Source organism: Mesorhizobium sp. M1088, from assembly GCF_040318575.1.
Taxonomy (GTDB): domain Bacteria; phylum Pseudomonadota; class Alphaproteobacteria; order Rhizobiales; family Rhizobiaceae; genus Mesorhizobium.
Genome location: NZ_JAMYMO010000015.1, coordinates 57,672 through 101,559 on the forward strand (window position 1 = coordinate 57,672; position 43,888 = coordinate 101,559).

General features: G+C 59.5%; 31 protein-coding genes and 6 pseudogenes (1 of these 37 running past the window's edge). 24 read left to right on the plus strand and 13 right to left on the minus strand.

Going from position 1 to position 43,888, the window contains the following annotated elements:
- A protein-coding gene (locus NKH49_RS19010; protein ID WP_352927301.1) for an FtsK/SpoIIIE domain-containing protein crosses the window boundary here: on the plus strand, nt 1-4,492 show its 3' portion. Its footprint begins 830 nt before the window's first position; the window shows 4,492 of its 5,322 coding nt (coding positions 831-5,322); the start codon falls outside the window, past its left edge; its stop codon occupies nt 4,490-4,492.
- On the opposite strand, the gene NKH49_RS19015 is transcribed toward NKH49_RS19010, so the two are convergent.
- Nucleotides 4,480-4,932 carry a hypothetical protein gene (locus NKH49_RS19015; RefSeq protein WP_352643501.1) on the minus strand — a complete coding sequence of 151 codons (453 nt, stop codon included), beginning with the start codon at nt 4,930-4,932 and terminating at the stop codon, nt 4,480-4,482. The genes NKH49_RS19010 and NKH49_RS19015 overlap by 13 nt on opposite strands.
- A 130-nt stretch (nt 4,933-5,062) precedes the next feature.
- On the opposite strand from NKH49_RS19015, the gene NKH49_RS19020 reads away from it, so the two are divergent.
- The 5 genes from NKH49_RS19020 to NKH49_RS19040 all read left to right on the plus strand — a co-directional run bounded on the left by NKH49_RS19020 (nt 5,063) and on the right by NKH49_RS19040 (nt 12,203).
- Nucleotides 5,063-6,196, plus strand: a complete 1,134-nt coding sequence (locus NKH49_RS19020) for a cysteine desulfurase family protein (RefSeq protein ID WP_352643503.1) — start codon at nt 5,063-5,065, stop codon at nt 6,194-6,196.
- A 41-nt stretch (nt 6,197-6,237) separates the two neighbouring features.
- Complete coding sequence (locus tag NKH49_RS19025) at nt 6,238-7,173, plus strand: DUF4007 family protein (protein ID WP_352643505.1); 936 nt, start codon at nt 6,238-6,240, stop codon at nt 7,171-7,173.
- Nucleotides 7,170-10,511 (plus strand): hypothetical protein, encoded by a 3,342-nt coding sequence (locus NKH49_RS19030; RefSeq protein WP_352828950.1) that lies wholly within the window; start codon nt 7,170-7,172, stop codon nt 10,509-10,511. Before NKH49_RS19025 ends, NKH49_RS19030 begins: the two co-directional genes overlap by 4 nt.
- A complete protein-coding gene (locus NKH49_RS19035; RefSeq protein WP_352642712.1) occupies nt 10,508-11,356 on the plus strand; it encodes a phosphoadenosine phosphosulfate reductase domain-containing protein in 849 nt (282 codons plus the stop codon). Before NKH49_RS19030 ends, NKH49_RS19035 begins: the two co-directional genes overlap by 4 nt.
- A 370-nt stretch (nt 11,357-11,726) precedes the next feature.
- Nucleotides 11,727-12,203 carry a Mu transposase C-terminal domain-containing protein gene (locus NKH49_RS19040; RefSeq protein WP_352642710.1) on the plus strand — a complete coding sequence of 159 codons (477 nt, stop codon included), beginning with the start codon at nt 11,727-11,729 and terminating at the stop codon, nt 12,201-12,203.
- 97 nt (nt 12,204-12,300) lie between these two features.
- Here the strand turns inward: NKH49_RS19040 and NKH49_RS19045 are convergent, their stop codons facing one another.
- From NKH49_RS19045 to NKH49_RS19060, 4 genes are all read right to left on the minus strand, one after another.
- Nucleotides 12,301-12,570, minus strand: a complete 270-nt coding sequence (locus NKH49_RS19045; RefSeq protein WP_352642708.1) for a hypothetical protein — start codon at nt 12,568-12,570, stop codon at nt 12,301-12,303.
- A gap of 11 nt (nt 12,571-12,581) precedes the next feature.
- Complete coding sequence (locus NKH49_RS19050; RefSeq protein WP_352642706.1) at nt 12,582-13,937, minus strand: hypothetical protein; 1,356 nt, start codon at nt 13,935-13,937, stop codon at nt 12,582-12,584.
- A gap of 22 nt (nt 13,938-13,959) precedes the next feature.
- A complete protein-coding gene (locus tag NKH49_RS19055; RefSeq protein ID WP_352642704.1) occupies nt 13,960-15,168 on the minus strand; it encodes a DegT/DnrJ/EryC1/StrS family aminotransferase in 1,209 nt (402 codons plus the stop codon).
- A gap of 230 nt (nt 15,169-15,398) precedes the next feature.
- The gene (locus tag NKH49_RS19060) at nt 15,399-17,036 is read right to left on the minus strand and encodes a hypothetical protein (protein WP_352642702.1); all 1,638 of its coding nucleotides are present in this window, start codon (nt 17,034-17,036) and stop codon (nt 15,399-15,401) included.
- A 332-nt stretch (nt 17,037-17,368) separates the two neighbouring features.
- Here NKH49_RS19060 and NKH49_RS19065 point away from each other — a divergent pair, with 332 nt between their 5' ends.
- The 6 genes from NKH49_RS19065 to NKH49_RS19090 all read left to right on the plus strand — a co-directional run bounded on the left by NKH49_RS19065 (nt 17,369) and on the right by NKH49_RS19090 (nt 23,339).
- Nucleotides 17,369-19,438 (plus strand): N-acetylmuramoyl-L-alanine amidase, encoded by a 2,070-nt coding sequence (locus NKH49_RS19065; RefSeq protein WP_352642700.1) that lies wholly within the window; start codon nt 17,369-17,371, stop codon nt 19,436-19,438.
- A gap of 188 nt (nt 19,439-19,626) precedes the next feature.
- Complete coding sequence (locus tag NKH49_RS19070) at nt 19,627-20,937, plus strand: S8 family serine peptidase (RefSeq protein ID WP_352642698.1); 1,311 nt, start codon at nt 19,627-19,629, stop codon at nt 20,935-20,937.
- Nucleotides 20,938-20,969: 32 nt separating this feature from the next.
- A complete protein-coding gene (locus NKH49_RS19075) occupies nt 20,970-21,209 on the plus strand; it encodes a hypothetical protein (protein WP_352642696.1) in 240 nt (79 codons plus the stop codon).
- A 511-nt stretch (nt 21,210-21,720) separates the two neighbouring features.
- On the plus strand, nt 21,721-22,035 hold the full coding sequence (locus tag NKH49_RS19080) for a hypothetical protein (protein WP_352642695.1): 315 nt from the start codon (nt 21,721-21,723) through the stop codon (nt 22,033-22,035).
- Between the two features lie 476 nt (nt 22,036-22,511).
- Nucleotides 22,512-22,583, plus strand: a complete 72-nt coding sequence (locus NKH49_RS19085; protein ID WP_352927334.1) for an excalibur calcium-binding domain-containing protein — start codon at nt 22,512-22,514, stop codon at nt 22,581-22,583.
- Between the two features lie 9 nt (nt 22,584-22,592).
- Entirely contained in the window at nt 22,593-23,339 is a 747-nt protein-coding gene (locus NKH49_RS19090) for a hypothetical protein (protein ID WP_352642693.1), read from the plus strand.
- Between the two features lie 1,131 nt (nt 23,340-24,470).
- Here NKH49_RS19090 and NKH49_RS19095 read toward each other — a convergent pair.
- The 4 genes and pseudogenes from NKH49_RS19095 to NKH49_RS19110 form a co-directional block, all read right to left on the minus strand.
- Nucleotides 24,471-24,614, minus strand: a pseudogene (locus tag NKH49_RS19095) (SMC-Scp complex subunit ScpB); the annotation flags it as partial.
- 275 nt (nt 24,615-24,889) lie between these two features.
- A complete protein-coding gene (locus NKH49_RS19100; RefSeq protein ID WP_352927311.1) occupies nt 24,890-26,923 on the minus strand; it encodes a nuclease-related domain-containing protein in 2,034 nt (677 codons plus the stop codon).
- The gene (scpB, locus tag NKH49_RS19105) at nt 26,913-27,638 is read right to left on the minus strand and encodes an SMC-Scp complex subunit ScpB (protein WP_352642689.1); all 726 of its coding nucleotides are present in this window, start codon (nt 27,636-27,638) and stop codon (nt 26,913-26,915) included. The genes NKH49_RS19100 and scpB overlap by 11 nt, the downstream gene beginning before the upstream one ends.
- Nucleotides 27,639-27,643: 5 nt before the next feature.
- Nucleotides 27,644-28,597: a DUF1403 family protein gene (locus NKH49_RS19110; RefSeq protein ID WP_352927315.1), complete on the minus strand. Its 954-nt coding sequence runs from the start codon at nt 28,595-28,597 to the stop codon at nt 27,644-27,646.
- 237 nt (nt 28,598-28,834) lie between these two features.
- Between NKH49_RS19110 and NKH49_RS19115 the strand changes: the two genes are divergently transcribed.
- Genes NKH49_RS19115 through NKH49_RS19125 form a run of 3 tightly spaced genes read left to right on the plus strand, consistent with a single transcriptional unit; the run spans nt 28,835 to nt 30,629 of the window.
- Nucleotides 28,835-29,092: a type II toxin-antitoxin system VapB family antitoxin gene (locus tag NKH49_RS19115; RefSeq protein WP_023804176.1), complete on the plus strand. Its 258-nt coding sequence runs from the start codon at nt 28,835-28,837 to the stop codon at nt 29,090-29,092.
- On the plus strand, nt 29,092-29,478 hold the full coding sequence (locus NKH49_RS19120; protein ID WP_352927318.1) for a type II toxin-antitoxin system VapC family toxin: 387 nt from the start codon (nt 29,092-29,094) through the stop codon (nt 29,476-29,478). The genes NKH49_RS19115 and NKH49_RS19120 overlap by 1 nt, the downstream gene beginning before the upstream one ends.
- A gap of 2 nt (nt 29,479-29,480) precedes the next feature.
- Entirely contained in the window at nt 29,481-30,629 is a 1,149-nt protein-coding gene (locus NKH49_RS19125) for a site-specific integrase (RefSeq protein WP_352927321.1), read from the plus strand.
- A 250-nt stretch (nt 30,630-30,879) separates the two neighbouring features.
- Here NKH49_RS19125 and NKH49_RS19130 read toward each other — a convergent pair whose 3' ends face one another.
- The gene (locus NKH49_RS19130; protein WP_156937414.1) at nt 30,880-32,541 is read right to left on the minus strand and encodes a tannase/feruloyl esterase family alpha/beta hydrolase; all 1,662 of its coding nucleotides are present in this window, start codon (nt 32,539-32,541) and stop codon (nt 30,880-30,882) included.
- Between the two features lie 139 nt (nt 32,542-32,680).
- Here NKH49_RS19130 and NKH49_RS19135 point away from each other — a divergent pair.
- The 3 pseudogenes from NKH49_RS19135 to NKH49_RS19150 form a co-directional block, all read left to right on the plus strand.
- Nucleotides 32,681-32,878: pseudogene (locus tag NKH49_RS19135) on the plus strand (leucine zipper domain-containing protein); the annotation flags it as partial.
- A gap of 27 nt (nt 32,879-32,905) precedes the next feature.
- Nucleotides 32,906-33,510: pseudogene (locus NKH49_RS19140) on the plus strand (Tn3 family transposase); the annotation flags it as partial.
- A 408-nt stretch (nt 33,511-33,918) separates the two neighbouring features.
- Nucleotides 33,919-34,173, plus strand: a pseudogene (locus tag NKH49_RS19150) (IS481 family transposase); the annotation flags it as partial.
- A 3-nt stretch (nt 34,174-34,176) separates the two neighbouring features.
- Here NKH49_RS19150 and NKH49_RS19155 read toward each other — a convergent pair.
- Nucleotides 34,177-34,674: pseudogene (locus tag NKH49_RS19155) on the minus strand (transposase family protein); the annotation flags it as partial.
- 188 nt (nt 34,675-34,862) lie between these two features.
- Nucleotides 34,863-35,066 (minus strand): hypothetical protein, encoded by a 204-nt coding sequence (locus tag NKH49_RS19160; protein WP_352644029.1) that lies wholly within the window; start codon nt 35,064-35,066, stop codon nt 34,863-34,865.
- Between the two features lie 199 nt (nt 35,067-35,265).
- Here NKH49_RS19160 and NKH49_RS19165 point away from each other — a divergent pair.
- Nucleotides 35,266-36,426, plus strand: a pseudogene (locus NKH49_RS19165) (IS30 family transposase).
- Between the two features lie 50 nt (nt 36,427-36,476).
- On the opposite strand, the gene tyrS reads toward NKH49_RS19165, so the two are convergent.
- Nucleotides 36,477-37,736: a tyrosine--tRNA ligase gene (gene tyrS / locus NKH49_RS19170; protein WP_352927324.1), complete on the minus strand. Its 1,260-nt coding sequence runs from the start codon at nt 37,734-37,736 to the stop codon at nt 36,477-36,479.
- 39 nt (nt 37,737-37,775) lie between these two features.
- Here tyrS and NKH49_RS19175 point away from each other — a divergent pair, with 39 nt between their 5' ends.
- The 5 genes from NKH49_RS19175 (at nt 37,776) to NKH49_RS19195 (ending at nt 43,488) form a co-directional block, all read left to right on the plus strand.
- The gene (locus NKH49_RS19175) at nt 37,776-37,928 is read left to right on the plus strand and encodes a hypothetical protein (protein ID WP_352907486.1); all 153 of its coding nucleotides are present in this window, start codon (nt 37,776-37,778) and stop codon (nt 37,926-37,928) included.
- A gap of 195 nt (nt 37,929-38,123) precedes the next feature.
- Nucleotides 38,124-38,390 carry a type II toxin-antitoxin system prevent-host-death family antitoxin gene (locus NKH49_RS19180; RefSeq protein ID WP_023679089.1) on the plus strand — a complete coding sequence of 89 codons (267 nt, stop codon included), beginning with the start codon at nt 38,124-38,126 and terminating at the stop codon, nt 38,388-38,390.
- Complete coding sequence (locus NKH49_RS19185) at nt 38,387-38,809, plus strand: type II toxin-antitoxin system VapC family toxin (RefSeq protein WP_352480554.1); 423 nt, start codon at nt 38,387-38,389, stop codon at nt 38,807-38,809. The genes NKH49_RS19180 and NKH49_RS19185 overlap by 4 nt, the downstream gene beginning before the upstream one ends.
- A gap of 844 nt (nt 38,810-39,653) precedes the next feature.
- Complete coding sequence (locus NKH49_RS19190; RefSeq protein ID WP_352927327.1) at nt 39,654-41,720, plus strand: carbamoyltransferase family protein; 2,067 nt, start codon at nt 39,654-39,656, stop codon at nt 41,718-41,720.
- A 583-nt stretch (nt 41,721-42,303) separates the two neighbouring features.
- A complete protein-coding gene (locus NKH49_RS19195) occupies nt 42,304-43,488 on the plus strand; it encodes a glycosyltransferase family 9 protein (RefSeq protein WP_352571661.1) in 1,185 nt (394 codons plus the stop codon).
- Nucleotides 43,489-43,888: the final 400 nt, after the last annotated feature.

The window sequence follows — 43,888 nt, forward strand, 5'->3', positions numbered from 1 at the left end:
CGAAAAACTCGCTGAGCTCGAGTGGGAACAGGACAATATCCTTCTCATCTTCTCGGGCCTCAAGCTCAAGAAGTTGAAGCTTCCGGAAGAGACCGCTCAGTTTTTCGACTACGAGCGTCCCGATCGCCTCAACGATCCGGACAAGGCGTATCTCAGCGATCTCAAGGGTCGATCCCTCAAGGAATCGCGAGAGGACGACCGCGAGTTCTTCGAAGCTCATCGGGAGGATCTGGCGGCCAACAGGCAGTTGCGCGCCAAATGGGAGAAGTTCGTCTACGGACGCCCTATTGAGTGCACGGATTTCCTCGATGGCTTGGTCCGCAGCATCGAGCGGCTTTTTGCCCAGCTCGGCACGCTCAAGATGCCTCGCCGGATCGAGATCCGGTCTTCACGCCGGACCAAGACGCAATGGCTGGACATGAATGCGGACGTAGCCCGCGCCTTCAGCCTCAAGTACAAGGCCCTTCGTCAGGTTCTCCCACAGGCGATTAGCTGGGACACGCCGCACATTTTCGAGTTCGAGGCGCTGCTCGAAGCCGCAAGCAAGAGCCGGAAATTCCGCGAGAACGTCTCGACGTCGCGCGCAAACATTCAGATCAAGTTCGACCTCACTCTGACCGTAGGAAGCGGCCCGGGTGCGGAGAAAAACACGGTTCAGTTGATCTGGCGGGCCGAGCCAAACGCGATCGGATTGGCGTTGCCCGACGACTTGGCCCGGCTCGAAAAGAACCCATTCGGCATTGCCGAAGTGTCACGCATGCTGGTCAGCAAGAAGGGGGCGATGCAGTCGGTGTCGCTCGCCGACGTGGGTACTCTACAGCCCTCCTTCCGCCAGGATGCGGGATCGTTGGTTCCACGATCGACCAATGTCGAAGACTTAAGCAAGGCCCTGCCCAGGGCCATCAAGGCAGCCGTCGCGGGCGGTCGTATGACGCCGCCTGCCGGCGCGGATCTTGGAGAGACATGGACTGCCTTCGTCGCGGGCTACTCGGCTGCCATCGAAGATTGGCGGACGAACGGCATGGGGGGAACACCTCAGCTCGAACAGGCCGATTTGTATGCAAGGCTGCTTGAGCAACTTCGTAGCTCGGCGCCAGGCGACTTAAACCGGCGGGACCTGTGGGAACCGATCCTCAGGATCGGCACGGTTCAGATTGCCGGTTCGACGCCGGCCGCGATCGTAGCACCTTGGCACCCGATGCGGATGGCCGCAACGGCAGTCAAGATGCGATGTCTGTGCGGCCTGATTGATCACCTGCTCAAGGCGGAGGAAGTCAATTTCGGCGACCAGCGGCTCTTTTTTGCCGATCTCCGGTCTGAACTCGCGCACCCTTACTATCCCGAGGCAGTACCGGGTTTCACGGGGGGTGAAGCGGTTCTCCTGACGGAGACGAGCACACTCAACGATTACAGCTTCATGGAACGGCCGGTTCGCGATCCCTCGGAAGCATCCACCGATGTGGATCCGGCCGAGGCTGCGCGTGAGATCCGCGGGCTGATCGGCCGTTATCTCGACTTGCAGCCGCATGAGCGCGCCAATCTGAGCATCATGCTCTACAACTGCGATGCTGCTGGCCTTCCATTGGCCACGGTCAACGCGTTGGGGTCAGTTCACGAAGACGAGGTCCACTGCAACGTCCTCGTCCGCCATCGAGACCGCTCGAAGCTCAACAAGGTCTATACCGATCTCCTGGATCAGTCCGGCAACGACCCCGACGCAATCGTCGTCAGTGAAACGTCGCTCAACTTCATGTCGAAGCTCAGAATCGGGGTGATGCTTGAGGGCAGCACGGGGCGCCGGGCGCCTGACGAGCGCAGCGTGGACGTGGCGTTCCTGCATGATGTCGTATCGCGTCAGGCCAAGGAGGCCTGGTTTTCTGTCCCGCGCAACGACGACATGGCCCCCTCAATCGCCGACCACGTGCCGCCTCGCTGGTCGTATCGCCGGGTCGTTGGAGAAGAGCAACTCACCGCCACAAGCTATCTGGTTTCGCCCCGCCAACCTCGGGTCGGCTGGTCCTATCTCGACGCACTGGCGGCCGTGATCCGCAAACAGTCGCATCGCGACAACGAGCATTACCTGCCCGCGCGTCAGATTTCGCTGCAGGACCATGGCCTAGAGGCCATGTTCAAGGATGTTCACGGCCTGGCCGAGTGGGTCGCCACTTATGACGACCTGCTCGACAAGCGGCAGCTCATGGCGCAGGGCATCAAGGTCATCCGATATCGGCGCGAACGGACGCACGGCCGCAACATGGTGGTGTCCTCGACCTCCGACCTGCGTGTCCTTCCGGTGCTTGTCCGTCGACGCCTCGATCAACTCAACCTAGGGCTTAGCGACGACCGTTTATCGGCGCTTGCCCAGAAGATGATCGCCGACGCGACGGCCATCTCTGGAGATGTCATACTGCGTGCGGCCAAGCGCGGCGTATCGGCTGGTGAATTAATAGGCCTGGTCCTCAGTCGTGCGCTTATTGCTGAGGAGCTTCTGAAGCGTCCGGCATCGTGGTTCCTCCTCGACGATTACGCACAATGGCTGGGCCAGCGAGAGGAAGGGATTGCCGACATTCTTGCGCTCAGCGTCGACCCGGGGCCCGATGGGCGCCCCAGGCTTCGCGCTGTGGTGACCGAAGCGAAATATGTCGAGGCCAGTGGCCTGGCGGAAGCCAAACGTCATTCCAGCCAGCAGTTACGACAAACGATGCGCCGGATCGAGGACGCGCTCTTCGGCGATCCGGGACGGCTTGACCGTGACCTATGGCTTTCGCGTCTTGCGGACATCCTGCTCGATGAGCCGTCGGCTCTAACCGCAGGCTTTTCGCTCGAGGAGGTGAGGAACGGCATCCGCAACGGCACGGTGGAAATCGATCTAAAGGGCTATTCCCACATTTTTGTCTCGGGACCCGCAGACGCGGGTGGTTCCCCCGGCGATCAGGACGAAGTGACCGAGGTCCGGGGACTGCAGGAGATCTACACACGCGAAGGTCTGCGGCAACTGATCAAGGCCTATGAGGCGTCTGAGCCATTGATGCCGATTAGGCGGGCCTTAGGGGATCACAGGCCGTGGGAGACATCTGAGTTCCGCGCGCCAGCGCCGCGCGTTCGGTGGACCACCAGGAGCAACGCGGCGAGTGGTGCCGGCCCCGAACCGGACGCCCCGTCTCCGCCAATGACACCCACGCCCCTTCCGGCTGGGCCCAAAGGAAGTGCCGATACAGCGCCTCTTGCCGATGCCGATGAGGCTGGTCCTCATTCGGCTTCCCACGCCACTCCGCCTGATCGGGAGGAGCAGGAGGTGGAAGGATCGATTCCCGGGGACAACGAGAGTTTTGCCGGGATGGTGTCCCGACGGGCGGGACAGGTGCAGTCTGCGGCTGACGAGGACGAACAATGGCTCGAGGCAACAGCCGGCCGGCTGCGTACGGCCCTTATGGGGTACAATCTGCAGGCCAAGATCGCGGGGACGCGATTGACGCCAAACGCCGCCTTGGTGCGATTTGTCGGCAGCGATCGCCTGCGCGTTGAAGACATCGAGGCCAAGCAGTCGGCCCTTCTGACCACGCATGGCCTGAGAGTGATCTCGATCTCGCCACTGCCCGGCGAGATCGTAGTGGGCGTGGCAAGAGCAAAGCGGCAGATTGTCTCAATGTGGGATCTCTGGGAGCGCCGCGCCCTGAACCGCAACGCCGCCGGTCTGAACACGAGCTTCCTTCTCGGCCTGCGCGAGCTGGACGGAGAAATTCTCTATCTCAACTTGGGCGGTCCCTTTGCTGGCGTCTCACAACACGACCCGCACACGCTGATTGCCGGCGCGACTGGCAGCGGTAAATCGGTGCTGATCCAGGCCCTGATCCTCGACATCGCAGCGACCAATCCTAGTGGCCTGGTGCACATTCACCTGATCGATCCGAAAATGGGCGTCGACTACTCCGCTATCGAGCGGTTGCCGCATGTGAAGGGTGGGATCATCATTGACCAAGCGGCCGCGATCGAAATGATGGAGGGGCTCGTCGTCGAGATGGACCGGCGGTACGAGCTTTTCAGGCAGAGCGGGGCTCGCGACATTCGATCGTTCAACATCAAGGCCACGCCAGAAGCACGGCTGCCGATGAAGTTTCTCATCCACGACGAGTTCGCCGAATGGATGCTGACCGAGGATTACAAGGGTGCCGTCACCTCGATCGTTTCCAGACTTGGAGTGAAGGCGCGAGCCGCCGGCATTCACCTCGTCTTTGCGGCACAACGGCCCGATGCCGGAGTCATGCCTGTTCAGCTGCGTGACAATCTCGGTAATCGGCTGATCCTCAAGGTCGCGAGCGTCGGAACCTCAGAGATCGCCCTCGGAATGAAGGGCGCCGAGAACCTGCTCGGCCTCGGGCACCTGGCCGCGCGACTGAGCGGCGAGGCCTCGACCGTCTTCGCACAGGCACCATTCCTGTCCGATGAGGATATAGAAGACGTCGTGTCGGCTATCGCTGCTCAGGACGGCTGAGCTGGCAAAACCGGAGGCGGGGCAGGAGCGAACAGGAGGACGAGGGCATAGATGACCCCGGCGCACGACATCGCGGCCGCGACCCACAACAGAAACTGAATGATCTTTACCGTTGAGGGCGGCCATTTCTTGTCCTTGTTCTTGAGCGAGACGGCGTAGTCGCCGTCGAGCTTGTTCAAATTGGTGATGTAGAGGCTGAAAGCCTGGCTGAAGCGACCCATGATGAAAACGCTGGCCACACTCACGACGGCGGCGAACAGGAAAATGCCGACGGCGATGAGCCGATCGCTCTTGAGCTGGGATGCCGCGAAGTACCACAAGCCGCCGATTGCCACTGAGAACAGCGGGGGAATCTTGTAGAGGATGTCGTTCATCGCTCTGAAGTGGGCGTATTGCTCCTTGTAGATTTCTTTGACGTTGACGTCGTTGCCTTCAGTCATGGGATACGCATCTCCTGTTCGCCCTGTATGCTATCAGCAAATTGCCTGAGCCTCGATCGTGAGCCGATTTCGAATTTTCCCCGTTCCGGATTAGGTTGAGCTTGATCCGAAGACAGAGTCACATGCGTTTATGCCGATCTATCTTGATGGCCACTCGACAACCCCGCTGGCGCCAGAGGCGATGGAAGCAATGGCACCTTGGTGGCATGCTCAGGTCGGCAATCCGCACTCGCCTCACGTGAGTGGCATGTTGGCGTCACAGGCCGTTGAGACTGCGCGTTCGCAACTCGCTTCCCTCATCGGCTCTGATCCACAGGAACTCGTCTTCACCTCCGGGGCGACCGAGGCGAACAACATCGCGATAAGGGGCATCGCCCTCGCCGCACTCGAAGGTGGCTTCGGGGGGCGTGACATTGTCGTATCTGCCATCGAGCACAAGAGCGTGCTGTCGGCCGCGGGCTCGCTGCGCAGTGCTGGCTTCCGCATCATTGAAGCGCCGGTTGATGTGAACGGGGTCATCGATATTTCGGCGCTCGAACGGCTGGTCGACGCCGAGACGCTCTTGGTATCGGTGATGGCGGTCAGCAACGAGGTGGGATCCATCCAACCGCTCGCCGATGTCGTTCGTATTGCTCGTTCGGCGGGGGCGCTCGTGCATGTCGACGCTGCACAAGGGCTGGGCAAGCTTCCATTGGACTTTTCGGATTTCGACCTTGCGAGCATATCATCGCACAAAATGTACGGCCCAATGGGTATCGGCGCACTGTTCATATCATCTGCCGCTCCACTCCGCCCGTTGCCGCTGTTGTTCGGCGGCGGTCAGGAAGCTGGGATCCGTCCTGGGACCGTACCGACGCCGCTCGTGGTTGGATTTGGCGCCGCCGCCAAGGTCTCCAGGGCGCGGCTCGCAGCGGACGCCGTCCATTCAACGGGCTTGTCGGCTTTGTTCCTAGACGAGTTGCGCAACAGGCAAGTCCAATTCATCGAAAATGTTCCTGCTTGGCAACGCGTGCCAGGCAGCTTGAGTCTGAGATTCCCCGGCAATGGCGCGATGTCGATAATCGCGAAAGCCGGGGATCGGATTTCGATTTCCGAAGGATCAGCTTGCACGAGCGGGCAGATTACTGCCTCGCATGTGCTCCTTGAGATGGGATTTACTCACCAACAGGCAGCGGAAACTGTTCGTCTATACTTTTCCCGCTATAATACCGAGATGGACGCCACGGACGCCGCGATCGCGCTTTCGGAAATAGTCGGCCGCTAAGGATTGCCAACTGGCGACAGTCTCCAGTAGCATCCACTCCCATGTTGAACGACCTTTATGATCCGGCCACCGCGATTCGCGTTTCGGGCCACGAGACCTTCTCGCTTCGGCTGTTGTGGCTGAAGAAGGCGTTCGATCATGCGTCCGGCCCAGATGGAGTCGATCGTAGAACATTTCAGGAACAAAACGCAATCGCCACCTTCGGCGTCGGCAAGAATATGGCGCTCTCGATGCGTCATTGGGCGCTGGCGACGAAGATCCTGGTTGATAGCCCCACCCATCTTCATGCCACCCCTCTAGGGCGATTGATTTTCACGGACGGCACCGGGCTCGACCCATATCTCGAGCATCCGTCGACCCTGTGGTTGATGCATGCCCATCTTGTGAGTCAGCCGCACGCCGCAACGACGTTCTATTACGCCTTCAACCTGCTCAATCAGATTGCCTTTACCCGAGACGATCTCGTGAGGGCCATGGCGGCCATCGTTGAAGCGCGCGCGACCGCAAGAGCAACTGCCGAGACCCTCAAGCGCGACGTGGAAGTGTTCGTTCGCAGCTATGCGCCGCGTCACGCCGACGCAGGGGAAGACGCGGTAGAACCGCTGCTCGTCGAACTCGGCCTGCTGCGCGAGCAGCGCTCGACCGGGCAACTCGAATTCGTCCGCGGGCAGAAGCCCTCGCTGGAAGAAAGCATATTTGCGCTGGTATTGAAGCAGTTCTGGGAGCGTCACCACTCGCTATCCCCCACCCTCTCGGTGGAGCAGGTGCAGTATGACCCCGGCTCCCCCGGGCGCGTCTTCAAACTGGATGAGGATAGCCTCGTCGCACGCCTGATGAGCATCGGGGACGCAACCGGCGGGAAAATGGTGTGGACCGACACCGCGGGCCTCCGTCAGGTCGCTTTAGCAGGCCGTCTCGAGGAAATCGACGAGTTCGATCTCGTCAAAGCCGGTTACCGTGGGCGGAGATCGGGATGACCAAGCTCGCCAACATCGTCAAGGTCGAACGCCGGTTCGCGCTGTCCGCTAGGGTCGACACCGATCTCAACGGCACGCCGCCGCTCACGGGATACGTATTGCAGGCGAGCGTGCGCAAGTCGTTGATAGCCATGCTAGCGGGGGTCGCGGAAGGGTCGCAGTTTGCGTTCACCTGGACCGGCCCCTACGGCGGCGGCAAATCTTGTGCGGCGCTGCTTGTTGCCAATCTGGTCGCTGGCAACAAGAAGCAACGCGCGCTCGCCGAAGGGATAGTTGGGCCAGACTTGGCGGAGCAGTTTTCCTCTGCGTTCCCTGGGCGGGGCCGCTCGTGGGATGTGCTTGCACTGACCGGCCGGCGCACGAGCCTGGCAGGGGCCTTGGCGGACGCGGCTGCGGAGCAATTTGAGTGGCCTCAAGCGACGCGGGAAGCAGCGCGCGACGAGCGAGCACTTATCGACGAATTGGAAGCGCGTGCTCGTCACAAGGGAGGGTTGCTTATCGTCATCGACGAGCTCGGCAAATTCCTCGAGCACGCGACGAGTTCTGCCGGCGACGTGCATATTTTGCAGGATCTCGCAGAGCGAGCAGCCCGCTCTGACGGTCGGCTGGTCGTCGTCGGCATCTTGCATCAGTCTTTTGAGCAATATGCCAATCGGCTGAGCCGGACTGGTCGAAACGAATGGGCAAAGGTCCAGGGTCGGTACCAGAACGTGCCCTTCGTTGCGCAGGCCGACGAGGTCGCGGCGCTTATCGCTCGCGCCATTGGTAGCGACCAAGCTCCGGCAAGCGCCAAAGCGATCGCTGGCCTGACGGCGGTAGCGATCTCGCATCGTCGCCCGGTCGATGTCGCCGGGCTGACTGAAATCCTTACGCAAACATGGCCATTGCACCCGGTCTCCGCTCTGTTGCTGGGACCGGTGTCCCGCCAACGGTTTGCACAAAATGAGCGGAGCGTCTTCGGCTTTCTCTCTTCGTCGGAACCCAACGGGTTTCAGGCCCACTTGGCGCAGGCCGACGTCGACGGAAACGCCTGGTATGGTCCGGATCAGCTTTGGGATTACTTAGTTGCCAACTTTGGCAGCGCCCTTTCTGTTGGTCCCGAAAGCAATCGGATGACACTGGCCATGGAGGCCGTAGAGAAAGCGGCGCTTTATGGCCCGCTGGTTGGCAAGCTCGCCAAGGCCGCGGCGGTCGTCGAGCTGTTCAGGAATGGCTCTGGGCTCGCGGTTGCCGACGACATGCTATCTCTTTGCGCGCCAGAGGCGAAAAAGGCCGACGTTACGGCGGCGATCGACGAACTGGTCAACCGTGCGATCCTCATCCGTCAGCCGCGGCTTGGTGGATATGCCCTCTTCGCCGGCAGCGATTTCGACCTCGATGAGGCCATCTCCAAGGTCGCGCTGAAGCTCGACGCCGATGTTCTGGCTGATTTGCCATCACGGCTTGGCGTGGGGCCGATCGCAGCCAAGAGCCACTACTTTGCGACCGGTGCTTTGCGCACGTTCGACGTTGTCATTCAGTTCGCCGACGAGAGCCCGCAAAGTCCCGCTGCGTGGGCCAAGAGGACCGCTGCGGCATTGGCCAAGACGAAGCGGCGGTCGGCGGGTCTTCTCATTATGCTGCTGCCCGACGCGCGAAGCTTCGAAGCGCCAGTCAAGGTCGCCGCCAAGCAGCTCAGTGTCGAATTGGAGAACCTAGGAGTCCTGGCCGGCGTGGCCGCGAGTGAGCAGGTTTATCTGCTTAGGGATCATGCGAGCGACCTCTATGCCCTGGATCGCATCGAAGAGACGCATCCGCAGCTCGAGGGTGATCGGATCGCCCGCCGAGAATTGTCGGCACGTAAATCGTTGATCGCCGAGATTGTACGCAGCGACTTGCTGAAGGCGTTCTCTTCGGCCCGCTGGTGGGCATTCGGTGACAGCGCAAAAGACGCATCCGGCAAGAAACTCGATGGCAGGGAACTGACCGTCTTGGCGTCGGCCCTTGCCACGACTGCTTTCAGCAGCGCACCCGTCATCCAATCGGAGTTGCTCTACCGGGATAAGCCCTCGACTGCCGCCATGGCGGGCCTGAGGACCTTGATGCATGCCATGGTTTCGAAGTCGGACGTGGCAGACCTCGGGATCGAGAACTTCCCGGTCGAGCGCGGGCTCTACCTAACGATCGTTCGGCCATTGGGCCTTCATCGGCAGGATGACAAGGGCGTGTGGCGCTTCGCCGATCCTGCGGAGGCCGAGGCGGGCAAGACAATGAAGCCTGCCTGGACGGTTCTGGGTGAGAAGCGGGTGAACCTGGCCGAACTCTTCGACACCTGGGCAGCGCGGCCATATGGCATCAAGCGGGGCGTGATGCCCGTACTGGTATTGTCCTATCTGCTGGCGCACAGAAACGCGGTCGCCGTCTACGTCGACGGCGCTTTCCAGCCTGCCATCGACGATATCGTCGCCGACCGCATTCTGCAGGATCCTGCAGCCATCGAGTTCCGCCGGATTTCGCGCTCCAAGCGCGATGACGCGTTCGTCCAGCAGCTCGCCGCGCTTCTTTCGACCGAAACAAGCCCCGTTGAAGCGAAGGCCCTCCCGGTCGCATCGGCGCTCTATCAGCGTTTCCATGCTCTTCCGCTGTGGGCGCAGCGCACTCAGACGCTGGCCGAAAATGTTCGTAAGGTCAGGGACATTGTGCTGAAGGCCAGCGACCCTGAAGCGCTGCTGTTTTCAGACCTCGCGTCCGCCCTCGAGGGAGAGCCCGATCCCGGGGTCAGCGTGGTGGCCGCACTGAACAAGGCCGAACAGGCCTATCCAAAAATGCTGGAGACCCTCCGCACGAGCCTGGCCGAGCATCTTGGGGTCGACCCGATGACCTTTGAGGGAATTGGGCCGCGGTCGTCTACAGCGTCTGGCGTGTCGGCTGAGCTGCGCGTCGATGCCTTCATCATGCGTGCCGGCGCTTTCGAGGGAAATGGCGGCGACATCGAAGGATTAGCGAGCCTGCTCGTTCATAAGCCGCCCCGTAACTGGTCTGACCGCGAACAAGAACAAGCCATGTTCGAAATGGCCAAACTCTCCCTGCGCTTTCGCGAGGCAGAGACATTCGCCGCGGTTCGCGACCGGTCCCCAACCTCCCAGGCTATTTCGGTGATGGTAGGCTTGGATCCAAAGGAGAAGCCTCTTTTTCACGCTTTCCAGGTGTCAGAACAGGAGCTTGCGGCTGCAGACATGGCGGCAGACGACTTGATGGCGCAGCTTCGCCAAAGGGGCATGAGGCCGGCCGTGGAGCTTGCCGCTCTCGCGCGCATCGTAGAACGCCTTTCCGAAGGCAAGGGATTGGAGCCAGCATGACAAATCTGGTGCGTGAGCGTCATATCCTTGGGATATCGGGGGGTCGCGATAGCGCGGCCCTCGCCGTCCATATGCGGCAGACCCGGCCAGAGCTCGATCTCGAATACTTCTTCACCGACACCGGCAAGGAGCTGGAAGAGGTGTATTCGTTCCTCGACAAGCTTGAGGGGTTCTTGGGAAAACCGATCACCCGGCTTAATCCGGACCGGGATTTCGACTTCTGGCTTAAGGAATACAATCACTTCCTGCCCTCCCCCAAAACTCGGTGGTGCACGCGGCAGCTCAAGCTCCGTCCGCTCGAGCAGTGGCTGCGCGAAGACCTCGATGCCGGGGTTGTCGTACATTCCTACGTGGCCATCCGGGCTGATGAACCCAGTCGCGAGGGCTATCAGGCGACCCATGGCAACATGCAGGTGCACTTCCCTCTGCGGGAGGACGGCATCAGCAGGGCTGGCGTGATCGAAACGCTCGAGAGCGCCGGCTTGGGCGAACCCGACTACTATCGCTGGCGGACTCGCTCGGGGTGCACATTCTGTTTCTTCCAGCAAAAAATCGAGTGGGTGCGATTGATGCGCGAGCACCCCGACGCGTTCGACGAGGCCAAGGGATATGAGAAGACCGCTCGCGATCACGGCTCACCCTTCACCTGGAGCCAGGGAGAGGGCCTAGACGAGCTCAGCGCGCCGGCCCGTATTGACGAGATCGAGCGCGAGTTCGAGCAACGCCGCGCGCGACTATTGGCGCGGCGCCGCGTGAACCCGCTCGCCGGCAATGTTGTGCCTACGATCGATGACGTCTACGGAATTGACGAGGCTGCGGCAGGATGTGTGATCTGCCACAAGTGACAGGATGAGGTGTCGCGTGACCGCCGTGGCGACCCTTGCATTTACCACTGCCAGAGAGCTGTCCACGGCAAAGTCACCGGCATTGGGCCGGAAGTCAGAGGGGAGGTTCTTGACACCTTCGCTTGATGCTAGGCTGCTGGGGACTTAGAGCCATCTCCTGCCCGGAACAACGTTCAGCAACGAACAGGAGCTGGGCGACTACGACTCAAAGCGACATGCGGCACTGACTCTGAGGGAGCTCGAGCGCTACATCGCTCTCAACATCGTCGGCGCCTACCATCAATCGATCCACGGCAGTCTGGACCGCCCGCCGATCGCGGTGTGGCGGGAGCACGAGGGCGAAATCCCGCTTCGGTTGCCGCAAGATCGAATGCGCTTCTGGCTGACGTTCCTGCCGGAGCAGGAGCGGACGTTGATGCCAGACGGGATTCATCTGTTCAACCTGCGCTACTGGTCGTCGGCACTGAGCGCCGATGTGGGGCGTTCGGATCAACGTCTGCTTGTCAAATACGATCCGCGCGACATGGCGCGCATCTTTGTCCGGCGGCCATCAGGAAACTTCGTGGAGGCCCGTTATGCCGATGTGACCCTGCCCTCGATAACGCTGCACGAGGCACTGACCGCCCGGCGTACCCTACGCGCAAAGGGGCGTCGCGAAGTCGACACCCGCGCCATCGTCCGAACAGCCATCGCGCAGCGAGAATTGGTCGAGGCGGCAACCATCAAGACGGCGGCTGCGAGACGCGGGAAGGCTTCTTCGAAATCGAAGGTGGATGATCGAGGATTGGGCTCGCTCCGCGGCGTCGACTCCAGCAAACCTGTACCCTTTGTTGAGGATACAGATTGAGCTGGAGTGAATATGAACGATCAAATCTCCCACCTGACCGCCGGCGCCGCCGCACTGCAAGGCCCCGCCCGCACCGGTCCGCATATTGTCTCAGGCCCTACCAAACGCCGCTGGCGAAACCCGCCATCGCCAAATAAGCGATCGAAGCAATGAGTGCCACCAACGAAGGGCTGGCCTTTGAAAGCGCTTCGACAAGATCTTTGAGCACAACAAAGAAGCCTGTCACGTTAGGGATTGCGTCAGCTGTCTGGGCAGCACCATTGGCAGATTTGAATTGCGCGATGACCTGGGCTGCGGCCGTGACCAAATACAATACAAATGAGGCGATTGAGAGCCACAGCGCCCACTCAGCGATCGTATCTTTCATGATCGGACTCCCTAACGAGCGAAAATTTTGACGGATGGTTCAGGCGTGGTAGCCGGCTGGGCCTCGAAAGGATCAGTCGGAAAGGCAAATTTTGGAACATCAGTCGTAAGATTAACCATGCTTGGGTACTTTGCCCGCACCCACACGCGGAACTTCTCGATGCCCTTTGCCACCTGCAGCGAGTAATCAAGGGGCTGCGTGCCCTGGACCGAGGACGAAGTCCCAAGGTTCATGAAATAGCGCCCGAGAGCTTCGTCGTCGGACGTGTTGCTCGGGGGGCCCGGTAGAAGCATTTGAGCGTTTCGCTCGGCAAGACTTCCTTTCGGGACTGCTCGCCCCCAATCGAGCGCCTGCCCGTGGCAGGCGATGCAAGATGATCTCGGATTGTCCACCGGCCCATTCAGCCGGCCGAACAGGCCCAGATTGTGCCGTGGCAAAGGAAAAAACTTCTCAGCCACAGCAGCATTGACCCATGCCTCTGCCACGGTCTTGCCCTGCTGCTCATATTGAAATGCCGTCAGCGTGGGATCATTGCCCCACGTCAGACCGACGGGTACAAGCCTCTCAAAGGGCGTGTTGCCGGGAGTGCCGGCGTCATACATGAACGTACCGAAAAACCAACCGGCACCTCCCGGAATGCGGCTGTCCTTTACCGCAACGTCGACTTGAAGCAGCCGCAGCGTGGCCACTTCGCCCGCATCGCCTATTGCTGCATCCCACTCCAAAGAGCCAGCGAGATAGGGCACTTCGGAAGGTGTCGCCTGAGTGAAGAGCACCTTGATCGCATAGCTGCCATCGGGAAACGCAAAACTCTTTGTTTTCGGGAAAGCGGGATCCTGCCAGACCTCAGCCAATCTGCGGCATGCAGCCGAATTGTAGAAGCCGATGGCCCAATTTTGCCGCCCCTCCCCTTGCAACGCGTGAAGCTCGTTCGAACGTGAGTGACGCTCTGCGGTCATGCCTCGCAGGCGCTCGCGCACATCCTGAAACCATGGGGCGTGACACCAGCCGTTGGATGGATCATCCTCGATGCGCCAGTCGATATTCTGATTGTCCTTGATACCGTAGTCCAGCAGTGCCTTCACATAAGCAGAGGGATAATTGAGCGGATCGATGGCCTGCCAGGGATATTTCTGCTGCGGCTGCTGTGACAGAGACGGAAGCTTGACGACAAATTCTCGCTTCTTTGCGCCCCCTTGTAAGGGCCTCGTGCTCGAGCATTCGATCTTGATGCTTGCGGCCTTGCTGAATGGGGTTCCTTCAGGCACGGCGCAAGGTTGACTGTCGGCGAGCTGAGCAGGACTGGCGGACAGGAAGACCGCGAGAAACATGCTCACAAGAGAAATGAAGAGTGCACGGTTTGCCATCACTGCCGTCCCCCAGATCAACTCAACGATTATTCTTCGCCACGAGGTCAATCGCGGCAATGTAATCATCGATGTCGCTGTCCGCGAAACCCTCATGCAATTCAAGCGATATTCCGGTCGCTACGGCTTCCTCGGCTCCCGGTAAGGACACTGATTTATAGTCATACTGGCGCCCCGACACGACTTCTGCTGGCCACACCCCCGGGAAGAATGACTTTTGCAGAAAGTAATAGCTCCGATAGATTGGCTCGCGCACATATGCCGCCCTGGCGGGGATTCCCTCTTTCGCGAGGGCTCTCAAAAACTGGTCGCGGGTGCAGGTGATGATCCGCGGGTCGATCCGCAAAAGATAGAAGAAGTAGCTGCACTCGGCATCAGCCGGTTTTCTCTGCGGAATCACACCGCGGATTTTGGATAACTCGCGGTCCAGGCGATCACCCAACTCTCGGCGCCTGCGAACAATGCCGTCCAGTTTCGGAAGCTGAGCCGCTGCCATCGCACCGTCGAGCTCGCTCATGCGGTAGTTCGGTGCGAGCGCCTGCAGCCGGATATTCCTGCCGTAGCGATCATAAAATTTGTCGGCGTAGTTATGACAGAGATAGTAGTCATGGTCGGTGCCGGTTAACACGAAACCGCCCTCACCAGACGTGATGTGTTTTTGATCATTCAGACTGAAACATCCGAAATGTCCAAATAGCCCGACGGATTTGCTCTTGTAGGTCGCGCCCAACGCCTGAGCGCAGTCCTCTATGAGGGACAACCCCCTGCGTGCGCATATCGCCGCGATGTCGTCGATTTCCATGGGACAACCCGTCAAATGGACGGCGACTACGCCGCGTGTCCGATCGGTAATCGCAGCGGTGATATGCTCCGGTCGAGGCATGGCAGTGTTGGGATCGACATCAGCGAACACCGGGATGAGGTTCTGGTACAGGATGGCGTTGATCGTGCCTATATCGGTGATCGGTGTGGTGATCACCTCAGAACCAGGCGGCATTCTGGAAGCTGCGACGGCCACATGGAGACTGGCCGTTCCCGACGACGTGGCGACGGCACTATGGGCACCGAACCTCTTCGCATAAGCTTCCATCGCAGTCGCGACGATCGACGTTTCATTTGCTTTCGGCCAGTACCAAAGGCTGTTCTTGTCAAGCGCTGCTGTCAGCGCAGCCAGTTCTTCGGCACCAAAGCGATCCGGACGCGGCGGCAGTCCCTTTGTTCTCACAGGCACGGAGATTTCTCCTAGTTGAACGTGATTGAACCACTCATTGGATAGAGCGGTCTCAAGAAAAAAGACAGTGGGGTGCGCGCCGCCTGTTCTGGTGATTTGGCGAATTCACGATGATTTCACGGAGCATCGGAGGAGGCACTATTGGGCGCGGTATTTAGTGTAGCGGGCTGCTGCCTCAGGGCGTTATGTGACAGGGACAGTACTTTCCTGACAAGCGCGTTGGGCAACCACTAGAACTCCAGCAGATCGCCCACCCGAGCAGTGGCCTTCTTCTCTATCGCCCCCATGAGGGGCAGTCGCCGAAGCGTGTTCACTGGATACGTCGGATCAAGGAGGGCTGCCGGCGTAAAGCCCGGTTCCTGCTGCCGCAGGGCGTTCACCGACTCCCTGAGCTGCGGCGTCTCCTCGTTGCGAAGATTCAATGCAACCTCATAGCGCCGCGTTGAGACAAAATCCGGACGGAATCGAAGCGCCGTTTTCGCGTGCAAAAGCGCCTGGTCGTAGTCAGCCAGGGCAGCAGCGGCCATGCAGGCAAAATGCTCGAAATAAAACTGAAAAGGGCTGTGTTTGGTGAGCTCCAACGAGCGCCGGGCTGTCTGGTAGCCTTCGTCGAACATACCATTGGTGGTCAAAGCGTTGGAGAGCAGCGCCCACCCTAGAGGATCCGTCGGGTCACGTTCGACACCGCCCTGAGCCATCAGCAGAGAGGCACGCAGATTGCCTTGATGAACATATTCAATCTGGGAACTGATCGTCTGAACGGAAGCATCATCCGGGGAGTGGCGTAGCGCCTCCACCGCAAGTTCGGTGATCGGCGCGGCGTTGTCCAAAAATGACATCGAGCGGTGCTGAAAAAATGCGGCGTTGCGCAGGAAGGCACGCCACGCCAAGTACCGGCCGCGCGGCTCGATCTCAAACGCACGCCTGAACAGGCGATCGGCATCGATCAAGCTTCCCTTATCCAGGCGGAAGAACAAACTTCTCGCCTGACGCGCCAGGACGAATGCGCAAGCATCCGCTCCATCAATCGATGCGGCCTCGGCGAAAGCATTGCAAACGTGCTCGACTGTGTTCAACGCAAGCCTGTCGAGATCGACAGAGTCATGCATCGCGCCAATAGCGCCGGGCACGCTCGCATTTTCAGACCACAGCTTTCGTCCGTTGTGAATCTCGCAAGAGAGGAAAACCCCGTCACTGAGCGCAACGGAAAGCACGCGGATCAAGAGCATCGCCTGCGGCTGCCCCCCTGGTGTGCTTACATCATCAACGTCATCAGCGCCGCTCGCAGCCATGATCTCCAGATTATCGATCTGCCGCAGCGCGCTCAGAATCCGGTTCTGCAGCAATCGTGCGCCAACATCAGCCGCCGGGGCTCCTCGCGCATCGCTTCGCAGCAATACTATGCACCTGCGCCTTGGCGCGGTTCTTCTTTGACTAACCCATCTCTGGAGAACCTGGCTGCGTATATCACGGATGGCCTGCTCGAATTCGCGGTCATGTATGTCTACGTCTTCGAAAGCTTTGACCGCGCCTCCGATCTGGCTTTCCGCAGGAGCCTCGTAGACAACAGTGAAGCCCGCCTGATCCAAAGTTACCGCATGCCTTGAGGCGACCAGCAACTGCCTGTGCGGTCCAAGCGCTCTGCGTATTTCGGTGAGAGCTGCCCGCAGGCTGCCTGCTGCTTGCTCGGGTGCGCGGTCGCTCCAAAGTCGCTCCTGCAGCCAGGTCCGCGTGCGCGTGTGACCGGGTGCGACGGCTAGAAACACAATCACTCCCCTCGCCTTGCTGCCGAGCGGCGCAAAATCATGACCCTCCGTGTCGGTGAGAGTTAGCCTGCCAAGAACATTCAGCTTTAGCATGTCGCCCATGAAAGTAACTTGTATCCTATTACATTAGCGTAGTTTCATGTGCCTCGCTATCCACCGGGAGGAGTAAACTTTCCAGTCGCGCTGGCGGCGCTCGTGGAGAACCAAAATCCACTCTGTTGAAGGGAGCCTAATCTTTTCGGCGAGCATTTCTTGGACGGTCAATGCGGACAAAGCACAATGGCAAGTGCTCACAGCTAGCCCAGTTGATTTCACGGTGTTTTCACGGTCGGGATTTTTTTCCTGATCTAGGATCATAGGCATCTTGTTGGAGCCATCTGCAAACCGCAGGCGAAGAGCTCCGGCGATCAAGATACTTGTCAAAGGAGGATGCCGTGGATACTCGAGCACCGAAAACAGAAGTCAGGTCAAATCCCCGCGCACGCAGGGCAGACGGCGCCGCATCTGCCAATCCACTCGGCATCATTGTTGACTTGTTGCCGCCAGGATTTCCGACGCGACCGGGAACGCGGATCCGGCCGACCACCCTGACCATCCACAACACAGACAATCCTGGCCCCGGCGCCGATGCTGCGGCACATAACCGCTACATTCGTAGCCCCGACGCGGTTGCCCGCCGGGTGTCATGGCATTTCACCGTGGACGACAAGGACGTCTACCAGCATCTTCCCGTGAACGAGACTGGCTGGCACGCGCATGCCGCCGCCAATGCATCCAGCATTGGCATCGAGATCTGCATGCACCGAGGCATGGATGAAATGTCCGCCTACGATCGCGCGGCGCGGCTTTGCGTTTTCCTGGCCATGCAACTCGGCATCACCGTGCCCGATGGCCTACGTCAGCATCATGATTGGACAGGCAAGAACTGCCCCAGCGTCCTGCGTGGGCGACCCCACGGCTGGGAGGCATTTCTCGAGCGTGTCGGCTTCTATGCCAGGCGAGGCCGAGCCATGGCTGAAGTCCGCTTCACGGCTGCGCCGAAGTCGGCGCCCGCGACCAGAACGATGGAGATTGATGGCGCCGACTCAATCCTCGCATCCATCGCACAGCATTTCTCAACCCATGCCGATGCAGGGCCAACAGCGATGCAAGCGCGGCCGATACCAAGCGCAGACCCGATCGCTTTCGCTGCATCGACCGCAACCACCCCCTATTGGCCTGTCGTGACCCGCCATCCTCGCGCCTTGGAAGTCAACACGCTTCTTGTCGGCGGAGGCGCTTTCGGTGCCAATGCCTCGCGGCGCTTCCTTGCTGATCGAAACGGCGGCACACGTTATCACTGCGCGATCGATCTCTATTGCTCGGAAGGGGACCCGGTCGTTGCGTTGGAAGACGGCCGGATCGTCAACTTCTATCACTTCTACCAGAACACCTACGCCCTCCTGGTCCAGCACGATGGGTACGTGGTGAACTATGGTGAAGTCGCGCCCAACTCTCTCGCATCGCTTGGCCTTCGCGTTGGCGATCGGGTCGGTGCCGGCCAGAGGATCGGCACTGTTGGCCGACTGAACATGCTGCATTTTGAAACCTATGCGAGCGGCACGACCAGGAATTACTCCTGGCCCAAGGCCAACCCCCGCCCGAGCCGGCTGCGAAATCCCAGTCAGCTTCTCCTTGACCTTGCTGTGTCCGCCATACGTCTCGACGCAGATCAGGTCGTGACCCCCCTGAAGTTTTCACCATCAAGCGGCGTCCAGACAGTCAGCTTTCCTCCAATTGCTTTCGCGCCGACGGCGATTCCGCCAATGGATGAGAAAGGTTGGCATTCGTTCGGCATAGGAACGAGGGAGTGGCGATACGACGAGCGCGGCCTTGCCACCCGCGAAAACGGCACGGTCAAGCAGCAACGCTGGGAGGAGAGCCTCGATACGATGCGCAAGATCATGGAATATATGGGTTCCGAACTGCTTGTCGCGAGCGCCAAGCATGGAATTCCACCCGCGCTCCTTCTGATGACGGTCGCCACGGAGACCCACATCTACAAGGCACACAGATTCACCGGCCCGAAGACGTTCCGGTGGGAAGCGCATGTCAAGAATGATGACGTCAATCCACCGACTCTTGGCGACTACTCGGCAGGTCCGATGCAATCGCTGGGCACGACGGCGCGCTGGGTCATTCGTTCCAAGGGATCGCAGTTCGGGCTGGACTACGACCCGTTTGCGGTTGCGCCAGTTTATCCGGCCAAGCCCGAGCCCAGGCCAGCTGATCATCCGTTATATGAGTTCGCAACCAACCTTGATCTTGGTGCCGCAGAGATCCGCATACGGCTCGGCGCGAGCGGCTTCGATCCAATCTTCGTCGCCGCAGCGTTCAACGCGGGCGGACTGTACAACAGCGCTCACAGCCCATGGGGTTTGCGCGCCTACGACGATCATCTAGATCGGGCGGCCAAATGGTATGGGGACGCCTGCGCATATTTGATTGAAAGCGGCATCGTCTAGCCGACGGATCGTGTGGTTGCGATCGCCGAAGACACTCGGCTCTAGCTGAAGCCACCAACTTGGCGGCCGCGATCACAAGACCACGATTCGACAACCTGATGTCCTGCGAAGCGCATTGCAGGTCGGATGCGTCCCCGATCCTGTTTCGCAAATGGCGTGACCGGACGCTCATCAAGAGGAGAAGCGAAATGGCCAAAAAAACAGTTGGGTCCGGTGTGTCCGCTCAGGCCACACCTGGACCGAATCTTAGTAGCAGCATAGACGAGTTGCTTCTGGCTGCGACCGCACGTGGTGACGGCACGTTGCGGACAGGACGCTATGTCGTCACCTTTAAGGAAGGCGCCGGCAGCCCGACTGACAACCTCACGTCACTCGGCTTGCGGACCGCAGACGCCCGCGATTTTGCCGATCAGTCTCTCGAGATCGCGGATGTTGGCGATGCACACGCCATCGTCTTGCCTGAAATTGGCGTCGCGGTGGTTTCCAATCTTGGCATGCAGACTGCTGGACTTAGCATTGAAGCCGAAGCCGCCTCAGACAGCGCCATACAAACGATCGAGGACGAGTACTTCGTCTTCGCACAGCAGGAAACCTCGGACTACCTACGCGGGTTCCTCAAGGCGACCGAAGCGATTATCGCTGGGCTGGAGCTCGACCAGATGCGGAAAGAAGAGCTCGACTTCGAGGCCGAGGTGGCTGGTGCCACGTGGGGGCTGGTTACATGTCGCATCCCCCAAAGTTCGCGCTCTGGCGCTGGTGTGAAGGTCGCGGTGCTCGATACCGGTATGGATCTCGGGCATCCGGACTTCGCCGGTCGGCCGATCGTGACCAGCAGTTTTGTCGGGCAACCAGTCCAGGACTTGCATAGTCATGGCACACACTGCATCGGTACGGCTTGCGGACCGAAAGCTCCCGCAGGCTCCATCCCTCGCTATGGCATTGCGCATTCTGCTTCAATCTTTGTCGGCAAAGTCCTCAGCAACTCGGGCAACGGCAGCAGTGCGAGCGTGCTGGCTGGAATGAACTGGGCAATTGCCAATGGATGCGCTGTGATATCCATGTCGCTTGGTTCGCAATCGCCAGTCCAAGCGGCCTATACGGCGGCAGGCCAAGCAGCGCTCAACCGCGGCTGCCTTATCATCGCAGCTGCAGGAAACGCGAGCTCAAACACCGGGGCCCCCGCCAACTCACCCACCATCATGTCCGTGGGCTCCCTCGATCAAACTCTTGTCCCTTCGAACTTCTCGAACTTTGGTAAAATGGAGATTGCGGCGCCGGGGCGCGACGTGTTCTCATCTGTGCCGCGGCCCACGCGTTACGGGACGAAGAGCGGCACCAGCATGGCAACGCCCCACGTCGCGGGCTGCGCGGCACTTTGGGCACAAACGAGTCCGAGCCTTCGAGGGCAAGCGCTGTGGAACCGGATGTTGCAGGCGGCAAGGCCGCTTCCGTTCCCGCAGGCTAAGGTCGGCCGAGGGCTTGTCCAAGCGCCGGCGTAGAGCCCGCGGCATGCACCCGACAGGAGATAGTCATGGCAGAGAAACGAAAGTGGATTGTAACCTCGTCGGGTGCACGCCCTCTTGAGCACTTGAAGACAGACCTGCTCCAACTCGGGTTTCAGGTCGAAAATACCATGGATGAGATCGGCGTGATCGCCGGCACCGCCGAGGCAGCGGTCGCCGGCAAGGTACGGCGCGTTAAAGGAGTTGCGGACGTTTCCCCGGATCAAGACGTCGACATTGGTCCACCTGACTCAGATAAGGCTTGGTAACGGGCTTCTCTGACCAGGAGCAAAGAAGGAGGCGAACCATCGTCTTCTTCAATTTGCGGGTCCATCCAGTCTGAAATTTCAGCAACTCACTTCGAGATGATCATGTTCGTCTGTGATGATACAGTGAGGAGGAACGTCATGCTAAGTTTTTTCGTTGCCGTAGTAATTGCTTTAATTGCTTCGATCGCACAGGCTGCAGACCTAACCGTTGCGACTTTCAACACCGAGTCCGATACTGATACGCAACCCGCGAAGGTCGCTATCTCTATCGGAGAGATCGGCGCGTTTGACATCCTGGCCTTGCAGGAGGTTGAGAGCGCGCAAGCGCTGAAGGCATACGTTGAGGCGGCGGCGGCCCAAGGCGGGAGATGGCGCTATATCGTTAGCGAAAGTGGAGCCAATTCAGACCGCGAATCGGATTTCCTTGGCATAGTGTACCGGACAGACAAACTCCGTCAGCTCAAGACCACACGCAGACGCGTTCAACAATCTGACTTCAGGCGCCAACCTTGTGTGGGTCAAACCACACAATCCAATCAAGACACAATGCGATCCTTCCTTCAACTCAATGCTCGATCAAGTGTATGCGCCTACCTCCCTCGCCAAAGGGGCAACGGCGGAGATCAAATTTCCCGACGCGTCATACTGTGACAAGGACGCCCAAGGCTTCTCCGACCATCGACCGATCGTGGCAGTGTTCCCCAACGCGCTCCAGGGAGCGGGGCCAACCCTGACTGCTGGCGAACTTGTGTCGGAGGCTGCCGGCGAACAGGAAGAGTATCTGGCACAGAAAGCCGAGCGGCCGGGCGACTTTGTCGGCCACTAAGCCACTGACGTAGTGCCGAACCGTAGAGGCCAAAACGAATCCGTCGCTGGAGTGCAACGGTGGTGCAGGTACCATACAGATGCGGCAGCACTCGACGGGTTCTTGGCCGCCTTGAGGCCGGTACGCTGCGAATTCGTCAGTTGCGATCGCTACGGCCGCTTTGTTGGCGACGGCCGACGCGATGGCGTCAGCGTCGCCGGGTGGATGGTCGAGCACGGCGAAGCGCTCGACTGGCCCCGCTACAGTCACGGTGCCTATGCAGGGCAGCAGGCGAAGGTCGGACTGTGGGTCGGGCCGTTTCAGGCGCCATGGATTGGCGCGCTGGATATGGAGACAATGCGCGACCGGAAGGGAGCCAACCGCTCCGCGCCAGCGCCCGTCGCCGCTTCACCCGCCCAGCAGGGCACAACCCACGCCGGAAACGAACTCAAACTGGATAGAAACTGGGGGCAACGTCAGACGAAGCCAACTGGAACCTGCAGAACTGCTCATGGGGCAGGAAGCTCGACCGCGACAAGGACGGCATTCCGTGTGAAAACTTGTGCTAGGGGGGAATCATGTCGATCGTTAGGGATGGTGTTCTGGAAAAAGCAGCTCTAGGGCTGTTGGGACTGGTCGCCGCTATCGTGGCCGGGTGCAGTTCGATTGACTATCAGAAGCTCACCACAGGGCGGCTATCTGGCAGCCTCTTTGTCATGTGGGTTGGCGAGGGCAACAGTTCGGGCGACGGAAATTTCCTATTCGTGCCCGACCCACGGGATCCATTGATTTTCCATCGCGCATATCCATCTTCTCCGGGGAGCACGATCCAGCCGGGTCTCATGTACACGGACGGCGGTTCGATCCCGAAGATCGCCCAAGTCTTCCAGGGCCTGTCCCCTTGGGGCTACGCGCCGGCCTACATGATCCACGATTGGGTATTCATCGCTCACCACTGCATAGTAGATGGCAGCACCGAAAACAGATTCGACCAGGTTCGCGGAATCGAATTCGACGATTCAGCCGAAATTCTTGGTGAAGCGATCAAGGCATTGATCAAAGCACGGCAGGTGGCTCCCGACGACGTGGCGCCAGGTGCCATAACTTCTGCCGTCGGAAGCGTGGTTGCGAAGAACCTTTGGGATGAGAAAGGAGCGTGCAAGTCGCTGCAGGTCAGCGCGAAGGACATCGCTGCCGCGGAAGCTGCCATTCCAGGGTCGACCACCAAGGAGCAGAACTTGAGAATCTTCCGGCTCCCGGAGACGATCGGGCCTGCGGTTGCCGCGGCAAAGCCCGCCAAGATCGTGGCTCGCGTTACATTCTGAGTTGTACTCCACCGAAGGGGTTCGGCGATCTGAGTAATTGATTGTGGGGAGTATAATGAGACTGGGAGCGCCTCCACGCCGGCTAATACAACCGTCGCCGTCTCGACGGTCCGCAATGCTTCCCTTCTTGGCAAGCGGCTCGTTTACTCGATCAAGCTTTCAAAATACGGATCAACGCAGGAGTATGATGAAACAACAGGTGTCACGGCGGTGTTCGTTGGCCTCAGGACCGACGCAGCCGAAACTCGCACCTGGTACGCCAAGAAAGCCTCACGCAAAGGGAGCTGAGCCCGATCTCGCAAAGCAGGGCATACTGATGCGTGTCATACGCGGAAACTTGAACGCCTTCTAGCGATGCTCGCTGCCCAATTCTCCCAAGGCTGCGTTCCATAGGCCCTCGCTCACCACCGCAACTAAAGTCGCTTTTCGATATTGGGCGAGCACGTCCGCTGCGGGCCGGCGACGGTCCGTCACGGCATCCGTATAGCCTGTGTATTCATGGCCGTCCGGTTCGAACCATTGCATGCGTTCGACGCTCGCCACCGGGTCGCCCTTCGTCCCACGCGAGATCCTGATGATAGCCGCGCCGCGAAATCCATAATGTCAGCATCAATAGCGACTCGTCGCCACGCTTGGCCATCCAACTCTCCACACCAATTCTTGTTCCACGGTGGCTGGATCATCTTGATCAGCCCCGCTTCGAGCCCGGCGGCGGAGATCACCGGCAAACCGTTCCACTCGAGCGCAGGGGGCATCGCGCATTAGATCTCGACGACTGTGCCTGCCGTTACGTGCTCGTTGATGATCCGGTTCACGTGGGCGCTGGTTTTTTGCCCCGACTGGCCGAGTCGGTAGTTCGACAAGCGGCTGCGGATACCAGCTCGACTTACGCCGATGTATTTGATGAGATTGTCGACCACGAACACGTAGACGTAGCAGCGCGCGGATCTTGTCGCTCTTGGTCTCCAGCCCTGCGACGACGACGGTCACTTCACGCTTCATTGGCGAAGAAGTGCGAGACATACGTCCAAGGATGGCGTTCCTCATCATGTCACGCGCCCTCGTCGCGCTCGTCTTACCAAAGTTCGGCAAAATATCCCCCGCCAACAGCTTCTCTTTCGACAGCAATCAGGCATCTTCGAGTGCCTCGAAATCCGGCAAGTCGCGCAGCGTGTCGAGCCTGAATTCCAGCAGGAATTCTTTTGTCGTCACATAGGTGTAGGGTGCGCCCCGCGTCGGGCTGCGCGGACCAGACGCGATCGTGGGCTCGCCTTGCCAGGATTGCCGAACTGCGAGCCCACCTCGTGCCCGAAATCGCAAATATGGGGTCATGATGAGCTTGGCCTCATCGCCGGCCGCGCGGATGCCTTGGCGATCATCGAAAAACGTGTCGGCGCAGCGATCGATTGGAAGTCCGAAACTGCATACGCCGACTGAGATTCGTTTATCTGCGATCAAGTTCCTCGTAATTTCGCCGCGTCAACGACTCTGATTGCGCGTGGACGAACTCCGATGGAATAGACCCAACAGCGGCCTCCGACGCCCGTAGTTTAGCCTTCCGCTGCGACGGCAACGAGCATCGCTTTCGTAGGCTCCCGATACAGGTCATAGGAGAGAGCGTAGCGGTGGTCAGCCAACCATATTTCGTCATGTCTGAATGTCGCCCGCTCGATCATCATTCGGACTTGCTGAGGATCTCTTAGCTGCCGCAAAAGGTCAGCTGGTGTTGGCCTCTCATTTTCCCAAAGCCGATGAGTCGCTGTGCGTCGAAGTTTTGAACCTCGGACGGGTGAAGACGAAACCGAATGAAAACTGGGACTTTCGAAAAACCGCGTGAGACTGGACCAGTCGCTCACATACACACCATGGCCTGGATCCGGCTCGGAGTAAGGGAAGGCGTATAGCAAGACCGGAACAACCGTCTTGGAAGCGGGATCGACGCCGCCAGCAGCTATGACCATTTCAGGATGCCGCCTGATGCCATCGACCTGTCGCAGAATTTGCTCGACATGCTTCTGTTTGGACCTTTCGAAATTAAACGCGGCAACGGGGGAGGCCTCCGAGAGCCACTCATTCTTGCACTCAAATAGGAATAAATGGTCCTCCCAGGCGACGAGAGCATCTATTTGGTAAGAGGCTTTTCTCTCGTTCACAGTGAACGTGTGAAAGCCCAAACTTCTGAAGAACTCAATGACATGCCGTTCGAAGCTGCCTCCCTTGGCTGCGAACGATTCCCCGAGGCTACCGAGGTTTGAGAGGATGATACGAGTGAGATCTGCGTCAGCTGCTGCTGGCGTAAACAGGAGCCGCCGGCCGTCGGTGATCTGCACCACCGGACAATCAAAGAGGTCATCACTATTCATCCGCAGTGTGACCGAGGCTACAAAGGTCGGGACAGCAGCTTTCGGCAGCCCGGCTCCGCAAAGGCGCGTCTCAAGTTCTCCCTCGGCAAACATCAGTAGCGAGCGCGATCGAGGCGTGGAGTTTCGCTCCCGCGCATCGGTGGCGAGACTGTTCAGCGTAGCGTAGCCGCGAAGCCATTCGGCGATCGTGAGGCCTTGGAAACGTTGCCCGTCACGAAATGGATCAGGCGAGAGAAGACCAAGAAGCGCCTTGAACGCTGCCCTCTCCTGCAATGAAACAAACCCCTCCGGGGCTAGCGCGGCTGCGTTATCGATCCCTGCGAAGCCGCGGTTTGTCTCCTCGAACCATGCAGAGGTGACCTGCCTATGGAGGAAATCCCTAAAGCGTTCGTTTGCGACCCAATCGAGAAGTTCAACCTGGGAGTTCGGCCGAAATTCCCGAATGACCTCGATGGTGGGCGCCACGCTTGGCGGCAGATGCGGGGGGCGGATTTCCCTCAACTCGCCGCCCCGGAAGCGACGTCGTTCTTCGACTCGTTTCCAACGTCTGAAGGCGCCCGCACATAGCAAGCTCGTGCCCGCCTTGAATATTTCCTCTTCAGTAGCGTCACCCGGCGGGGGGATTTTGAGCGGTGTTGCGCTGGGGCTCGAATCCATTCGGCCGGCAAGCAACCGTAGTGCGGCCCCAACATGACCAACATAAGCCGCAAGCGCGCCGTCAGCGTCGAATTGACGTCCCTCGCGATCGATCGCGATGATCTGGTCCTCAAGGACGGGCTGCTTTTCCAGACCCCGCGCCACACTGTCCCTGAGGTCATCGAGATCAAATGCCGCCCTCTCCATCACCGCGATGAGCTGTCGTTCCGGTGGTAACGCCGAAATCGCCGCCGTCCGCAGACCGTACGCGACATCGCGGTAACCGGCTTCGATCAGCCGAATGAGTTCACGAAAAGCCGCAGCTCGGGCATGTCCCCGTCTGCCGACCCGCTCGGTGATAGATTCTGCCACGGAGTCCAAAAAGGAATCCCTACCCGCCTCGCGCAATGGGTTCTCGGCACGGAAGAAAAGTTGCGAACACCTTGCCATCAACCCGAAGAGATCGTTCAGCTCGTGTTTGGTTAAACGGACCCCATCAAGTTGAGCTTTGAGGTCAACGCTCGACATAGCATTGATAGCTTTGATCACGGCGGAACGATCAAGGCTTTTCGTTTTAGATTTCATCGCTCTCGTGCTTCCAAGGCGCTTTTTCGTCCGCTTCGGCTCCGATGTCCTCTTGGACGCCGGCAAAGTCTGGCATGATGTCGCCCGCCAGCAGTCTCTCCTTCGACAGCAGCCCGGCATCCTCGAGTGCCTCGAAATCCGGCAGGTCGCGCAGCGTGTCGAGCCCGAACTCCAGCAGGAATTCTTTGGTCGTCACGTAGGTGTAGGGCGCGCCTGGCGTCGGGCTCCGCGGACCGGACGCAATCAGCTTCGCGCCGCGCAGATGACCAATAAAATCGCGGCTGATCTCCTTGCCGAAGAAAGATGACAACTCGGCGCGGGTGATCGGCTGGAAGTAGCCGATGCACATCAGCACCAGCACCTCTGAATGCGTGAGGTCTGCCGAGCGTTCGTTACCGCCGACTGCGGTGCGGATGGCGTCGGCATAGGCAGGCCGGGTCAGATGCTTCCAGCCGCCGGCGACGGCGACCAGGTCGTAGGGCCGGCCGCCCAGTTCCTCGCGAATGTCGTCGATGAGAATATCAATGCTGCAGCTGTTGCCAACAATGCGGGCGAGTGTCTCGCGGGTGACCGGCTCGCTCGCCGCGAAAATAGTCGCCTCGACGCGATGCATCCATTCCCGCCAGCGCGCCTCCGGCGGCAGATGGTCGAGTTCGCGGTCGAACAAACCATCCTCGCCCGTCCGCCCTCGCCGTCTGCGCGTTGCTTCCGCCATCGCTTTCAGATCCCGTAGATGCGGAAGGTCGATCGGCCTGACAATTCGCTGACGGCGCCGAGTTCGACCAGCCGGTCGAACAGGCGGCGCAGCCCACGGTCGCTCATGCCTGAGATCTTTTCCGAGGCAACGATCGCATCGTCAGACAGGAGCTTGTCGACAACAGCGTCCGCTGCCTTGGCCCGGAGTTTCGGCGCAACGGCAAGCAGCCGGTCCGCGCGGCGCTCGAGCTCCGCGGAAAGATCAATAGCGCGCAGCGCGGCGCGCGCCTGCGCGGCAAGCAGACCTTTCGCATGCTCAGGGTCTGTCCCAATGCTTATCGCCACGGAGCTGGCTGCCGATCGGCGCGGGCGCGCGCTTGCGCCCAAGGCCGCTTCAGCGCCCAGCAGCGGCACCGCATGTGCCCAGCCCAGCCGCTGCGCCAGCAGGGCGTCGGCGAGCCAGCATCCGAAGACTCGTGCGAAACCATATCTTTCGGCCGCCGTGAACACGCCGGTCAGCATGCCGACCATTCCGATACCTGCGGAAAGCTGTCGAAGATCGTCCGCCAGGTCGCTGACCACCTCGTCGTCGCGGCGGAGACCGAGGTCATCCAGCACCGCGCCGATGCTCGTCTCGGTCAGCAGTTTCTCGGCAGGCGTGCCGGCCAGCCGGCGCCAAGCCAGCAGCATCGATCCGGCGGGACCGACGGACAAAAAATCGCCCGGCCGTGTGAGCAGCACGGCGTCGCGCAGCGCGCTTTCATCCTCGACGCGGCCGGCTTGTTTTGCCGTTGCCGCGGCCGCCGAAAGCGCCAGCCGCTGCCGCCAGGCGCCGGCCCATCGCTCCTGCCGGCGGACCACCGCGTCAAGCGCGTCGATGGCAGCGCCGACAACGAGCGCCACATCCTCTACATCTTTGCTCGCAAGGGCTTGCGCATCCGGGACGGCGCGGCGCAGCCAGGCCGGCACCGTTGTCATCGGCGCGGTCGAAGGGGCACCGCCAAGCGGGGCGTAGTGGCGCGGAGAGGGTTTGGGACGCAGAATCATCCGAACGACGATGAATCATGGCGGCGCTTTTAGCAACAAAAATGGACAATAAGCGCTGTGCCTGTCGTGCTGATAGAATGAACGATAATGTTGCATTATCGTTCCTAATTGACAGAAATCAAAAGATTAGGTAGAAATTGCCAAAAAGGTAGAAATTCGGAGCCTCTCGTGTCCCTGAATATCAAAAACCCGGCCACCGTCGCTCTCGCCGACGAACTCGCGCACCGCCAGGGTATCAGCAAGACTGCAGCCATTCACCAGGCGCTGAGCGAGCGGCTGCATCGAATGGGTTACGGTGACGTGGCCCAGGAGCGCCTGCTCGGCGAGTTGCGGGCGATCCGGGAAAGAGTGGCGCGATTGCCGGAACTCGATCATCGCAGTGACGAAGAGATCGTCGGCTATGACGAGCACGGCATTCCGAACTGATGGTGATCGACACCTCCGCCATCGTCGCGATCCTGCGCAACGAACCAGATGCCTTGAGGCTTGAGAAGGCGCTCGTCACCAACCAAATCCGCCTGGTCCCTGCAACCTGTGTGCTCGAGGCGCGCATGGTGCTGGTCAGCCGGCGCGGTGAGCATGCGTTGGCCGAGATCGATCTGTGGCTGCGCAAAATCGAGGCCGACATCATCGCCGTGGATGCCGATCTCGTCGATGTGGCAACGCAGGCTTGGCTCACCTACGGCAAAGGCCGCCACCCGGCCGCCCTGAATTTTGCCGATTGCCTTTCCTACGCGTTGGCCAAACGGGCGGATGAGCCCTTGCTCTTTATCGGCAATGACTTTTCCCAGACGGATATCGAGGCAGCATAACGATGGCTGGCGACGGTGCGGGATCAACTGCAGCGCCCCGAGGGGACGATCTTCCCGACATCATCGATGTCGTGATGGAAATGGGACAGCATCCACAGGAGGGCGAAAAATCCCCCTCCCCTCCCCTGCCGCCTATGCACTCACGGGGACATGGTAGCCTTCCCGGCCATCTGGAAGAGCTTGCCGGCCACGCCCGCGACTATGTCAAGGCGGCCAGCTCGGCCAATACACGGCGCGCCTACGCCGCCGACTGGAAGCATTTTTGCGCCTGGGCGCGCCGGCAGGGTCTGGAAGTGCTCCCACCTGATCCGCAGACCCTCGGGCTCTACATCACCGCCTGCGCGTCCGGAAAGGTAACAAGGGAGAAAAAACCAAACTCTGTGGCGACGATCGAGCGTCGCCTTTCGTCACTGTCCTGGAACTTTTCGCAGCGAGGCGAACCGCTGGACCGCAAGGACCGCCACATCGCAACGGTCATGGCCGGCATCCGCAACACCCACGCCTCCCCTCCCCGGCAGAAGGAAGCGATCCTGCCCGAGGATCTGATCGCCATGCTCGAGACCCTCGACCGCGGCACGCTGCGTGGTCTGCGCGACCGCGCCATGCTGCTTTTGGGTTTCGCCGGCGGCCTTCGCCGATCCGAAATCGTCGGCCTGGACGTCGGCAGGGATCAGACCGAGGACGGACGCGGCTGGGTCGAGATTTTTGCCGATAAGGGTCTGCTTGTCACATTGCGCGGCAAAACCGGCTGGCGCGAGGTCGAAATCGGCCGCGGCTCCTCCGACGGCACCTGCCCTGTGGTCGCTCTGCAGACCTGGCTAAGACTGGCGCGCATTGCGCACGGACCGCTGTTCCGGCGCGTTGCTGGTCAAGGCAGAGCCGTCGGTGCCGATCGCTTGAACGACCAGGAGGTCGCACGCCTGGTCAAGCGCACGGCGCTCGCCGCCGGCGTGCGCGGCGATCTGTCGGAGGGCGAACGGGCCAAGAAATTCGCCGGCCACTCACTGCGCGCCGGCCTCGCCTCGTCGGCCGAGGTCGATGAGCGCTATGTGCAACAGCAGCTCGGTCACGCCTCGGCCGAGATGACTCGAAAGTATCAGCGCCGGCGCGATCGTTTCCGCGTCAATCTCACCAAGGCGTCCGGGCTCTGAAAAGCCCCCTCCCCTGCCCCGTTTTGTCCGCTGGGATGAGGCGGTCAGATCTCAGGCGATAACAATACCTCCTCGAGCACAGCGAGCGCTCCAGACTATCGGCGGCCGACGCTTCGTAGTCAGGCATGATCATCAACTGCGTTATGGCACGGCCCACAAATTCCGGGTTTAGCTTTTCCAACCGATCCTTGGTCCGGGAGACCTGTTCCGGGAATGCGCGCAGATTGAAGCGAACAAATGACGAGGTCTCTTATCCCCGACACGAATAGCTCGCGATCTCATCGGGATTTCCCTTACCGTCATAGGCAGCTTGAGTGGGATAAGCGCAGATCGGCTGGTGCTTGCCAGGGAATGCCTTGCTGCCAGCCGCGAGAGAGTCCGGAGCCTTGTCTTGGTTTATCCAGCCCTCGATGGCGGCCAAAGGATCAAAGTCGTCGAAGGCTTGGCCATCGCCGCAGTGGGTCATCCCCGGGATTATGAACATGCGCACGAAACGGCGAGTCGCTTCCAAATCGCCGCCGCCTGTGACCTCGACGACTTGCTTGTACCAGCGCACCAGATCGTTGGCCGAGAAGACCGGATCGGAAAGTCCCTGAAACAAGAGCAGCTTTCCACCGTGGGCAGCGAAGCTGGCGAGATACGTGCCGGTCGCATCATTGAGCTTGGCCGTATCCGCAACGCGTGCCGGATCCTTGTCGAAGTCGAACTTCAGGGGGTCAAAATTCGGCGCCGGGGGCGTCATGAAGTAGTATTGAAGCGAGCGGGCTCCCAGAACGATGTTGTTTGCATCCGACTGGGAAGTGGGGGATTTGCCCAGCTTCCACATTCTCCAGTCCGCGCCCGCAACGCCCGTATCATATGGCCAATCGCTGTAAAGCTTTTCGCCATCGGAGCTTTCCGGACCCGCGAACGCGCGGCTCATGGCCTGCACTTGACCAGCCGTGAGGCAGCTGTCCGTCTTATCGCCTTGGCAGGACAGGACCTTTGGGTCGAACCGGCACTGCTGCCAGGCGTTGATGACGCCATCCTCAATGCCATCGCGGGCATCACAGGCAGCGAGAACCGCGTTGGCGACGAGGTTCAGATCCTGCTGGGAGAAGGCGCGGGATAGAATGGGATGGCCGGCCTCATCCTTGGGAGCGATGCTCATGTACTCGCGAGTATCCCAGGCTTGGGCAATGTTGGCGGCACTGAGACGAAAACCCGGGCTACCTGCAACAATCCCGTCGAACTCGAGCGGATATCGCTGAGCCGCTATCAACGCCTCACGACCGCCATTCGAGCATCCCATGAACACCGACTTTTTCGGAGCCGCCCCATAGAACTTGGCCACCACCTGCTTCGAGACCGAAGTGACTTTGCCAATGGAGGCGTACGCAAAATCAATGCGTGCGGCTTGATCGACCCCGAAAGCCGGATCGGGGCTTGGGTGCCCGCCATCCATGCTTACAACAGCGTAGCCGCGCAAGAGCCCGGGAGCCGCGGTCGAGTTCCGGCAAGGAATGGTCCCGACGGCCGGCGCCAGGAAGCCATCAACTGCGCCGCCGCCCTGGAAAAGGAACATGTCGTTCCAGGTCGTCGGAAGACGCACCTCAAACCGGGTGCCATATGATTGACCATCGACCCCCTGGCGTTTCCCGATAACACCTCGGACAAGGCAGTGCCCGCCCACTTTTACCGCCTGAGGCGAGGCGCCGGTGAATGCAGTGAAGGGATCTGCGGGGATCTCCTGCGGCTTTTGAAGGCTAGCCTCGGTAAAGATCACGCTTGGAATTGTGAGCTTGGCGATGGACCGGCACGCCTGATCCGACGCGTTTGCCGCCAGTGCAGGCGCACATACACATATGATCGCCAAAATCAGTGCCAGGGTGCACCCGCGGTCCCGCAGCTTGAGCCCGTTAGCCAAGAACATACCCATCCTCCCTGGATGCCCCGATAGCCCGAAAGCTGATCGCATTGGTAGCTAGTTGTGAGCTTTCAGAAGGTTATCCATCCGGTCCGAACCGGGAAAGCTGAGGTTGTCGAAGCTTCAGTGATTCCAGTGGGACCGGATGAACATCCATAAGAGTACCCGTGTGACGCCGCTCGGTCGAGAGCGAATTGTAATGCAGGTCGAGAGCGGACAGACGCCTGAGGCCGTCGCCAAAGCCGCAGGCGTCTGCCCGCGGACGGTTCGCAAATGGCTCGACCGGTATCGCGCCGAGGAAATGCCAGGATTGCGGGATCGCTCATCTCGCCCTCATCGGCTGCGCCGGCCGACGCCTCAGGCGGTTATTGAGACGATCGAGCGGCGCGGTACCCGTGATCTGCGGGATTGGCTTTTCGATCAGGCTGAAGATGCCAGATCGAACGAGGACCTTGCTCGCGTTTTGTCGCGCGGTGGAGGGAGACTTTGACTATCTTGCCAGCCGTGTCGACAATCGAGCGCTTGTGCGCGGACGCCCTGGTCGACGCCGAGCGCCGGATCGAAACGCGGATTGCGGAAAAGCTGGATGCTGGTGCGCGCGAGCGGTTGGATGGGCTTCTGACCGAAATGTTGGCCGGTAACATAAGCCGCTTCATCTTGCTTCGCAAGTTCGAGCTCGGCAACAATTCCGCGGCGGCAAACCGGCTGCTTGACCGACTGGAGTTCCTGCGCGGTGGGTCTTGATCCGCAAGTGCTCGCCGGCATCCGCAACACCGCATCGCTCGCCTGCGTCGGCAGGGTGAGCGCTATTTCACCGATGGCTTGCGCGATATCAGCTCGGATCGACGCTGGGCGATCCTTGCCGTTTGCGCCGTGGAATGGGAGGCGGCGGTCGCCGATGCCGTGGTCGAGACCCATGACCGGATCGTAAGGAAGACCTGGCGAGAGACTAAGGAGGAAACGGGCTTGACGCTGCAGAGGCTCTATTCGGCCGACATATGCGAGCAATTCTATGAAGCGGACCGCGACGCCATTAGCCTCCTGCCGGTTTTCGTGGGTTTCGCGGGGTCGACAGAGACGGTGCGACTGAATGCCGAACACAGCGAGTTTCAGTGGGTCCCCTTCGATCAAGCGGTCAACATGGTTCCGTTTGCCGGGCAGCGGAACGTGCTCAGGCACGTCCAGAAAGAGTTCGTCGAGCAAGAGCCAAATCGCTGGCTGTTAATTCATCCGCCACGCTAGGCAGCCGGGACGACGCGAGCGGCCGATTCCCACCCCTCCGGGCCGTCAGGGAAGGTGGAAAATCGACCCAAAGCGTCCTCCAAGCGGCGAATTTCGAAGTAAGTTTTTCCGCCTTGCTGGAACCCTGCACCTTCATAGAGGGCGGGCAAGATGGCGGTGGCCCGATTCCTTCGCAACCTGATCGCGACCGTGCCCTATGCCATCCATACCATTCTGACCGACAACGGCATTCAGTTCACCAACCGGACCTGCGAGCGGCATGCCCTTCAGCACATCTTCGACGGCATCTGCGACGAACATGGCATCGAGCACCGGCTCACAAAGATCAACCATCCCTGGGCGAACGGCCAGGTCGAGCGGATGAATCGGACCATCAAGGACGCCACCGTCAAGCGTCGGGTGCAATTCCGCATAGGCGAATTTCGACGTCCGATCGATGGCCACGAAAAGGCGCAGCTTGCCCTCGGCGGTCTGCACCTCGGCGAGGTCGATATGGAAATAGCCGAGCGGATAAGCGTTGAACTTCTTCCTGGCCGGCTTGTCGGCGTCCTGCGGCAGCCGCGAAATGCCATGGCGCTGAAGGCAGCGATGCAACGACGAGCGCGTCAGATGCGGGATCGAGGGCTGTAGGGCATAGATGCAATCATCCAGCGCCAGCAACGTGTGCTTGCGAAAGGCGACGATCACCGCTTCCTCTTCGAGCGACAGCACTGTCGATCTTGGTTTCTTCGGGCCGGTGGGAAGATCGGCGGTCGAGGTCCGGTTCCTCCACTTTCTAACGGTCTTCTGATCGATGCCGTAGCGCTTGGCCAGCGCTCTCAGGCTCTCTTCACTATGCTGTATCGCTCGACGGACTGCCTCTGTCGTCGTGGCGCGGCGGTGTAGAACCTGTCCCATAGCGCATCCTTTGATTCGGACGGCAATGATGCGCCATTAAAGTCCGGGATCAAACAGCTAGGTACTACCACCGGGCATGCCTCGCCCTGGTGCCAAGCTTTTGAAATGTACCATGAGCGGAATTTTGCCTCGGTAGGGTGCAGTGGCGAATGCGGCCTTTTCGGGAACGATTTCCTGCCAGTCCCAATTCAATTGGTATCCTCGCAAATAATGCGTCCGATTCCACAGCTAGCGTTGCAGAACTGGAAAACCTCGCGCGCAGCGTCGACCACCGACGCGTACCTGTTCAACTCGTTGCGCAGGTCGACAAGGAAAATGCGGTCGCCGCCAATGCCGATCACATCAAAGGAAACGGCCCGCCCATTGCCGCATGGAAGCGTGACAATGCTCACTGCTCGACCTCCTACATGTTAATGATATAGTAGCCAAGCACCCACCCGGCCAGTTTGCTGCCTTTGCCCGGCTCTAACTACCCCCTGAGGAATGTCTCTCGACATTCCTCAGGAACTCGACGCGAATGTCTGCACTATCCGGTGGGCTCAACAGGTGAACGCAACACACTAGTCTTTTGTCAAAGATGGAGTGTGGGGCATGAAGCAGCGACGTCGCATCTATTACTCTGCAGCTCAGCGGTCTGAGATTTGGGATCATTGGCAGGCTGGCGAGTCGATGAGTTCGATCGGGCGACGATTTGATCGGGAGTCCTCGTCGGTCTTTTCGGTGATCTCGCCGACAGGCGGAATTCGTCCGGCCGCTCGGAAACGGGCAAGCCAAGCGCTCAGTCTTAGTGAGCGGGAGGAGATTTCCAGAGGGCTGAGTACCTTCTGTTCGCTGCGTTCGATTGCTCGCCGGTTGGGTCGCTCGCCATCCACGATCAGTCGTGAAGTCCGGCGCAATGGTGGTCCGGATAGGTATCGGGCCGCACGGTCCGATCAGGCTGCCTGGCGGCGGCCCTGCGCCCTAAACTCTGCAAGCTGGCTTGCCGCCCGTTTCTGAGCCGGACAGTATCGGCCAAGCTGCAGCGGAAATGGTCGCCCGAGCAAATTGCCGGCTGGCTCAGGCGCACCTACCCAGGGGAGCCGCATAATCACGTGTCACATGAGACAATCTATCGAAGCCTGTTCATCCAGGCGCGTGGGGTGCTGAAAAAGGAACTGCTTGAGCATCTTAGGGCCAAAGCGCACCATTCGTCGCTCCAAACACGCCAGCCTGAAGCGGAACGGGCTCGGCCAGATCAAGGATGCGGTCTCTATCAGCGAAAGGCCTGCATCCGTTGAAGATCGTGCCGTCCCCGGCCATTGGGAGGGTGACCTGATCGGTGGATCTAGGAACAGCTATGTTGCGACGCTGGTCGAGCGTCACTCGCGCTATGTGATGCTGGTCAAGGTCGCCAACAAGGATACCGAAAGCGTCGTCTCGGCACTGATCAAACAGGCACGGAAACTCCCCGGCGAACTGTACCAGTCGTTGACCTGGGACCGAGGCAAAGAGCTCGCCGATCACCAGCGCCTGACCTTGGCCTCCGACGTCGAGGTCTACTTCTGTGATCCGCGGTCGCCGTGGCAGCGCGGCTCCAACGAAAACACCAACCGATTACTGCGCCAATATCTGCCGCGCGGAACCGATCTATCCCTGCACAGCCAGACTAAGCTCAGCGCGATCGCACCGCAGCTCAATGAGAGGCCGCGAAAGACCTTGCTTTATCAAACCCCAGCTGAAAAGTTCGCGGAGTGTGTTGCAGGGATCAGTTGAACCCACCCCGCTAAGCGGGCAGAATTTCTGCGACAGCATTTGCTGAAACCCTACTTTACAACAGTGTGGCGCTTCCGGCCGAGCGAAAGCCGGATCGGGAGGTCTTGGGACGATATCATTGTATCAATCTCGACGACGTTGCCGTTGATCCGCACACCTCGTCCCGAGATCGCCCTTCGCGCTTCCCCTTTGGAGGAGGTCAATCCGGCGCGTACCAGCAAATCCACAAGGGCTACTCCGGCCAACCCCTCGGCGTCATTTAGATGAAGCGTCGGTAGCCCCTCTGCGGCTTCGCCCTGCCCAAATGCTTGGCTAGCCGTGGCCTCCGCCTGTTTGGCGGCGTTAGTTCCATGTGCCAGGGCCGTAGTTTCGTTGGCGAGACGTTGTTTGACGGCGTTTAGCTCGGTTCCTTCAGCCTGTCCAAATCGCTCGATCTCGTTCATCGGCAGATCGGTGAAAAGCTTCAGAAACCGAACGACATCAGCGTCTTCCGTGTTACGCCAGAATTGCCAGTAATCGTATGGCGAAAGGCGATCTTCGTTGAGCCACACAGCTCCGGCAGCCGTCTTACCCATCTTGACACCTGAAGAAGTCGTCAGAAGCGGCGTAGTCACTCCGAAGACTTCCTTTCCATCCGTCCGCCGTATCAAGTCGATGCCATTGATGATGTTCCCCCACTGGTCGGCTCCACCCATCTGCAAACGGCAACCGGTCCGGCGGGATAGCTCAAGGAAGTCGAACGCTTGGAGGATCATGTAGTTGAATTCTAAGAAGCTCAGATTCTCCTGCTTTTCCAGCCGCGACTTCACACTGTCGAAAGAGAGCATCCGATTGACGGAGAAATGCCTGCCGACGTCTCTCAGCATGTCGATCCAACGAATGCTGTCCAGCCAGTCGGCATTGTTCACCATCACGGCATCCATCGGGCCGTCTCCGAAGACAAGGAGACGGTCAAAGACCTTTCTGATCCCTTCAATGTTGGCGGCGATCCGCTCGTCCGTCAGCATCGGCCGCGCCTCCGAACGGAAGCTGGGATCGCCGATGCGGGTGGTCCCACCCCCAATGAGAACGATGGGTTTATGGCCAGTCTGCTGAAGATGACGAAGCGCCATGATCAGAAGAAGATGGCCGACATGAAGACTGTCAGCCGTCGCATCAAAACCAGCGTAAGCGGGTACGACGCCTGCTTCAAAGGCGGCATCGACACCCGGCAGGTCGGTCCCTTGATTTACATAGCCGCGCTCAATGAGCGTCTTCAAAGCGGCCGAACATGGTTCGGAATGACCGGTTGATAAATCGGGAAGTGCCATAGGGAATCCTCCTGGTATTGCCGCCAGGGGGTCCTCTCAATGAACAAGCCGCCTGACGGCGGCTTGTTTCAAGGCATGATCGAAACGCGCCGCTCCTTATGGAAGCGTCGCATAATAGATTGCAGCGATGGGCGCGGACTTGATCATGTGCCGATGCATAAAGGACTTTATCCGCACCTGCAAGCAATCTGAAATGGCTACTTCGGGGAGCTGCCGAGCCTTTGTCGCGACGATTTTGCAACTGACTTTTGCACCGTCGCAGAACTCAACTTTTGCGACAACATCTCACCAAGGCGTCCGGGCTCTAGAAAAAAGTCCCCCTCCCCTGTTGCGGTCACTATGCATTTTTATATAGTCACCGTAGTCACAATGGTCACGGAGGCCAGAATGCAGTCTGCTCCAAAAGAGGATGCCAACTGGACCGTCGCTCGGGCCAAGGCGCGGCTGTCGGAAGTCATCGAGCGTGCGCAGGCGGCGCCGCAAACGATCACGCGCAACGGTAGGCCAAGCGTCGTTGTCGTCTCCGCCGAGGAATGGCAACGCAAGACGGTGCGCAAGGGTACGCTTGCGGAGTTTCTGCTGGAGTCGCCGCTACGCGGCGCGGAACTCGACCTTGAGCGTCAACGCGATGAACCGCGTGATCTGCCGCTGTGAGGCTACTGCTGGACACGAATGTCCTGTCCGAGGTGACAAGGCCGGCGCCGGACGCACGCGTTCTGGAATGGCTGGACAAGCTCGACGAGGATCGCTCGTTCATCAGCGTGGTGTCGATCGCGGAAATCCGGCGCGGCGTTGCTCTCATGGGCGAGGGTCGGAAGCGTGAGGCGCTGGCCGAATGGCTTGCCCGAGACCTGCCTCAGCGTTTCGAGCAGAGAGTCCTCCCCGTCGACGAGCCGGTTGCTCTGGCCTGGGGCGATCTGATGGGTCTTGCGAAGCGCCGCGGCCGCGGGCTGACGTCAATGGACGGATTGATCGCAGCCACAGCGATTGCCCAGGAGCTCACTCTGGCAACGCGTAATATGAAGGATTTCGAAGGCTTCGGAATAGAGCTCTTCGATCCGTGGACTGCGTGAATCGCCCAGCACCTCATCCCGAATGCTCGAAGCGAATTTCGAAAAAGAAGTGTGGGTTTGCCTGAAGCCCTTTGAAGCGCATGTCCGTCAGCTATTCATAGCGTGGATGACTTTGATCGAAACAAACGATTTCATAACTCTTCGGAAATCTTGCATGGACAAAAGCACGTCCGCACCGATCACCCATCCAAGGAGAAAATCTTCCATGCGCCCTGACGTGCAGTGGAGGTCGTGCCGAGAAGTGAGTTGCAACTGGCCGACCATGTCGGCGGTTCGACGCTAGTCGTCCCCAATGTTCCTGAGCTGCGAAGTCTTGCAGGCGAGCCCGCTGCCCAGCGCGATTCTGCTTGTGGGCGGGCTTATTGCCGCAGGCAGATCCGGTCGGCTCGTCTGGGCAGCGGATTGGAGACCCGGCCGGCAGCGCTACCATACAACATCAGCGCACTTTACATCTACGCGGTATTGCCGTGCTTCCAGTCGGTGCCATGTTTGGCCGACGCATGACGCGATGCGGCCTCCTGCACAGCCGAAGGCGTTATCGGATGTGCGACCGGGAAGCAGGTGGACAGTGCAGCACGTGTCACTCGCTGTGCGACGGTCTTTCGGGGAATGAAATCGGGCCAGTTCACGGCGCGGTGATCCAGCCAAGCTCTCGGCGTCATGGAACGGCAGGCGCCACGATCGAAGCATCTCATGTTGATTCAGGCGGACCCTTATGAGGCGTTCTTTGATGCCGGGTATGCCTGACAGGCGGTTGCAGCTGCAAGCGACAACGCGGCCTATTTAGTTGGAAACGGTCTGAGGCAGGCCAATTTGGCTTGTCCGTCACTATGTGGAGAAAGAAATGCTGTGTCTAGGAATTAGCGGCGGACTTGACCAAGTCCATGAAAACCGATTCGAGCTTCGGAACGCCTTTATGCACGATGGCGCCGCGGTGCTCGTCCGAGACGGACGGGTGATAGCAGCCGTCGAAGAGGAACGCCTCAATCGGATGAAACACTCCAACAAGCTCCCAATTCGTTCGATTCAATACTGTCTGTCAGCGGCGGGGGTTCAGCTCAACGACATTGATCGTGTCGCGCTCTACGCCAGCGAGCCCTATGCCAACGCCATGCTTGAAAGTATGTCCGCATCCCACCCGGACATTCTCTCCATTCCGTTGAGTGCTAAAACGTTGGTGCAGGATCTGTTAACGCGTGAGTTCGGCACTAAGTTGGACAGTTCGCGTATTTCATTCGTAAGTCATCATCAGGCGCACGCCGTGAGCGCCTTTGCAATGTCGGGCTTCGAACAAAGTCTCATTCTAGCGATTGATGGCTCTGGTGATTTCCTATCGGGCCTCGTGGCGGTAGGGTCTGGCACAGAAATTACGCAACTCGAGGCTTTCCCCGAGAACAATTCTCTTGGGCTGTTTTATCTCGAGACGATCCGCTATCTCGGCTACGGCTTGTTCGACGAGTATAAGGTAATGGGACTCGCGCCCTACGGCGACCCCGCTCCCTATCGCGAGCTCTTCGAGCAGTTCTACGAGCTCTCCGCCAACGGCGGTGGCTACCGTGTTCACCTCGACCGCATCGGTCCGGCGTTGCTCCGCAATATCGAGGTCAGGCGAAAGGGAATGCCCTTCACCCAGCAGCATCGAAATGTGAGTGCGTCACTGCAGGAAGCGCTTGAGCGGATCGTGTTCCACATTCTCCGGCATCACCGTGAGGCCACGGGCATGAAGCGGTTGTGCCTGGCGGGGGGGGTGGCCCACAACTGCACGATGAACGGTAAGCTGCTGTATTCAGGGCTTTTCGAAGACATCTTCGTGCAACCCGCGTCTCACGACGCTGGCTGCGCATTGGGAGCTGCGCTGATAGTCTCTAACGAGATGGGCCGCCCCGCGCCGTGTGAGCGACTGCAGGAGGTCTATTGGGGTCCTGATCTCGGGAGCGAGCGCGCCGTGCAACAGGAACTGAATGCATGGGCCGGACATCTCGAGGTTGAACGCTCTGATGACGTGGCAAGCAGTGCAGCCGACTGGATCGCCAACGGCGCCGTGATCGGCTGGGTGCAGGGTCGTTCGGAGTTTGGGCCACGTGCGCTGGGCAACCGCAGCATTCTTGCCGACCCTCGGCCCGCCGCAAACAAGGACCGGATCAATGCGATGGTCAAGAAGCGCGAAGGCTATCGGCCCTTCGCGCCATCTGTGCTGGAGGAGGATGCGAGCGAATTTTTCGACCTCCCGGACGGTAGGCACGAATTTCCATTCATGAATTTCGTCGTTCGCGTGCGTGACTCAAAGCGCGCCTTGCTCGGTGCCATCACGCACGTCGACGGTACCGCTCGCCTGCAAACAGTATCGCGCAACGCCAATCCCGCGTACTGGGAGGTCATCAATGCGTTCAAGAAGCGCACAGGCACTCCAATTCTGCTCAATACGTCCTTTAACAACAATGCCGAACCGATCGTGGATTCGGTTGCGGACGCAATTGCCACCTTTCTGACGACAGAGCTGGATGGACTTGTCGTCGGGCCCTTCCTGGTAAAGAAGCGGGCTGCAACGCTGCAGGATTGGACTGCGCTTGCGGTTTCGTTGCCGCCCTATGTGTCCCTCCATCAAACCCGCGCTTACAAAGCGCCAGATCGTCGGGAGACTCACTGCGAGATCAGCACGACCCACTTCAGCAGTGACAGTGTGCGAATTTCGCACGACTTGTTTAATCTGCTGATGCGGATTGAGGGCGAAGCCATGTTGGGAGATCTCCTCAATACAATTGCGCCGGATCAGGCTAAGCGTGACGCTGTGATGGAGGGCCTGCGACGACTGTGGGAGCAGCGCCTCGTTCGGTTGCATCCCTCACAAGCTGCTCGCATGGATCAAGACTGCGATCAAACGCTGTACCAGCATAACAGGCTCTCAGCGTGATAGCGATGCCGCTATCCAAGCTCGGCGAAAAATGTTTTTACTCCCCGCCGCTTGCACCCCCACGGGTGGCTGGCGGTCGACTTCATCACAGGGTTGCTTCGTCCACTTCATGTTGGACGACCCGGACGCGCAGAAAAAAGCGCCTGCGGCGGGTCCTTTGTTAACCACCATGATGCGGGACCACAGCGACAGGGCGTGCCGGAGACGGTCAATCCGGCCGGCGATGTCGTCGCCGGCGGCGACGGTCTCATTCAGGATCAGCATCGACCAAAGAGCGAGGCCACTGCCGTTATGCTCGAGATCTGGGGACGGCGGCTTGGCGATCGCCGTCTACTCGGCGTTTCTCGAACTCACTGCATGCAAGACCGTGACGAAGCCCTTCACATTGCGGGTCGGGACATAGCTGGCTTCTTGGCGCGCTACCACCGCTAGAGATGCAGACTTCGCCCGACAGCTCCTGCTGGAGCGCGGCTTGGATCTGATGGCAGAATTCTTGCGGAGACGCGGACAAGTGGGGAGCACTCCAACCCTACACACGCGTCACTGGGCTATCAGTGTTGACCGTATAATCTTCGGAATGGCAATGGCATATTTTACAAAGCACGACCGCAATCAAATTATATACCGCAGCTGGGAAGAGCCGGAACAGTCAAGCGCAAGGATGAGAATTTTGGTCCTCAAGCTTGATCATGTCGGCGACTTTTGGATGTCTCTAGGGCCCCTAAAGGACCTTCGTCAGCGTTTTGCGCATGCCCACATTACGCTGGTGGTGGGAAGCTGGAACATCGCTACTGCAAAACAGTTCGACCTCGCCGACGATCACATTGCTTTTGACTTTTTTCCTCGCAACCCAAAAGTCAAAACGCGCAAAAAAGCCGCCGACATAAGGCCGCTGCTGACCGGCGAGTTTGATCTTGCCATTGATATGCGTGTTCCGGAAGAAACAAGGCCCATCTTGCTTGAAGTCCCCGCCAGGCACCGTGCGGCGATAGTTGATCCGTACAGCATGCATCAGATCGATATTGCGATAGCGCCATTCAATCTGAAACTGCGCAGAACCATCCTCTACAAGCTGGTCCAAAAAATAGGGCTTGCTAACAAAATCCCTCGTAGATGGCTTGATTGGTTCATTGACCGCAAGCAGGTGCGTCTCCAGCATGTGTCAGAAATCCTCCTCTTTCTGGTCGCAAAGGCAGCTGCCTATTTCGAAAGCGGAGCGGGTCACCCACAGAATTCGACTACAGGCAATGCCCCGATTGTCGTGGCTCCGTTCTCCAATTCCAGCCTGCGAGATTGGCCGATTGAAAGTTTTGGCAAAGTTGTCGCTGCTCTTTCGACCCGTGGTGAGGTGGTCCTCGTTGCCCGTGGCGAATGCCTGGAAGCGCTTGAGGAGGTTGCGAACATAGCTCGGGATCGTGGAGCCGCGAACATTCGGACGGCTGTCGACTTGTCGGAATTGGAATTCAATTATCTCGTGAATTCGGCCGCGCTCGTCGTTTCGAACAATTCAGGCACCGGGCATGTCGCTGCCCAGCTTGGCCGCCCTACTATCGGCATTTTCACGGCGTCACATCTACCGGAGATTTGGGGGTTTCGAGGTCCCCTGGTCAGCATGCTTATGAGTGTTATTGAATGTCGCGGGTGTGGTCTGGACCAAGTGCGGCATTGTCCGGTCAAAGTCCGATGCAAGTTCGACATCACGCCGGATCTCGTGATTGCCGAGGTAAACGCCTTGATGAATCATTGTAAGGGTACGGCACAAGCTTAGTGGCTCGCGGTCACCATAACCGCGATTGCCCGGATCTTGGTCGCTGATTCAATCGCTACAAACATCTAAAGGCCGAAATTCAGAATTGAATCGACTTGGTCGAAGGACCGCAGTGGCGATGTCACCCCCTGGGCCGGGCGACCATTTCGTTTTCGTTCGCATGCCCGTCCATAGCGACAGCGCCACTAACAGCAGATGAACCACACAAAGTGAGGGAGACCCCAATTAAGTGCCAAGCGACAGCTGGCCCAAGGCGCCTGGCTGAAGGCGCATGAAAACCTCGTCATCACCGGGCAGGCCGATCCCACGACATAATGCACACCTCGCTATGTTATTGAAAAAGCTGGATCTGCTGATCCTGTGATTGTGATAATGGACTGTGTCCGCTCCTGCCGGAATG

Excerpts from the sequence above, each read along its gene's own strand:
- NKH49_RS19195 (WP_352571661.1), top strand. The coding sequence starts at position 42,304 with ATGGCATATTTTACAAAGCACGACCGCAATCAAATTATATACCGCAGC.
- scpB (WP_352642689.1), bottom strand. The coding sequence starts at position 27,638 with ATGGCGGAAGCAACGCGCAGACGGCGAGGGCGGACGGGCGAGGATGGT.
- NKH49_RS19125 (WP_352927321.1), top strand. The coding sequence starts at position 29,481 with ATGGCTGGCGACGGTGCGGGATCAACTGCAGCGCCCCGAGGGGACGAT.
- NKH49_RS19020 (WP_352643503.1), top strand. The coding sequence starts at position 5,063 with ATGCCGATCTATCTTGATGGCCACTCGACAACCCCGCTGGCGCCAGAG.
- NKH49_RS19100 (WP_352927311.1), bottom strand. The coding sequence starts at position 26,923 with ATGAAATCTAAAACGAAAAGCCTTGATCGTTCCGCCGTGATCAAAGCT.
- tyrS (WP_352927324.1), bottom strand. The coding sequence starts at position 37,736 with ATGGCACTTCCCGATTTATCAACCGGTCATTCCGAACCATGTTCGGCC.
- NKH49_RS19060 (WP_352642702.1), bottom strand. The coding sequence starts at position 17,036 with ATGGGCGACATGCTAAAGCTGAATGTTCTTGGCAGGCTAACTCTCACC.
- NKH49_RS19075 (WP_352642696.1), top strand. The coding sequence starts at position 20,970 with ATGGCAGAGAAACGAAAGTGGATTGTAACCTCGTCGGGTGCACGCCCT.
- NKH49_RS19110 (WP_352927315.1), bottom strand. The coding sequence starts at position 28,597 with ATGACAACGGTGCCGGCCTGGCTGCGCCGCGCCGTCCCGGATGCGCAA.
- NKH49_RS19130 (WP_156937414.1), bottom strand. The coding sequence starts at position 32,541 with ATGTTCTTGGCTAACGGGCTCAAGCTGCGGGACCGCGGGTGCACCCTG.
- NKH49_RS19190 (WP_352927327.1), top strand. The coding sequence starts at position 39,654 with ATGCTGTGTCTAGGAATTAGCGGCGGACTTGACCAAGTCCATGAAAAC.
- NKH49_RS19035 (WP_352642712.1), top strand. The coding sequence starts at position 10,508 with ATGACAAATCTGGTGCGTGAGCGTCATATCCTTGGGATATCGGGGGGT.
- NKH49_RS19050 (WP_352642706.1), bottom strand. The coding sequence starts at position 13,937 with ATGGCAAACCGTGCACTCTTCATTTCTCTTGTGAGCATGTTTCTCGCG.
- NKH49_RS19180 (WP_023679089.1), top strand. The coding sequence starts at position 38,124 with ATGCAGTCTGCTCCAAAAGAGGATGCCAACTGGACCGTCGCTCGGGCC.
- NKH49_RS19175 (WP_352907486.1), top strand. The coding sequence starts at position 37,776 with ATGAACAAGCCGCCTGACGGCGGCTTGTTTCAAGGCATGATCGAAACG.
- NKH49_RS19070 (WP_352642698.1), top strand. The coding sequence starts at position 19,627 with ATGGCCAAAAAAACAGTTGGGTCCGGTGTGTCCGCTCAGGCCACACCT.
- NKH49_RS19045 (WP_352642708.1), bottom strand. The coding sequence starts at position 12,570 with ATGAAAGATACGATCGCTGAGTGGGCGCTGTGGCTCTCAATCGCCTCA.
- NKH49_RS19025 (WP_352643505.1), top strand. The coding sequence starts at position 6,238 with ATGTTGAACGACCTTTATGATCCGGCCACCGCGATTCGCGTTTCGGGC.
- NKH49_RS19015 (WP_352643501.1), bottom strand. The coding sequence starts at position 4,932 with ATGACTGAAGGCAACGACGTCAACGTCAAAGAAATCTACAAGGAGCAA.
- NKH49_RS19120 (WP_352927318.1), top strand. The coding sequence starts at position 29,092 with ATGGTGATCGACACCTCCGCCATCGTCGCGATCCTGCGCAACGAACCA.
- NKH49_RS19090 (WP_352642693.1), top strand. The coding sequence starts at position 22,593 with ATGTCGATCGTTAGGGATGGTGTTCTGGAAAAAGCAGCTCTAGGGCTG.
- NKH49_RS19040 (WP_352642710.1), top strand. The coding sequence starts at position 11,727 with ATGCGCTTCTGGCTGACGTTCCTGCCGGAGCAGGAGCGGACGTTGATG.
- NKH49_RS19030 (WP_352828950.1), top strand. The coding sequence starts at position 7,170 with ATGACCAAGCTCGCCAACATCGTCAAGGTCGAACGCCGGTTCGCGCTG.